49 protein-coding genes (2 of these 49 cut by a window edge) are annotated in these 57,671 nt (G+C 62.5%); 14 read left to right on the top strand and 35 right to left on the bottom strand.

Annotated elements, in window-relative coordinates; translation table 11 throughout:
- Nucleotides 1-1,039 carry the 5' portion of a porin gene (locus HWX91_RS18865; protein ID WP_042276515.1) on the bottom strand. 26 nt of this gene lie to the left of the window's left edge, so only the first 1,039 of its 1,065 coding nucleotides appear in the window; it begins with the start codon at nt 1,037-1,039; its stop codon lies beyond the left edge, outside the window.
- 140 nt (nt 1,040-1,179) lie between these two features.
- Nucleotides 1,180-2,526: an MFS transporter gene (locus tag HWX91_RS18860; RefSeq protein ID WP_028199318.1), complete on the bottom strand. Its 1,347-nt coding sequence runs from the start codon at nt 2,524-2,526 to the stop codon at nt 1,180-1,182.
- Between the two features lie 130 nt (nt 2,527-2,656).
- On the opposite strand from HWX91_RS18860, the gene HWX91_RS18855 reads away from it, so the two are divergent.
- From HWX91_RS18855 to HWX91_RS18840, 4 genes are all read left to right on the top strand, one after another.
- Nucleotides 2,657-3,625: a LysR family transcriptional regulator gene (locus tag HWX91_RS18855; protein ID WP_028199319.1), complete on the top strand. Its 969-nt coding sequence runs from the start codon at nt 2,657-2,659 to the stop codon at nt 3,623-3,625.
- Nucleotides 3,626-3,964: 339 nt separating this feature from the next.
- Complete coding sequence (locus tag HWX91_RS18850) at nt 3,965-4,390, top strand: MarR family winged helix-turn-helix transcriptional regulator (RefSeq protein WP_028199320.1); 426 nt, start codon at nt 3,965-3,967, stop codon at nt 4,388-4,390.
- A 113-nt stretch (nt 4,391-4,503) separates the two neighbouring features.
- Entirely contained in the window at nt 4,504-5,823 is a 1,320-nt protein-coding gene (locus HWX91_RS18845) for a chloride channel protein (protein WP_028199321.1), read from the top strand.
- Between the two features lie 411 nt (nt 5,824-6,234).
- Entirely contained in the window at nt 6,235-6,897 is a 663-nt protein-coding gene (locus HWX91_RS18840) for a hypothetical protein (protein ID WP_028199322.1), read from the top strand.
- 128 nt (nt 6,898-7,025) lie between these two features.
- Here HWX91_RS18840 and HWX91_RS18835 read toward each other — a convergent pair whose 3' ends face one another.
- The 11 genes from HWX91_RS18835 to HWX91_RS18785 form a co-directional block, all read right to left on the bottom strand.
- The gene (locus HWX91_RS18835; RefSeq protein WP_028199323.1) at nt 7,026-7,943 is read right to left on the bottom strand and encodes a sterol desaturase family protein; all 918 of its coding nucleotides are present in this window, start codon (nt 7,941-7,943) and stop codon (nt 7,026-7,028) included.
- A 147-nt stretch (nt 7,944-8,090) separates the two neighbouring features.
- Nucleotides 8,091-8,792 carry a sterol desaturase family protein gene (locus tag HWX91_RS18830; RefSeq protein WP_028199324.1) on the bottom strand — a complete coding sequence of 234 codons (702 nt, stop codon included), beginning with the start codon at nt 8,790-8,792 and terminating at the stop codon, nt 8,091-8,093.
- Between the two features lie 55 nt (nt 8,793-8,847).
- Nucleotides 8,848-10,224: an MFS transporter gene (locus HWX91_RS18825; protein WP_028199325.1), complete on the bottom strand. Its 1,377-nt coding sequence runs from the start codon at nt 10,222-10,224 to the stop codon at nt 8,848-8,850.
- A gap of 94 nt (nt 10,225-10,318) precedes the next feature.
- On the bottom strand, nt 10,319-12,052 hold the full coding sequence (locus HWX91_RS18820) for a GMC family oxidoreductase (RefSeq protein WP_028199326.1): 1,734 nt from the start codon (nt 12,050-12,052) through the stop codon (nt 10,319-10,321).
- A gap of 61 nt (nt 12,053-12,113) precedes the next feature.
- Complete coding sequence (locus HWX91_RS18815) at nt 12,114-12,920, bottom strand: enoyl-CoA hydratase/isomerase family protein (RefSeq protein WP_028199327.1); 807 nt, start codon at nt 12,918-12,920, stop codon at nt 12,114-12,116.
- Nucleotides 12,921-12,924: 4 nt separating this feature from the next.
- Nucleotides 12,925-14,544: an AMP-binding protein gene (locus HWX91_RS18810; RefSeq protein WP_081833209.1), complete on the bottom strand. Its 1,620-nt coding sequence runs from the start codon at nt 14,542-14,544 to the stop codon at nt 12,925-12,927.
- Nucleotides 14,537-15,085 (bottom strand): (2Fe-2S)-binding protein, encoded by a 549-nt coding sequence (locus tag HWX91_RS18805; RefSeq protein WP_028199328.1) that lies wholly within the window; start codon nt 15,083-15,085, stop codon nt 14,537-14,539. Before HWX91_RS18805 ends, HWX91_RS18810 begins: the two co-directional genes overlap by 8 nt.
- 1 nt (nt 15,086) lies before the next feature.
- Nucleotides 15,087-15,908 (bottom strand): FAD binding domain-containing protein, encoded by an 822-nt coding sequence (locus HWX91_RS18800; protein WP_028199329.1) that lies wholly within the window; start codon nt 15,906-15,908, stop codon nt 15,087-15,089.
- The gene (locus HWX91_RS18795; protein ID WP_375792418.1) at nt 15,905-18,904 is read right to left on the bottom strand and encodes a xanthine dehydrogenase family protein molybdopterin-binding subunit; all 3,000 of its coding nucleotides are present in this window, start codon (nt 18,902-18,904) and stop codon (nt 15,905-15,907) included. The genes HWX91_RS18800 and HWX91_RS18795 overlap by 4 nt, the downstream gene beginning before the upstream one ends.
- A 44-nt stretch (nt 18,905-18,948) precedes the next feature.
- Entirely contained in the window at nt 18,949-19,569 is a 621-nt protein-coding gene (locus HWX91_RS18790; RefSeq protein WP_042276520.1) for a UbiX family flavin prenyltransferase, read from the bottom strand.
- Entirely contained in the window at nt 19,562-21,013 is a 1,452-nt protein-coding gene (locus tag HWX91_RS18785) for a UbiD family decarboxylase (RefSeq protein ID WP_042276523.1), read from the bottom strand. The genes HWX91_RS18790 and HWX91_RS18785 overlap by 8 nt, the downstream gene beginning before the upstream one ends.
- 375 nt (nt 21,014-21,388) lie before the next feature.
- On the opposite strand from HWX91_RS18785, the gene HWX91_RS18780 reads away from it, so the two are divergent.
- Entirely contained in the window at nt 21,389-22,345 is a 957-nt protein-coding gene (locus tag HWX91_RS18780; protein WP_028199333.1) for a LysR family transcriptional regulator, read from the top strand.
- Nucleotides 22,346-22,695: 350 nt separating this feature from the next.
- On the top strand, nt 22,696-24,414 hold the full coding sequence (locus HWX91_RS18775) for a putative bifunctional diguanylate cyclase/phosphodiesterase (RefSeq protein WP_244144089.1): 1,719 nt from the start codon (nt 22,696-22,698) through the stop codon (nt 24,412-24,414).
- A 13-nt stretch (nt 24,415-24,427) separates the two neighbouring features.
- On the opposite strand, the gene HWX91_RS41105 is transcribed toward HWX91_RS18775, so the two are convergent.
- From HWX91_RS41105 to HWX91_RS18735, 8 genes are all read right to left on the bottom strand, one after another.
- Nucleotides 24,428-25,960, bottom strand: coding sequence for a methyl-accepting chemotaxis protein (locus tag HWX91_RS41105; protein ID WP_028199336.1), 1,533 nt, complete (start codon nt 25,958-25,960; stop codon nt 24,428-24,430).
- 13 nt (nt 25,961-25,973) lie between these two features.
- Complete coding sequence (locus HWX91_RS18765; protein ID WP_028199337.1) at nt 25,974-27,575, bottom strand: aldehyde dehydrogenase (NADP(+)); 1,602 nt, start codon at nt 27,573-27,575, stop codon at nt 25,974-25,976.
- Between the two features lie 111 nt (nt 27,576-27,686).
- The gene (locus HWX91_RS18760; protein ID WP_042276528.1) at nt 27,687-28,790 is read right to left on the bottom strand and encodes an Ldh family oxidoreductase; all 1,104 of its coding nucleotides are present in this window, start codon (nt 28,788-28,790) and stop codon (nt 27,687-27,689) included.
- A gap of 74 nt (nt 28,791-28,864) precedes the next feature.
- The gene (locus HWX91_RS18755) at nt 28,865-30,202 is read right to left on the bottom strand and encodes an MFS transporter (RefSeq protein WP_028199339.1); all 1,338 of its coding nucleotides are present in this window, start codon (nt 30,200-30,202) and stop codon (nt 28,865-28,867) included.
- 143 nt (nt 30,203-30,345) lie between these two features.
- Nucleotides 30,346-31,104, bottom strand: coding sequence for a ribonuclease activity regulator RraA (locus tag HWX91_RS18750; RefSeq protein WP_081833210.1), 759 nt, complete (start codon nt 31,102-31,104; stop codon nt 30,346-30,348).
- 42 nt (nt 31,105-31,146) lie between these two features.
- Nucleotides 31,147-32,358, bottom strand: a complete 1,212-nt coding sequence (locus tag HWX91_RS18745) for a porin (RefSeq protein ID WP_096335785.1) — start codon at nt 32,356-32,358, stop codon at nt 31,147-31,149.
- A gap of 154 nt (nt 32,359-32,512) precedes the next feature.
- Nucleotides 32,513-33,709 (bottom strand): L-2-hydroxyglutarate oxidase, encoded by a 1,197-nt coding sequence (gene lhgO, locus HWX91_RS18740; RefSeq protein WP_028199342.1) that lies wholly within the window; start codon nt 33,707-33,709, stop codon nt 32,513-32,515.
- Nucleotides 33,710-33,858: 149 nt separating this feature from the next.
- On the bottom strand, nt 33,859-34,560 hold the full coding sequence (locus HWX91_RS18735; RefSeq protein WP_028199343.1) for a FadR/GntR family transcriptional regulator: 702 nt from the start codon (nt 34,558-34,560) through the stop codon (nt 33,859-33,861).
- A gap of 248 nt (nt 34,561-34,808) precedes the next feature.
- Between HWX91_RS18735 and HWX91_RS18730 the strand changes: the two genes are divergently transcribed.
- The 5 genes from HWX91_RS18730 (at nt 34,809) to HWX91_RS18710 (ending at nt 40,575) form a co-directional block, all read left to right on the top strand.
- Nucleotides 34,809-37,490, top strand: a complete 2,682-nt coding sequence (locus HWX91_RS18730) for an excinuclease ABC subunit UvrA (protein ID WP_028199344.1) — start codon at nt 34,809-34,811, stop codon at nt 37,488-37,490.
- Nucleotides 37,491-37,594: 104 nt separating this feature from the next.
- Complete coding sequence (locus tag HWX91_RS18725; RefSeq protein ID WP_042276531.1) at nt 37,595-38,554, top strand: AraC family transcriptional regulator; 960 nt, start codon at nt 37,595-37,597, stop codon at nt 38,552-38,554.
- A gap of 174 nt (nt 38,555-38,728) precedes the next feature.
- Nucleotides 38,729-39,265 (top strand): carboxymuconolactone decarboxylase family protein, encoded by a 537-nt coding sequence (locus HWX91_RS18720; protein WP_028199345.1) that lies wholly within the window; start codon nt 38,729-38,731, stop codon nt 39,263-39,265.
- A 47-nt stretch (nt 39,266-39,312) separates the two neighbouring features.
- Nucleotides 39,313-40,137 carry an isocitrate lyase/PEP mutase family protein gene (locus HWX91_RS18715; RefSeq protein ID WP_028199346.1) on the top strand — a complete coding sequence of 275 codons (825 nt, stop codon included), beginning with the start codon at nt 39,313-39,315 and terminating at the stop codon, nt 40,135-40,137.
- Between the two features lie 45 nt (nt 40,138-40,182).
- Nucleotides 40,183-40,575 (top strand): RidA family protein, encoded by a 393-nt coding sequence (locus HWX91_RS18710; protein ID WP_028199347.1) that lies wholly within the window; start codon nt 40,183-40,185, stop codon nt 40,573-40,575.
- A gap of 226 nt (nt 40,576-40,801) precedes the next feature.
- On the opposite strand, the gene guaA is transcribed toward HWX91_RS18710, so the two are convergent.
- The 3 genes from guaA to guaB all read right to left on the bottom strand — a co-directional run bounded on the left by guaA (nt 40,802) and on the right by guaB (nt 44,781).
- A complete protein-coding gene (guaA, locus tag HWX91_RS18705) occupies nt 40,802-42,385 on the bottom strand; it encodes a glutamine-hydrolyzing GMP synthase (RefSeq protein ID WP_028199348.1) in 1,584 nt (527 codons plus the stop codon).
- A 203-nt stretch (nt 42,386-42,588) separates the two neighbouring features.
- Nucleotides 42,589-43,314 (bottom strand): hypothetical protein, encoded by a 726-nt coding sequence (locus HWX91_RS18700; protein WP_028199349.1) that lies wholly within the window; start codon nt 43,312-43,314, stop codon nt 42,589-42,591.
- A gap of 6 nt (nt 43,315-43,320) precedes the next feature.
- A complete protein-coding gene (gene guaB, locus HWX91_RS18695; protein ID WP_028199350.1) occupies nt 43,321-44,781 on the bottom strand; it encodes an IMP dehydrogenase in 1,461 nt (486 codons plus the stop codon).
- A 359-nt stretch (nt 44,782-45,140) separates the two neighbouring features.
- Between guaB and HWX91_RS18690 the strand changes: the two genes are divergently transcribed.
- Nucleotides 45,141-46,118, top strand: a complete 978-nt coding sequence (locus tag HWX91_RS18690) for a DMT family transporter (protein ID WP_028199351.1) — start codon at nt 45,141-45,143, stop codon at nt 46,116-46,118.
- A 12-nt stretch (nt 46,119-46,130) separates the two neighbouring features.
- On the opposite strand, the gene HWX91_RS18685 is transcribed toward HWX91_RS18690, so the two are convergent.
- Nucleotides 46,131-46,463 carry an RnfH family protein gene (locus HWX91_RS18685; RefSeq protein ID WP_028199352.1) on the bottom strand — a complete coding sequence of 111 codons (333 nt, stop codon included), beginning with the start codon at nt 46,461-46,463 and terminating at the stop codon, nt 46,131-46,133.
- Nucleotides 46,460-46,897, bottom strand: coding sequence for a type II toxin-antitoxin system RatA family toxin (locus tag HWX91_RS18680; protein WP_028199353.1), 438 nt, complete (start codon nt 46,895-46,897; stop codon nt 46,460-46,462). Before HWX91_RS18680 ends, HWX91_RS18685 begins: the two co-directional genes overlap by 4 nt.
- A gap of 100 nt (nt 46,898-46,997) precedes the next feature.
- Between HWX91_RS18680 and smpB the strand changes: the two genes are divergently transcribed.
- Nucleotides 46,998-47,450 (top strand): SsrA-binding protein SmpB, encoded by a 453-nt coding sequence (smpB, locus tag HWX91_RS18675; RefSeq protein ID WP_028199354.1) that lies wholly within the window; start codon nt 46,998-47,000, stop codon nt 47,448-47,450.
- 66 nt (nt 47,451-47,516) lie between these two features.
- On the opposite strand, the gene HWX91_RS18670 is transcribed toward smpB, so the two are convergent.
- From HWX91_RS18670 to ppsA, 3 genes are all read right to left on the bottom strand, one after another.
- A complete protein-coding gene (locus tag HWX91_RS18670; protein WP_028199355.1) occupies nt 47,517-48,449 on the bottom strand; it encodes an SPFH domain-containing protein in 933 nt (310 codons plus the stop codon).
- A 75-nt stretch (nt 48,450-48,524) separates the two neighbouring features.
- On the bottom strand, nt 48,525-48,980 hold the full coding sequence (locus HWX91_RS18665; RefSeq protein WP_028199356.1) for an NfeD family protein: 456 nt from the start codon (nt 48,978-48,980) through the stop codon (nt 48,525-48,527).
- 158 nt (nt 48,981-49,138) lie between these two features.
- Nucleotides 49,139-51,544 carry a phosphoenolpyruvate synthase gene (gene ppsA / locus HWX91_RS18660; RefSeq protein WP_028199357.1) on the bottom strand — a complete coding sequence of 802 codons (2,406 nt, stop codon included), beginning with the start codon at nt 51,542-51,544 and terminating at the stop codon, nt 49,139-49,141.
- Between the two features lie 551 nt (nt 51,545-52,095).
- Here ppsA and ppsR point away from each other — a divergent pair.
- Nucleotides 52,096-52,911 carry a posphoenolpyruvate synthetase regulatory kinase/phosphorylase PpsR gene (gene ppsR / locus HWX91_RS18655; RefSeq protein WP_028199358.1) on the top strand — a complete coding sequence of 272 codons (816 nt, stop codon included), beginning with the start codon at nt 52,096-52,098 and terminating at the stop codon, nt 52,909-52,911.
- A 75-nt stretch (nt 52,912-52,986) separates the two neighbouring features.
- Here ppsR and HWX91_RS18650 read toward each other — a convergent pair whose 3' ends face one another.
- The 6 genes from HWX91_RS18650 to lpxD all read right to left on the bottom strand — a co-directional run.
- Entirely contained in the window at nt 52,987-53,769 is a 783-nt protein-coding gene (locus tag HWX91_RS18650) for a TrmH family RNA methyltransferase (RefSeq protein WP_028199359.1), read from the bottom strand.
- 62 nt (nt 53,770-53,831) lie between these two features.
- Entirely contained in the window at nt 53,832-54,593 is a 762-nt protein-coding gene (gene rnhB, locus HWX91_RS18645; RefSeq protein WP_028199360.1) for a ribonuclease HII, read from the bottom strand.
- Nucleotides 54,590-55,759: a lipid-A-disaccharide synthase gene (gene lpxB, locus HWX91_RS18640; protein WP_028199361.1), complete on the bottom strand. Its 1,170-nt coding sequence runs from the start codon at nt 55,757-55,759 to the stop codon at nt 54,590-54,592. The genes rnhB and lpxB overlap by 4 nt, the downstream gene beginning before the upstream one ends.
- Before the next feature lie 3 nt (nt 55,760-55,762).
- The gene (lpxA, locus tag HWX91_RS18635) at nt 55,763-56,551 is read right to left on the bottom strand and encodes an acyl-ACP--UDP-N-acetylglucosamine O-acyltransferase (RefSeq protein ID WP_028199362.1); all 789 of its coding nucleotides are present in this window, start codon (nt 56,549-56,551) and stop codon (nt 55,763-55,765) included.
- A gap of 91 nt (nt 56,552-56,642) precedes the next feature.
- Nucleotides 56,643-57,107 carry a 3-hydroxyacyl-ACP dehydratase FabZ gene (fabZ, locus tag HWX91_RS18630; protein ID WP_020065638.1) on the bottom strand — a complete coding sequence of 155 codons (465 nt, stop codon included), beginning with the start codon at nt 57,105-57,107 and terminating at the stop codon, nt 56,643-56,645.
- 233 nt (nt 57,108-57,340) lie between these two features.
- Nucleotides 57,341-57,671, bottom strand: the final stretch of a protein-coding gene (gene lpxD, locus HWX91_RS18625; protein ID WP_028199363.1) for a UDP-3-O-(3-hydroxymyristoyl)glucosamine N-acyltransferase. 785 nt of this gene lie beyond the right edge of the window; 331 of the gene's 1,116 nt are visible here — the last part of the coding sequence; the start codon falls outside the window, past its right edge; the stop codon is at nt 57,341-57,343.

Genomic DNA, 57,671 nt, shown 5'->3' with positions numbered 1-57,671 from the left:
CCATCTCCAGTTGTCGTGACGTTGACGCTGGCGCCTGATTCCGAAGCACCGCCAGTTGCCCGCTACCTGCTATCTGCAACACGCTGAGCAGGTAGAGGCTCGTGCGCTTCGAAAGCGCGTAGTCGAGGTGCGCGTGAAGCTGATTCCATTTGTAGGTATCGAGCTTCGTGTATGAATAGCCGCCGCCGATGCGCATTTGCGTCGTGATGTACTTGTAGGCGCCCACGTCGATGGTCTGCGCCGTTTCCGACTGGCCGGCGGCTGTCAAGCGCGTATAGCTGTAGTTACCCATCACCCGCACGGTGTCGCCGGCGTAGGCCACGCCGAGCGTGGTCGTGTTCTGGTTCTGGCTAACGGTCCGCGAATGATTGGCGCCGAAATTAATGCCGTACAACTCGCTCACCCCTAACCGCGTGTATGGCGCATACGGCACACCGTCTACGGATTCCCACACCAGCACCGACTGGAACCGGCCGCTCGTGAAGCTGGCCTCTGCGCCAACCGTACGACCCGTGTTGGTCGCCGAACCCTGCTCGCCAAACCCATACTGGGCGCCAAACTGAAGCGCGCCGCCGAAGACAGGCGATTTGTACTTGATCAGGTTGTTGAGCGAATTACCGACGGTCCGGTCCAGGTTGCCAGGATGAGTCGCGAGGAAAGAGGTGAAGCGTTCAGACGTGAAGGGCACAAGATCGGCAAGAAGGTCGTACATGGACCCCAGCGTGAGCGTCCCCACTTTGCTGGATTTCAGACCAAGGTAGCTTTCGAAAGGCGAACTCGTGCCATTGTTGATAAAAGCATACTGACTAAGCCGAAAGAACGCGGATGTATCCGTGTCCAGTTCTTCTCTGCCCGATATCGCCCAGAACGGCACCGCATGGGAGCCGGTCATCTGATACAGACTGCTGCCCTTCCCCGCGCTATTGCTGTACGAAATGCCGGTTCCGAGCAGCCCCGAAAGGGTTACGCTCGACTGGGCATAAGCACTGCCTGAAATAGCCGCATAAATCGTTATACTAATTAATAATTTTGTTTTCATTTCCACGTCTCCTGATCTCCTCCACAAACCCTGTTCAGATACGACCGCTATAACTGCGATTCGCAGCACGAACAGGGATCACACCGATCGCGATAGCCGGTCGCGATCGTCGGCAAGCCTTCCGGCCTACGGTTCTATTTTCATCGCGCGTCGCCAACGTGAACGCCTAACGCGACGGGGTTCACTACGCCGCCCTGTCGAAGAAACGTGCGGTAGAGAACGATAGCGGCCCAAAGCGCGGTGGCGCCCGCAGCGGCGAATACCGACGCCATCGCACGGGGCAATGCATCGGGGCTTCCTCCGAAACCATGCTGGCTGACCAATGCGATCAACGTGGGAGAGCCACCTTGTCCGATCAGCCCGTTGAGAACGAGGACGATCGCCATGACTGCGCCCACTATCGACGCAGGCGCCACTTTCGCCACGACTGTCGACGTGACTGCCATGAACGTCCACGAGAACAGCACCACCATGGCGTCGACGACCCAGAATGCGCTCACCGATCCGATCAGACACATCGTGACTGTCAGCGCCGTCACGGCGATCGTCACGAGCACACCGACCAGTGCAACGCCCGCGAGACTCCTGCCGCCCTTCCGATCCATCGCCATGCCGGCGAGCCACAGACCGAGCGGCCCCATCGTCAGCAGCAGGCCACCCTGCATCAGGCCGATTTCCCGCAGACCCAGATGGAAGCGGCGTGCGGTCATGGTCGGCATCCAGCTCCCAAGGCCGAAAGTAATCATCGCGTGGGAGACGGCGAACAGGGTCAGCGGCAGAAATATCGCCCGATTCGCGACAAGATAGCGGCCGACGCCCGCCAGACTGCGACTCGCATCCGCGGATGCTTCTTCTTGCCGCCCCGGCTCCTGCGCAAGAAAAATGAGCAGACTCATGGGCAGCCCGACCATGCCGATCAGGAACAACGTGACCTGCCACGGCGAGACCGTACCGATGAAGGGAATCGAGCGGATACCGGCGGACTGGATTGCACCCAGCAACGGACCACCCAGTACGAGCGACAACCCGGTTCCGAGCATCAGCGACATCGTGTACACGGACAATGCACGCGCCCGGCGTTGTTCGTCGACCCCGTCGCGAAGCAACGAATAGGACGAAGGTGGGATCAACGCTTCCGCGCCGCCCACAACGATTCGCGCCACGAGGAGCGCCACGAACGCCGACGCGACTGCGTTGGAAGCCACGGCAAGCGACCAGATCGCCACGCCCACCGCAATCACAACGCGCCGGTTGAACCGGTCCGCCAGCCAGCCGGCGGGCAGCCCTACCGCAATATTGGCAATCGCAAATGCCGCGCCGATCAGAAGGCTGATCTGGACGTCGCTCGCCCCGAAGTCCCGTTGAATCGGCCCCACCATCAGCACGAGAATGTTCTTGTCGATCTGGGCCAGCATGCTCACCACAGTCAGGCAGGCAACCAGCCCCCACTGCCGCAGGATTGACTGGCGATTACGGCGGTCCTCCATATTCTCTGTCTCCGAAGGTTTTGTGCGCGCCGCAGAGGGCCGCTATTTGCAGCAAGTATAGATTTCGCGAGACATTTACAAAATTTATTGTTTAAATGCAGAGCATCTACCCTGTAAATGTCATACGACGATGCGTTTTAACAAACTCGATCTCAACCAACTGGTCGTGCTCGACGCGATCCTGTCCACCCGCAGCGTTGGCCGCGCAGCCGAACGGCTGTTTCTCAGCCAGCCCGCCACGAGCTGCTCCCTCGCCCGTCTGCGCGAGTACTTCGAAGATGAGCTGCTGGTGCCGGTGGGCAAGACACAGGTCCTGACACCGCTAGCCACGGAACTCGTCAAACCTGTCAGAGACGTTCTGCTGCAAATTCAGACGATCACACGCGCCAGGCCGACGTTCGATCCGGCCACCTCGACGCGGCGCTTCACGATAGAGTCGTCCGACTACGTGATCAGCGTGTTTCTTTCCGAAGTCGTAAGAAGAGCGGCCAGGCTTGCGCCATTGATGCAGTTCGACCTGAGGGCGCTCAGCCCCCAGTCGCCGGAGCATCTGGAAGGCGGTGAGGTGGAGCTGCTCATTGCACCCGAGTTCAACACGGTTGCGGGGCACCCTGCCGAGAAATTGTTTGAAGACACGTTTACGTGCCTGGTGTGCGCAGACCACCCGGTCAAAGGTAATACGATTACCACCGATCAGTATTTTGAATTGGCGCATGTCGGTGTCGAATGGGGCGGCGGCAGGCGCGTGACCCTGGACGCGCAGATGATCTCCACCGGCAAACAGGTTCGCCGCCAGGATGTCATTTCGCCGACTTTCACCCTGGTCCCGGAACTGCTCCTCGGTACGTCGAGAATCTCCACGCTGCCCACGCGGCTAGCCCTTCAGATGGCACAGCGGTTTCCACTGCGGATCCTGCAATGTCCGATCAGGATTCCGAAGTTCGTGGAGAAGGTGCAGTGGCACAAGTATCAGGAACGCGACCCGGCCATCTCCTGGTTGCGCGCGCTATTGCGGGAAACGGCACTCGCCCTGCCGGTTGCCGAACGGGCTGAGGTCAACGGAACGGCTACGTCCGGCAAACGGTCGCGGCGAGCGTGACAGCGAGCGTCTTGCGGAAATCCGGGATCCAAACGGCAAACGCTTTTTCGTTAAGCACCGTATGCCATCCGAACCAGACCGCGCGGGCCAATCGCTCGAATCGCGCGACCAGGAGATCGGCGTGGGCGAGGCAAGCGCGTAAATGACAAATTTACAGTTGAACGTATCCAGTTTCCTCACACTTTCAGCGGCTCAATTTAGAATCACCACCAGGCGCGGATGATCTCAGGTGAATCGTCACCTTGACTAAACGCGCTCCTGCTGACGCGGCAACGGGCAACGGGCAACAAAGGGATGCCCGGGCGCGACGTTACACTTCATTCAACGACGGGATATCCCATGATTTCACGCAAAGGCGAAGCGCCTGAGGCACTGAGCAAGGAAGATCTGGAGGCGATGTCCGAGTTCCGTTACCAGCTGCGCTGCTTCCTGCGGTTTTCCGAGGAGGTCACTCATGCTGCGGGGGTCACGCCTTTGCAGTATCAACTGATGCTCCAGGTGAAAGGTTTTCCCGGCAGATCGTGGGCGACAGTAGGCGAGCTGGCCGAGCGACTGCAAGCAGCGCCCAATGGCACGGCTGCGCTGGTATCGCGCTGCGAATCCGCCGGGCTGGTGATTCGCAAACCTGGCGAAGAGGACCGGCGCCAGGTACGGGTCCACCTCACCGCCAAGGGCGAACGGTGCCTGCTGAAGCTGGCGGCGCTGCACAAGCCCGAGATCGCATCGTTTGGCTGGGTGTTTGGCAAGCCAGCCAAACTGCCATAGACATAGATATTGTCGTTCGCAGAACATCATCGGCCACTACGCCATGTATGGTCCATGCAAATATATGGCACACTGTGCTATATAGACCCTACTGATGCGTTTCCGGCGGCGGCATGCATATTTCAGAACTTGTTAACAAACGTGCACTACAACGCGCGCGGCGGCTATGGTTGCACTATGGTGTGTTCTGGCTGGGCGCCATCGCGACCGGGCTCATCGCCGTTCTCTACGCGAAGCTGATCGACATCGGGTATGACACATTCCTGCGCTATGCGGCGCGATACTGGTGGCTGCCGCTTCCCGTCACCCCGGCAATCGGTGCTCTGGGTGTATGGCTTACCCGGCGCTACTTTCCCGGCTCCGAAGGCAGTGGCATCCCGCAGGTCATTGCCACGCTCCATGACCGCGGCGATCTTGCTCCACGTCTGCTGAGTATCCGGATCCTCGTCGGCAAGATTCTGGTGTCGTTCCTTTCGATACTCGGCGGATTCACGATTGGCCGCGAGGGGCCGACAATTCACGTGGGCGCCGCGCTGATGTTCAACCTGCGACGCTTCTATCCGAACCGGTTCCGCGCTATCCGGGGCATCGAACTGGAACGGCGGCTAGCCCTCGCGGGCGCGGCGGCGGGGCTGTCCGCGGCGTTCAATGCGCCGCTTGCCGGCGTCGTATTCGCAATCGAAGAGTTGACCCGCAGCTTCGAGCAGCGCACGAGCGGCGTGCTGATTACCGCGATCATCTTCGCCGGCGTCGTTTCGCTGGGCCTGCAAGGCAACTATACGTATTTTGGAACGATCAATATCGGCAGCCACTTTCCAGATCTGCTGGCAGTCGCGGTGGTGTTGATCGGCGCTGCGTCGGGCGTGGCGGGCGGCGTCTTCTGCTGGCTTCTGCTGAACACCAAACGCTGGATGCCCGCGTCGGTGAGTGCGTGGCGCAGTAGTCGACCGGTGGCATTTGGTGCCGCGTGTGGCCTGGTCGTCGCGGTAATCGGGGTGGTGTCAGGCGGCCACACGTTTGGTAGCGGCTATGCCGAAGCACGCGCATTGCTGGAGGGACGCGCACAACTGGGCGTCGCCTACCCGGTGCTCAAGATGGCCTCGATGGTGGGCTCGTATCTGCCAGGTGCGCCAGGCGGCCTGTTCGCGCCATCGCTCGCGATCGGCGCCGGCATTGGCAACGCGTTGCACTTGCTGTTTGGCCAGATGCAGTTGCCAATGCTGATCGCACTTGGCATGGTGGGCTATCTTGCGGCGGTGACACAAAGCCCCATTACCGCTTTTGTCATCGTGATCGAGATGATTGACGGCCACGCACTCGTCATCTCCCTCATGGCCACCGCGTTAATCGCCAGCCAGATATCAAAACTTTTTGCGCCGGCACTTTACGAAGCGTTATCCGAGCGTTACAGCAGGCCCGAGGTGAGCACATAACAGCCGGAACGATCTTCTGTGCAAGCGATAGCGGACCCATGCATCACACAGCCAATCAGACCGCACGCCGGATGTACTACGGGACCTCGATCACGTCCTGTCTGGTTCCGCGCATACCCGCCTTTGTACGAGTAGTTTTACGAAGCAACCCCGCCGGCAGCGGGGACAGTGATAATCCAAATGAACAGGTACGGAAGTGGCGATGAGGGGTAGTCGTTTGAATGTCGGCGCGATGGAAAACCCGCTGATCCGCTCGAATATTTGCCACTGCAATAGCCTGGCGATCCTTATGGAAATAATGTGTCTGCCACATGGAAGCTATCGACCCACGCTCTCCTACTCCATGAAACGATAACGAGCGGGACCCGAGTAACCAGCAACTATCGATCTGCATTCATGGGCACGAGGAATATGACCGTCATCGATATCCTGGAAAAACGTCTGGTGTTTGGCATCACGCGCCTGATCTGCGTCGCGCTCCTATGTATCGCGTTAGCTTCGCTTGTCGCGGTAGTGTGGGCGAGCTTTGCCGGCGGTCGTACGGTGCCGGCGGTCTCCGACCCGGTTGTCGGCGCGCAGGAAATACTCTCTTCAATCGCGGGGTCCCAGGAGGCCAACGATCTATCGCCCGACCTGAACCCATCGAGCCTTGTGGCGATTCCGAATGCCACGGGCCTCGCGATCCCGGCTGCGCTCGAATCGGTGCTCGTCAATGACTCGGCCAGTCAACCCGTACTCGATAGCTGGCTTGGGAAAGTCCCGGAGCAGGATCGGCAGCAATTTCTGAATGAGTTGTCCAACGTCGTAGTCGAAGCCAATCGGCACGCGGCGACGTGGGAGTGGGATAACAGACAGCGCTACGTTGCGACAGCTATGGGGCGATATGCCGAGGTAAAAATCCGCCGGCTCGATGAGATCACGAGGCTGCAAACATTAGCCGCCGCACAAAATGCCCAATATCACCTTGACGCGGGCGTCCTGCTGGCAATTTGTGCAGCCCTGATTCTTCTGCTGGCTGTGCTCACAATTGAGCGGAATACCCGCCCAGGAGCCAAAACTGCTGGCGGCAAATGAAGTTCCACGACGTCCGGTTCGGCGCCTTTCCCGTCTCGATGTTCAGACTGGCAGGTGCCGCGAAATATGGCATGTCCTTGCCGTCGAATGGAGCGTGGAAAGCTAGCCGCGCACAAGTCGCCAGTTCGTCAACCATTAGGCACTTCGCACTCGCGACGGGTGGCCTCGCTCCTGCGGCGAAGTTCTTCCGTGGTTTCGCCGCCGCCTTCCGGCGTCCAGCCCGGCGGCCGGATTACGTGATTGATCGCGGTCGACACGCTTTTCGCCTTCACCACGTCCCGCACTAGCGTCGCCCAGTGCTCGAACTCGACGACGAACGGATTGCGTGAGGTGGTCGGGGTGACAAGCCCGTAGCGGCAGGGTTCGTCGGCGCGTTCCCCGACGTAAGTGCCGAACAGCCGGTCGAAGATAATCAGCACGCCGCCGTAGTTCGCATCCAGATAGTCGACATTCGATGCATGGTGCACGCGGTGCGAGGACGGCGTATTGAACACATACTCGAGCCAGCCGAGCTTCGGTATCCACGTGGCATGCAGCCAGAACTGATACATGAGGTTGATGAAAAGCGTCAGCAGAACAACTTCAGGGCGCACGCCGAGCCACACGAGCGGCGCGAAGAAAATCGCCGAGCCCGTCAGCTTGCCCGTCACGCCGAGCCGGTACGCGGTGGAGAGAGTCAACTGGTTCGGCGAGTGGTGCACGGCATGGGTAGCCCAGAAGAAGCGAATGCGATGCGACGCGCGGTGATACCAGTAGTAGCAGAATTCCTGACCGATGAAGAGCGCCAGCACTGTCAGCGCGCTATTGAGCTCCACCGTGAAGATGCGATGCTCCCAGGCGAAAGCAAACACAGGTGCCGCGAGCGATAGCGGCAGCATGGCGAGCAGCTTGCGCGCGAAAACGTCGGCGAGCGAAAGCCACACTTCGTGCCACGCAAATGGCGTGGCCGTAGTGCGGTTTTTCCGAGTCAACCAGACGGCTTCGACCATCGATACGGCGATGACGAAGGCCGTGACTAATAGTGTGAATTTTCCAAGTTCTTCCATGACGATGCCATAACGGTAGTGGCCGGGGTATCGTCTGCGGTGAAGTCGTGCAACCGTGCATCGCATCCGATACGCGCACTTTAGCTATGGCTCCCGCAACAGGCTATGCGAAAGTTATTTCACCGCATGTCATGTGGCTGGAACGCTTTATGGACGGCGCACCAGCGGTTCGCGTGCAGTGCGTGGCGCATCCCTGCGCGTGCCGAACAGCGTGTCGCAGATGGGAAACGTCAGGTTGAAGTTTTGTGTCGCCATCAGTTCGGGATCATGATGCGTGACGTGCAAGCGCCGCACGGTATTGACGAACGGAACGCGGTCGAGCAACGGGTTGTCGGTGACGTGCGAGAGTGTGTGCAGCCCCTCGTACATCAGGTAGTACGCCGCCATCGTGAGCAGCGCGATATACCCCGCATTGCGCGAAAATACATAACCGATGAAGAGTGCGAACGGCACTGCCGCGAGCACGAACGCGACCGGCGCAAACGGCGGAAACAACAACGCGCGCCAGTGCCGCTGGCCCTTGTATTCGAGCGTGACGTGCGTGAAAAATCTGTGATGGACCGCGCAGTGCCGTTTGTAGATCATGCTGAAGTACTTCGTCGGGCGATGCAGCACGTAGCGATGTGCGGCCCATTCTGCCCAGTTGCCGAACAGAAAGAACGGAATGACCGCCATCCATTCGGCAAGCGTGGGCGCATGAAGCTGCGTGAAGCAGTACCCGATCACGCCACTCGTGAAGAGCAGCGTGAAGCCAAGGTGCAGTTCACCGCGATACCAGGCTGGCGTGGCCGCAACATAATCGTCGCGAAACTGGTATGAGCGCGCGCGAACGTCCTCGTCGTATTTCATCGATGTCTCCTGTATGTGAGCGACGCGGGCGCGCTTCCGCGCCCGCTGGAATGCACTAGGCGGCCTCGTGGGCGGTACCGTTATCGAGCTTGCCGCGAGTCTCCGGCACGATGAACGCCCCCGCCAGGAAAATTACGCTGATCGCCCCGGCGAAGATCGCAAGCGTCATTGGTAACTGGCCGGCGTCTTTAGCCACCAGCGAGACAGCGGTCGGCATCATGCCGCCAATCGCGAAGCCGATGTTCCATGACAGCCCCGTGCCGGTGGCGCGAATCGCGGTCGGAAAGCGTTCGTTCAGGAAGATCAGAATCGGCGCGTAGCCGGCGCTGCCGAGCGCGCTCAGAATCACCGCGTAGACGCCGATCATCGTGATGCTTTGCGCCGTAGGCAGCAGCAGGAATAGCGCGGGCAGCGCGATCAGGCGAATCAGGCCGATCCAGACGAACGCGCTCTTGCGTCCAATGAAGGTGCTCAGATGTCCCGCCGCGATCGAGGCGATCACCACCGCGACGCTGCAGATCATCAGAATCGCGGCCGCGGCGCCGTTCGGTGCGTGGCTTACCACCTTGAGGAAGGTCGGCAGATAGCCAGACGTGAGGTAATAGCCGCTACCGCCGCCGATCGTCAGCAGCAGATTGACAAACAGAATCGAGCGATAGTCGCGGGAAAACAGCGTGCGGATCGGCGAGCGTACGACCTCGACCGGTGTGGCCGTGTTCTGCATTGCGGCCTTGGCGGCCTTCTCAGCGGCCAGTTTCTTCCACAGCGGCGACTCCTCCAGACTGCTGAAAACGAACAGGCCGAGAATCGAACTCACAATGCCGGTGAAAAACATGCAGCGCCAGCCCCACACGTCGAACAGCTCGCCCGGGAAGATCGCAGACATGGTCAGATAGGTGAGCGACGCGAGCAATGCGCCGAGTCCCGCCCCGCCACCGCCGATCAGCCCCGACACGGCGCCGCGATATTTCGGCGCGACCGATTCTGTCCCGATGGTGTGGGTCGACGCCACCACGCCGCCGACGAATACACCTTGCACCAGACGCAGCATCAGGAACAGGATCGGCGCGACGAGGCCCACTTGCGCGACCGTCGGCAGCAAGCCGAAAGCTGCGGTCGACAGACCCACGCCGACCACCGCAGTGATCATCGCGCCCTTGCGTCCGTGCCGGTCCGCGTAGGAACCGAACCATGCCGAGCCGAGCGGGCGCATCAGCAGGGTTACGGCAAACGATGCATAGACCGCGGCAAGCGAGAGCATGGCGTGTTCGGACGGAAAGAACAGCCGCCCCACTACCGGTGCGACGAACAATAAGACGAACAGATCGAACAAATCCAGTGCCCAACCGAGGCACGAGGCTACTACCGCACCCATCACCTGCCGCTGGTCTACCGCGGGCAAGGCGGCGCCATTTTGCGCTGCTACGGACATCGTCATCTCCTTGATTATCAGCGGGCCGTCTTTCGATCGTCCCCGTTTTAAGGCACGTTCTGGATTGCGTGCTCTTAGTTGTGTTAATGAACTTTTATCGACCGACAACCATGGGCGACGTCGTGCTCGACACCGCGCCCGTGTATCGTCGCGCGAGCATCGCATCGGCGATTTTTTCGGCCATCATGACGGTCGGGATATTCGTATTTGCCGAAGGCAACCTCGGCATCAGCGATGCATCGACGACCCGCAAGCCTTGCGCGCCACGCACGCTCCCCGCGTTGTCCGTCACAGCCATGATGTCGTTCGCATCGCCCATCTTGCAGGTGCCGCTCGCGTGCCATACGCCGAACACATTGGCGCGAATGAACGACTCAAGCGCATTCTCGTCGGCAAGCAGGGTGGACATTCGCTGGCCTCGCGTGAAAAACCGTTCGATCAGCGTCCGCCGGATCGGCGCAGGCGTGTCGAGCAGCACTCCAAGCAGCGCGGTCAGCGCGGCATTGCCGGTTCCGACACGGCTAAGCGCTTTGACTCGTGGTGAAAACGCCGCGGGGAAAAAATCGCGTGAATCGTGACCGAGCCCTGAGGCCTCGACGATTTTCGCGAGCATTCGTACGCCGAAAGCGAGGCGCGCGACATCGCGCGGATCGTCGAGCAGATTCAGATCGACGCGCGGCGGCACTGCGGGCTCGGGTGAAACCAGTTGCACACGGCCGCGTGAATACGGGCGATTGCACCAGAGAAAGAACAGCCCGAGCCGCTTGCCGAGCGCATGCCATGCGGCCCGAGTCGCACTCGACAGATACAGATCGGACGCATCGCACCCCGCCACGCCCGAGGTGAAACGCGCGGCTGTCATACTCGCGCGACGCTGCGACAAAGGCACGCGATAACGTCGCTCGAGAAAATGGCAGAAGGTCAGCGACGGATGATCCTGAAGATTACGTCCCACGCCCGGCAGATCGATCATGCAATCGATGCCGAGCGCGCTCAGTTCATCCCGCGCACCGACGCCCGCTCGCATCAGCAGCGCCGGCGATTGCAGCGCGCCTGCACACAGCACAACTTCATTCGCCTCGAAACGCACACGGGCGCCGTCGCGCGCGACAGCCACCACACCGCGCGCAACCATGCCCTCCATCACAATGCGCTCGACGCGCAGTTCCGGATAGATGTGCAGATTGCGGCGCCTGCGTGTCTGCTCATCCAGATAGGCGACGGCGGTCGAAATGCGCTTGCCGTCGAGATTCGAGAACGCGCCGGGAAAGTAGCCGTCGCCGAACTCGCCGTTCTGATCCAGCAGGCTGGCGAAACCGTTTTTACGCATCCCGTCGGCAAACGCATGGCAGAACGGCGGCCAGTCGTCCTGAAGGATACGGCGAATAGGCACCGGACCAGCGCTGCCGTGCAACTCGCCTTCCGGGAAATTCACGTCGCGTTCGAGCTTGCGGAAATACGGCAACACGTCCTGCCACGCCCAGCCGCTTGCGCCATTGGCGGCCCAGTCGTCGTAGTCGCGCGGCAGGCCGCGATTGGCCGATTGCACGTTGATACTCGATCCGCCACCCATCACGCGCCCTTGCTCATAGACACGCGGCGCGGCCGTTCGGGTCGCGCTCGCTTTGAGCTCCGGCCAGATGTAGGTGTCGCCGCAGAAAACCGGCATGGGATAGCTGTCGAGAATCGCCGCAGGCACAGCGCCCGGCGGCGTATCCTGACCCGCCTCGATCAACGCGACGCGCAACGACGGTACTGCCGACAAGCGGTGCGCAAGCACGCATCCGGCCGATCCACCGCCCACAATCACGTAATCGAAACGCTCCATATGCTTTGTCTCCTGCGTTTTTTGCTACGGGGTATTGCCGTTATGTCGTCTTGCGTTCGGCTCAACTGCCGCGAAACACCGGTTTACGTTTGCCATGAAACGCTTCGACCCCCTCGCGGAAATCGTCGGACGTGCGCAGACGGCTATAGCAATGCCCTTCGAGTTCGATCGCGATCGAGAGCGGCGCATCTTCGCTGTCGTTCAGCAGCTTCTTGGCGGTGCGTTGCGCGAGCGGCGAGAAGGCCCGCAGTTCATCCACCAACGCATCGGTCGCGGCTTCGAGTTGCGCATCGGCCACGCACTCCACCGCGATGCCCCAGTCGTAAGCCTGCTTGCCCGGAATGCGGCGCGAGCGCATGACGATGTCCTTGGTTCGACCGACACCGACCATCTGCTGCAAACGCGCCGAACCACCCGAGCCCGGAATCTGGCCGAGCTTCTGCTCCGGAAGTGCGTAAAAGGTGGTGTCGGTGGCGATGCGGAAATCGCACGCGAGCGACAGTTCGAAACCCACGCCGAAGCAAAAACCACGATTGGCGGCGATCACCGGCTTCGAGCAACGCGCGGGTGCCGCGATATTCCAGGCGAGCTTGGACACGTGTTCCGGCGACGCCTCGAGAAAGCCCTTGATGTCGCCGCCGCTCGAGAAGTGTTCACCCGTGGCGCGCACGACGATCACGCGTACGCGCTCGTCTTCGTCGAGCGCTTCGAACGCCGCGCGCAACTGGTCGCGTGCGTGCATCGAAATCACGTTAAACGGCGGCCGATGCAGGATGATGTCAGCCCGCTCGCGTTCGGCGTCGATCTCGATCGAAAAGCCGTCGAGTTCCTGCAGCAGGCTCTGGCCGCGGTGAGTCAAGTCGGTCATGGGGTTACTCCTTGGTAGTTTCCGTGTGTGTGGCAATGAATGCGCCGCTGGCGCGGCTGCGGTCGCCGTCATTGGCGTCATCGGGCTGATCACGGCCGTCGCGTTCGTACTCGCCCGCGGACAGCTTGCGGCGCAAGATCTTGCCCACCGGCGACTTCGGAATGTCGTCGACGAAGACGTAATCGCGCGGCCGCTTGAAGTTGACGAGATTGGACGTTCGGCAATACGCATCGAGCGTTTCGGCATCGACGTATTCCCGGCGTTTGACGAAGGCGACGACCCGCTGGCCCCACCGCTCGTCTTTCACGCCTGCCACCGCCACCTCGTCGACGGCGGGATGCAGCGACAGCACCGATTCGATATCGACCGGCGAGATGTTCTCGCCGCCGCTGATGATCATGTCGTCGACGCGTCCGGACACGTACAGGTCGCCTTCGAGGTCGAAGAAGCCGGTGTCGCCGGTGAAATACCAGCCGTCGCGTAATGATTTGGCGTTGGCGTCCGGGCGGTTCCAGTAGCCTTCGAAGGCTTCGTCGCCTAGCAGGTCCGCGATGATCTGGCCTTCTTCGCCAACCTGTGCGAGATCCTCCGGCGTTTGCGCATCGAGCTTCACGACGCGCAGGCGCGTATTGATGCCGGCGCGCCCTGCACTGCCAGGTTTGCGCGTCGCATCCTGGTCGATGCTGAAGGTGTAGACCTCCGACGAGCCGTAATGATTGACGAACAGTTCCGGTTTGAAAGCAGCCGAGAGCCGCTTGAGCAAACCGTCGTTCATCGGCGCGCCGGCAAAGCCGAGCTTTTTCACCGAGGTCGTGTCGATTGCGGCAAAAGCCGGATCGGCGAGCAGATCGTGATAAAGCGTCGGCACCAGATAAAGACAGCTGATCCGATACTGCGCGATTGAATCGAGCGCGAAACGGGCGTTCCAACGGCGTGCGCAAACGAACACGCCGTCAACCATGGCCATCGAGAGCAGCGAGCGCACGCCCATCGTGTGATACAGCGGCATCACCCCGAGCGTGCGTTCGCCATGCCGGTACAGATTCTGCGCAACATGGGCGAGCGCGGCGGCGCGTTCATGACGGTGACGGCGCGGCACGCCCTTGGCCTTGCCCGTGGTGCCCGACGTGTAAAGAATCAGCGAGTAGTCGTCCGCATTCGCGCGAGTGGTCTGGATACCGGCATCACGCGAGCGCTCGGCGAGGAGTGTTGCGAAACCGGCGGTGCGGCCTTGCGCGTCGTCGAGCCCGATGCGCGGCAGAGTTTGCGCAGCCGGACTTTGCGTGACCGCTTCGGCACTGACCGGTTCATAGACGATGGCCTTCACGCCCGCATCGGTCACGCAGTAATCGAGCTCCTCAGGCTTCGCACGCCAGTTCAACGGCACGATCACGATACCGGCGAACTGGCAGGCCCAGTGCAAGGTGGCCATTTCCCAGCGGTTTTGCAGTACGACGAGCAGCCGGTCCCCGTGCGCGAGACCCAATTCGCGCAGGCCTTCGGCGACATTCTCAATGATGCGATGCCACTGCGCGTAGGTCAGCGTCATGTCGCCATCGACCAGAGCGAGCGCGTTCGGGCTGCGCTCAACGCTTTGCAAATAGGTTCGGCCGAGATCAAGCATGAACGGTCTCCACGGTCTCATCCGCCTGCTTGCCTGCCTGACGTCTCGCCGCTACGTCCAGCACTGCCGCGACGATCGGCGTATAGCCCGTACAGCGGCACAGATGGCCCGAGAGCATGTCGCGCACCTGCGCCTCGGTGGGATCGGGCACGCGCTTCAGATAGTCCGCGCACGACATCAGAATGCCGGCCGTACAGAAGCCGCACTGCAACGCGTGGTGGCGCTGGAATGCCTGCTGCAGATCGCTGAGCGCCATATCGGGCGCGTGGCCTTCGACTGTATCGATGCGACGTCCTTGCGCCTGCACCGCCAGCATCAGGCAAGAACGCCCTGCCACGCCGTCGATGTGCACCGTGCACGCGCCGCAGACGCCATGTTCGCAACCGACATGGGTGCCGGTCGCGCCCAGTTCGTGACGGATAAAATCCGACAGCAGTTCGCGCGGCTCGCAATAGCCGCTGCGTTCACGGCCGTTGAGCGTCAGCGTGATGCACTGCCGGTCACCCTGCCGCAAGATGTTGTCTCCAGACGTGTTGCTCACTTTACTTTGCCTCCTCGATCACGCGCCATCCGAGTTGCCGGACCAGATGCCGGCGATAGGTCGCGCTAATGTGCGCGTCGTCCTGCGCGCCCAGCTTCCAGCTCAAATCGTTCAATGCACTGCGAAGGTCTTCGCTGTGCAGCCGCGGCCATGTTTCGACCACCGGCCGATCCGCGACACCACCCACCGCGAGGCGGATCGAGTCGCTCGTCACCACCGCCGCGCACGCGACCATCGCGAAATCGCCATGACGTGCGGAGAATTCGGTGAAGCCGTAGCGTTCGCCGGGCTTCTTTAGCGGGAAACTGACCGCTTCGATCAGTTCGTCCGGTGCGCGCGCCGTCATCAACATTCCCTGAAAAAATTCCTCGGCCTTCAGGACACGCTTTTTCTTTTTCGAGCGCAGCGTCACATCGCCACCGAGCGCCGCCAGCACAAGCGGCAATTCCGCGCTCGGATCGGCGTGGGCAATCGAGCCGCACACCGTGCCGCGATTGCGAATCTGAAAGTGCGAAATGTGCGGGAACGCCATCGCCAGCAGGGGCACTTCATCGCGCAGTGACGCGCGCCACTCGACGCTGCCCTGCGTGGCGGCCGCGCCCACAATCAGCCGGCCTGCTTCGTTATCGACGCGCACCGCATTCAGTTCGTCCGTGCGCGAGATATCGACCAGCATGCGCGGCTGCGCAAGCCGCATGTTCAGCACCGCCATCAGCGACTGCCCCCCGGCCAGTACGCGAGCGTCTTCGCCGTTTTGCGCGAGTGCGTCGAGCGCATCCTGCGTGGTCATCGCGCGCAGATAATCGAACGGCGCGGGTTTCATGCCTGTCTCCTGAAACGTGCGAGCAACCGCGATAGCCACCCGCCTCCGGTCTTTACCGGTTTGCCCGCGGCCTGGCGTCCGAGCGATTCGAACAGTTGCCGCAACACGACCTTGGCCGCCCCTTCGAGCATGCGTCCACCGACGGCCGCGACCTTGCCCGACACCTGGGCTTCGTAGTCATAGGAAAGACGCGTGCCGCTTTCGATCGGCGTCAACTCGACGAGGCCGCTGCCACGCGCGCTGCCGAGCGGCGACATGCCCGCGCCAGCGAGGCGCAGCCGATGTGGCGCGTCGATTTCCGACAATCCGATCTTCGCTTCGAAGCGCGCCTTGATCATGCCCACGCCGACCGTCACGTCGGCGCGATACTGGTTCGTGCCTTCGGCTTCGAGCGCGTGGCAACCCGGTATCACTTTGGCGAGCGCCTGCGGATCGAGCAGCACGGCAAAAATGGCTTCCGGCGACGCCGGCAGATCGACGCTGCCTTGCGCGGTCAGCGCCTTGCCGCCGCCGGGCATCGCCGGCTTCGCCGCCGGCGTGTCGCGCAACTCGGGACGCGACGGCGCCGGGTCGTCGATACCGATGAGCGCCATGACCTTCGAGGGCGTCAGCGGCAAACGGATATCGTCGACGCCGAGCGCGTCCGCCACCGCATTCGCGATGCACGGCGGCGTGCTCATGTTGTTGCCCTCGCCAAGTCCTTTCGCGCCCAACGGCGTGAACGGACTTGGCGTTTCCAGATGCACGATCAGCGGATCGGGCACTTCACAGGTGGTCGGCATCAGATAATCGGCGAGCGTGCCGGACTGGAAGCTGCCATCCGCGCCGTAACGGAATTCCTCCATCAACGCCGCGCCGAGACCTTGCGCGAACGCGCCGCGAATCTGGCCATCGGCGAGCGCGGGGTTCAGCAGCGTGCCGGCGTCGTGCGCGGTGACGTATCGGTCGATCCGCACGCGGCCCGTGGCGTGGTCCACTTCCACTGCGCACATGTCGAACGCAAACCCGTAAGCCGCCGACGTGTTGATGCGATCGTTCTCATCCGGCGCGGCCATGTTCGGCGGGTTCCAGAACACCGTCTCACGCAAGCCGGGCTCCTCGCCTTCAGGCAAGAGCGCGGGCGCCCAATGCGGCGCATTGGCGGCGACGCGGCCGAACGGCTGCGCGCGATCCTCCGCACCCGCCGCGTAAATGCGGCCGCCTTCAAAACGCACCTCGTCCGGTGCGCAACCCAACTGCTTCGACACGATGCGCGCGACCTTATCGCGTACCCGCACGGCCGCCAGATGCACCGTGCCCGCCACCGCGCCGGCAAAGCGGCTCGAGTAATTGCCCGCCGCCACCGACCACGCGTCCTTATGCGTATCGAACTCGACATTGACGACGACGTCTTGCGGCGAGACGCCGAGCACATCCGCGACCACCTGCGCGCACACCGTCATATGCCCCTGGCCCGCGGGCGTCGACGCAATCGTCACCACCACGCCGCCTAACAGATCGACGCTGACCGTGGCGCTCGCGATCGCGCCGCTCTTCGGGCCGGCCTTCCTGCGCGCGTCGGCGGGCATTACCGTCGTGATATAGCCCATGTTCGACACCGACGGCTCGACGATCGCCGCGAAGCCGATACCGTACAGCCGCCCTTCCTTGCGCGCCGCCTCGCGGCGCGCGCGCAGTTCGTCGTAGCCGCCTTCGGCCAGCGCGCGGCGCAGCGCCTCCTGATAGTTGCCCGAGTCGAGCAAGGCACCCGCTGCGGCGCGATACGGGAAAGCATTGGCGGCGACGAAATTGCGGCGATACACGTCGAGCACGTCCAGCTTCAACTCAAGCGCGATGCGTTGCATCAGGCGTTCGAGCGCGAAGTAAACCTGCGGGCCACCAAAGCCGCGCACGAGACCCGTGGGCGTCTTGTTGGTCAGCACGACGCGATTGCGCACCAGCAGATTGTCGATGGCATAGGCGCCGGTCAGGCAGCCATGCATCCGGTAGAACGTCGCCGGCTCCGGCGCGCGCAGATAGCCGCCGCAATCCTCAAGTTGATCGTAGGAGAGCGCGGTAATACGGCCGTCGCTTTCGACAGCCGCCTCGAGCGTCGACAGGCGTGCCGTCGCGGAGGTCGCCGCGCTCAGATGTTCGAGCCGGTCCTCGACCCACTTCACCGGCGCGCCAGCCTTGCGGGAGGCGAGGCACATCAGCACGACATAGGGAAACACCGCCTGCTTCACGCCGAAACTACCGCCCGAATCGCGCGGCGCCTTGTGACGCAGACGATTGGCCGGCACGTTGAGCGCCATCGCCATCACCGCATGCAGCGAGAACGGGCCCATGAAATTCGACGTGACGTCGTAGCCCTCGTCGCCCGCCAGATATTCGGCGATCACCACGCCGCATTCGATCGGCGCACAGGTATTGCGCGGATAATGCGCGACCAGTTTCACGCGATGTGGCGTTTTCTCGAACGCAGCTTCGGGGTCGCCATAGCGGAAGCTGCGGTCGCTGATCACATTGGTGCCGACCTTTTCATGCAGCACCGTTGACTCCCCGCTCACCGCCTGTTCGATCGTCGTGACCGGATCGAGCGTGGCGTATTCGACCTTGAGAAGATCGAGTCCGTCTTCGGCGATGGCGCGCGATTCCGCCAGCACCACCGCGACCGGTTCGCCGACATAGCGCACGCGGTCCATCGCGAGCGCCCACTGCTCCATCGGCGATTTCACCCCGACCACGAAGGGCCGCGACCACGCCCGCAAGTCGTCGCGCGTCAGGATCGCGCGAACGCCGGGCAGTTTCGACGCGGCTTCGGTATGGATGGCAACGAGTTCCGCATGGGCATGCGGTGAGCGCAGAATCGCCGCATGCAGGGTGCCGGGTTTGGTGCCGAGATCGTCGCCATAGCGGCCGCGGCCCGTCAGAATCGCGGGGTCCTCGAGACGTTCCATCGGGCGGCCGAGATAGGTCTGTGGATGCTTTACGCCTTCGCCGTGGGTTGGTTCCATCTCCACAGCCGCAGCCTGGCCTGAATTAATCATGTCGCGCTGATTCATTCATCGGCTCCTTCACGGCGGCCCGCGAACTCATCGGCGAGTCCGCTCCAGCGCTGGGCGATCTCGCGGTGCTCGATGCCGAACAGATCCAGAATCCGACCGACCGTATGATCGACCACGTCCTCGATGGTCTTCGGATGGGCGTAGAACGCAGGCACCGGCGGCATCACGATCGCGCCCATCTCGGTGGCGAGCGTCATGTTGCGCAAGTGCGCGAGATTGAGCGGTGTTTCCCGCGCCACCAGCACCAGTCGGCGACGCTCCTTGAGCATGACGTCGGCGGCTCGCGTCAGCAGGTTGTCGGCGAAGCCATTGGCCACGCCCGCGAGCGTTTTCATCGAGCACGGCGCGATAACCATGCCCGCGGTGATGAACGAACCGCTCGCCACCGCCGCGCCGATATCGCGCACGTTGTAGACCACGTCGGCGAGGCTCTCCAGATCGCCGCGCGTCGTGCCCAGTTCCTGAGCCGCCGTCACCGCGCCGGAAGCCGACACGATCAGATGCGTCTCATGTGTGCCGAGGCGGCGCAGCGCGGCAAGCAGGCGCACGCCGATCAATGCGCCGCTCGCGCCCGAAATGCCCACGACAATCCGCTCACGCTTGTTGTCACGCATGAACGTCACCCAGATAGGTATTCAACGCGGCGTTGTCACCGGCAACAAGCGCTTCCAGATCCACCGAGTCCTGCCCCGGAATGCGCACGCGCGTGAACACGTGCGCCGCATAAGCCACCGGCCGCGTGGCGTCGAGCCCCATCTTCGCGCTGATGCCCTGCAGATGCGCCGGGGCGTCGTCCGGCTGGCCCACGGTGGTCGACGGATCGAGCGGCGAGCCCTGCGCGCCTTCGATCACGATCAGATCGCGATCGGCCTGGAAGCGCGTGGCGATGGCCCATTCGATTTCAGCGGGGTCGTGCACGTTCACGTCGGGGTCGACGACAACAACCTGTTTGATGTCGTAGTGCGCGCCGAACGCACACAGGATCACGTTTTTCGCTTCACCTTCGCGCTTTTTCTCGAACTGGATCCACAGGTGATAACGGCACACGCCGCCAACCGACAGGTGCACGTCTTTCACGTTCGGATGGCTGCGTTGCAGATGCGCCAGCAGCGTTGCCTCGCGTGGAATCGCGCCGAGCAGCAGATGTTCCATCTCGGCCGGCACAATCGTGTGATAAATCGGCTTCGCGCGGTGCGTGAGCGCCGTGACCTCGATCACCTCACGCGCCTCTCGCGCGCTGTAATACTTTGGAAACTCGCCGAACGGGCCTTCCTGCTCGCGCACGTTCGGCAGGATGCGCCCTTCGATCACGATCTCCGCGAAGGCCGGCACCTTCACGCCGTTGCTCACGCACTTCACGACCGGCAGCGGCGCGCCGTGCAGTGCGCCCGCGATCTCCAGCTCGTCGTGATCGATCGGCGTGATCGCCTGCGAAGCGAGCATCGTCAGTGGGTCCACGCCAATTACCACGGCGAGCTCGAGTGGCTCTCCCGCGGCTTCCGCGGTTCGCTGAAAGGCGTACAGATGACGCGGCAGCAAAAGGATCGCCATACGGTCCGGTCCATGCACCTGGATCCGGTTGATCGATACGTTCTGGATGCCTGTGCGCGGATTGCGCGCGATCACGAGACCGGCGGTGATATACGGGCCGCTATCGTGTTCGCTATGCGTCGGAATGGGCAGCAGCTTGTGTAGATCGATCCCTTCGGTATGGATGACCTGCTGGCATAGCGCGGTGCTCGCCGGGACGTCCTGCCAGGCGAGCGGATGCTCGGCGGCGTCGCGAAAACGCTGCAGCAGCTGGTCCTCACTCACGCCCATCGCTTCGGCGATCCATGCGCGCCTCGACATGAAACCGCTGACCACCGGAATCGCGTGGCCGCCGGGCTGAACGAACACTGCGGCACGCGAGCCGTCGAGCTTTTTCGCAATCGCAGCGAGTTCGTGTTCGAGCGCAACAGGGTGTTCGATGGTGGCCACCCGCCCGCTCGCCGACAGGTGCTCGAGCCAGCTTCGCAGCGAGCGGGCGGGACGCACGCCGGCGCCCGGAGAATCCATCGTTTCGAGAGAAGCGGTACCGCGAGAACTCATCTGGGTCTCCCTATGTCGTGTCAAAGTCCGCCCCTGTTCTGTTTAGCGAGCGCACAGTGGATATGCATGGAGCGTAGCGAGAATGACGTATAAGTTCTAATAGTGTTTTTTGATTCGCTACATCATTTCGGCTGATATACGTGTTACCCCTGATGACGTTGGAGAGCGTCCTAAGTATTAATAGCAGCGAGCCTGAAATACGCATGCTGCAACGGCCTTTTAGTGACCGATCGGCACGCCCGTCCCACACGAATTGGCAGATCGGCCGCTCCGTAGTGGTTGATAATAGGGACAGTCAACATCAAAAATATTGAAGACGTCGAAGTCTGATCGAACACACCCATGGACCTGAAACAGATTCAATATTTCATCGCGCTGTTCGAAGACGGCTCGGTCACTCGCGCGGCCAAGCGTCTGAATATCGTTCAGCCGGCGCTCAGCATGCAGGTCGCCAAGCTCGAGGAGGAACTGCATCAGCAACTGTTCGAGCGCGGCTCGCACGGGATGACGCCGACCGCCGCCGGGCGGCTCATGTACCGGCTCTTCCTGCCGATCATGCGCGACCTTGCGCACGCGCGGCAACAGCTCATCCAGCGCGACGAGATCGTCACCGGGCGCGTGTCGATCGGGTTGATTGCGTCGATCAGCGAAAGCGTGCTGGCCGATTCGCTGTCGCGCTATCACGAGAAATATCCGCATGTCGAAGTCACCGTCTCGGACGGCTACAGCGCGACCTTCATCGACTGGGTCGCCGGCGGCCAGCTCGATGCGGCGCTCATCAATAAACCGCGCGGCAAGCTCTCACTCGATGCGCACGCGATCCTCGACGAAGAAATGGTGCTCGCCACCAGTGCGGCACACGGCCCCGACCTGCCCCACGCAATCGAACTCGCCAAGCTGCCCGAACTCGAACTGGTGCTGCCGACCAAGCGGCACGGCCTGCGCGGCGTGCTCGATACCGCCGCGCAGCACGAGGACGTGCTCCTCACGCCACGCTTCGAAATCGATGTGCTCAGCAGCATCGTGCAACTGGTCGGCAAGACGCGCTTCGCGACCATCCTGCCGCGCATCGTGGTCGAGCGCGCGGTCCGGGCGGGCACGCTGCGCGCTTATCCGATTCTGGCGCCACGCATCGTGCGCCACATCGTCTGCATCACGCATCCGCGCCGGCCGCTAAGCGCCGCCGCGGAAGCGCTGATCTCGATCATCGCCGACGAACTGCGTCAGGTGCTGAACGCCGCGCCGCTGGATGCGACGAAGGACACCCCTGCCCCGACGAAGAAAACTTCATCGAACTGAAACCCATCTGCCTGAACGCGGGCGTGCCGGCGCAAAGGGGAACCATGGGTCAGCAGGCAATGCGCGCGAACCGTGGCGCCGCCAACGTGCGGCGTGCAGGCCGCAGGATGCCGAAGTTCGCGGACTTGCCGGGCCGGACAGAAGCCGTTCCCATCCAGTCGTCCGATTTAGTGAAGGCGCGATGCGCGGCGGATGACCGGCTCGCGTCAGGCGCTGCATCCCCCAATCAAACGCAGCGGAACGCGAGCGTCCTGACGTTCGAATCGGTGCCAAAGGCGGTTAGAATGCGGTGAATCCACGGTTCGCGCACAAGCGGTACCTAAGGGTCCGACGCGAAAAGACAGCTCAAAATGGAACGACAGACCGACTCTCGCGCCCCGCGCCCGAAAGAAGCCGCCACCCGACAACCTGCACCGGCTCATCTTGGTGACATGCTTGACAGCCTGAGCGACGGTTTCATGTCGATAGACAGATCGTGGCGCTTCACCTACCTTAACCATACAGCCGAACGATACCTGCAGCAGAAGCGGGAAGACCTGCTCGGACGCGACATATGGCAGTGTTACCCGGACCTGGTCGACTCCGGCTACTATCGCATCTATCAGCAAACAGCGGCCACTGGACTCCCCGCCCGGCACACTGACTATTACGCCCCGCTCGATACATGGTTTGAGGCCCGTTCATTTGCTCACGACGATGGCATTACGGTGCTCTTTCGCGATGTCACGCGCGAACGCAAGCACGCGTCGCAACTGGAATTTGAAGCGAGTCACGACTATCTGACTGGTTTGGCCAATCGGCGCAAGTGCATGGAAGCGCTATCGCAGGCGGTCGCTGCAGCTGCTTCATCCGGCACTGCGCGTCGTGCCTCGCTGGCAGTCCTATTTATTGATCTGGACCATTTCAAGGAAGTCAACGACGCGTTCGGCCATGCTGTGGGCGATGAGCTGCTGCGCGGCATCGCGAAACGGCTACTCGCAATTCTTAAACCTGATTTTTTTGCTGCGCGCGTCGGAGGCGACGAGTTTGTTCTTTTGTTACGCGACACGACCGCAAGCGCGGCTGAAGCGTTCGCTCACGCGGTGCTCAGCGATCTCGCAATCCCGTTCGAAGCGTGCGGAAGATCCATCTCCCTGTCGGCTAGCATCGGCATCGCGCTGCCGGGAGCAACACCGGACTCAGCCGAGGCATTGCTGAGCCACGCCGACACGGCCATGTACGCGGCGAAGTCATCCGGCCGGTTTCAGGTGCGCCTGTACGATGGAGCCCTCGACCGGGGCATGCGTGACCGCCTTGCGTTACGCATGGAGCTTCGTGAGGCGTTTGCGGCGAACCAGTTCGAGCTCCATTTCCAGCCTCAGGTGGCACTCGCGGACGGTTCCCCAATCGGGGCCGAGGCGCTTCTTCGCTGGCGCCATCCCGAACGAGGCTTGCTGACACCGCACGCATTCCTGGATGTGCTGCTCGATTCTCCCTATGAAGCCGTGCTTGTCGAATGGCTGCTCAATGCGGTTTGTCGGCATATCCGGACATGGCGGCGATCGGGGGTATTCGTCCCTCACATCAGTCTCAATCTGTCGGCCCGGCAGCTCCTCGGGGCGGGACTTGCAGACACGATTCTCCGCATCGCGCGGGCACACGACGTGTCTCCCGCAACGCTCGATATCGAGGTGACGGAGGACTCTCTGGTGAGCGATATCGAACAGGCAACCTCCGTTCTTGCCGCGCTGAAGCAAGCCGGCATATTCACGTCGCTGGACGACTTCGGCTCTGGCTACTCCAGCCTCAGCTATCTTGTCCGACTGCCCATCGACGCACTGAAAATCGATAAGTCGTTTGTGCGGGCACTGGTCGACTGCGAGAAGGCGCCGGCGGTTATCCGAGGCATTGTCGGTCTCGCCCGTTCGCTCGGCATGAAGACTGTCGCGGAAGGCGTCGAGTGCCCAAGCCAGGCCGAAGAACTGAAGGACGCCGGCTGCGATGCCATTCAGGGTTATCTGGTCAGCCGCCCGCTTGACCCGGACGCATTTGCGGAATTCATGCTGCGTGGTGGAATGGAGCCAAAGTGACTCCAGGCTGGGCCTAAATCCTGAACACCGCCACCGTCTCTTTCAACATTCGCGCCTGTTCCTCGAGCGACTGGGCCGCTGCTGCGGCTTCTTCAACCAACGCGGCGTTGTTCTGCGTAACCGAATCCATTTCCGCGACGGCGCGGGCGACCTGCTCGATACCCGTGCTTTGCTCCGCCGAAGCGGCCGATATCTCGTCCATAATGTCCGCCACGCGGCGCACGCCGGTGAGGATCGCCTGCATGCGGCCGCCTGCCTCGGTGACCAACGTGCCGCCCGCCTGCACTTTTCCGCTCGACGTCTCGATCAGTTCCTTGATCTCCTTCGCGGCAGCCGACGAGCGCTGCGCCAGCATGCGTACTTCGGCCGCCACCACCGCGAAGCCGCGTCCCTGTTCTCCGGCGCGCGCAGCTTCGACCGCTGCATTGAGCGCCAGAATATTGGTCTGAAACGCGATGGCATCGATAATCGCAATGATGTCGCCGATACGGCCCGAGCTCTGATCGATTTCTTTCATCGTCGTCACCATGTCGCCGACCACGGCGTTGCCGTGGTCGGCCACGTTGGCCGCATTGGCAGCGAGAGTTTGCGCCTGGCGTGCATTCTCGGCGTTATGCCTTACCGTGCCGGTCAGCTCTTCCATGCTGGCGGCGGTTTCCTGTAACGACGCAGCCTGCTGCTCCGTCCGTGCGGACAGATGGAGATTGCCTGAGGCGATCTGTTGGGCCGCCGTGGCGATGGCATCGCTTGCGTGACGCACTGTTGTGACGGTGCTTACGAGGCCGTCGCGCATTTGCGAAAGACCGTGCAGCAGCAGGCCCATTTCGTCGTGCGAGCGCGCTTCGATCCGCTGCGACAGGTCGCCCCTCGCGATCCGGTTGAAGTGTCCCAGCGCCTCGCTGAGCGGAAGGCCGATCGCGCGGCGCAATGACATGAAGGTGAAGACGCCGGCGAGCAGCCCAAATACGACAGAGGCGATAGTTATTGCACGAAAGCGCTCAAAACTCGCCTCCGAGTCATCGTACTGCGCCTTTGCCTGATCGCGTTGAAACTGCTTGAGATCCGCGCTCACCGTGACATAGTCGGTATTCGCGAGCGCGATTTTCTTCAACGCGACCTTGACTGCCGCATCGTCCATGCCCTTGACCGAATCCGCAAAAGCATCCAGTTGGTTTTGCACCTCGCCACGCTTCGCACTGACCGCTGCGGCAAGACGATTTTCATCCGCTGTGGCAGGCAAGGCCAGATACTTCGTCCACGCATCCATCCCCTGCCCTTTGAGCATGCGGTAAGTGGCGATGTCTTTCTCGACCGTCGGGGCGGCCGGATCGAAAGCGATCCGGTCGACGGTCGTGCGCTCGCGGCTGATCGCGAGCTCCGCGTCGCCGATCAGCCGTGTGCTGGCGAGCCGGTTCGTGTAAGTCTCGCGGTTGGCGTCGTTGCTGCGCGCCATACCTGTCACGCCGAGCGCGCCAATCACCGTCAGCAGCACGCACAGGAAAAGTATCGCGGCGCCGAGGCGCGCGCGTATCGAAAGTTTTGACATCACGCGAACGTCCTTAGCGAGTGGGCGCGCAATCGAGAAGACGCCGCGTCATCTCTCCATCGACGAGCCGCATCAGATTGAGCGGGTTGGAATTTTTCAGCGCGTCGGGCAGCAGTTCGTCCGGATAGTTCTGGTAGCACACCGGCCGCAGGAAACGGTCGATCGCGAGCGTGCCGACCGAGGTGCCGCGCGCATCCGAGGTCGCGGGCCACGGGCCACCGTGGACAATCGCGTCCGACACTTCGACGCCGGTCGGATAGCCGTTCACCAGCAGACGGCCGGCTTTTTCCTCTAGCCGTTCGATCAGCTTGCGGTGCGACCGCAGATCGCCGTGCGACGCGAGCAGCGTGGCCGTCAACTGGCCGCGCATCGCCGACGCGAAACGCAGCAGGTGGTCCACGCTGTCGAGTTCGACCACGATCGTAGCCGGTCCGAAGATTTCTTCTTCGAGCGGCCGACTCGGATCGAACAGCAACGCGGCGTCGGCGACGAACAGCTGTGCGGCGGCTTGCTCAGTTTCACCTTGCGCGCCTGCATGCAACGCGATGCCTGCGTGTTTCGACACGCGTTCGAGACCTGCGCGGAAGTTGGCGAAGATGCCCGGGTTCAGCATGGTCTGCGGCGCCTGCCGCTCCATCGCCCTGCCGAGGCTATCGATGAATGCGCCGAAGCGCGGCGACCGCACGCCGAGCACGAGGCCGGGGCTTGTGCACAGCTGGCCGCAACCCGTCGCGACCGAGGCCGCGAGTTCATTGGCAAGCGCCGCACCGCGCTCCTGCAAGGCGCCCTCCAGCACAAACACCGGATTCACGCTCGACATTTCCGCGAACACCGGAATCGGTTGTTCACGCGCAGCCGCGAGATCGCAAAGCGCCCGGCCGCCGCTCAATGAACCGGTGAAACCAACCGCCTGAATGCCAGGCGCCTGCACGAGGCGCGCGCCAACGCGCTCGCCGTAGACCATGTTGAAGGTGCCTGCGGGCATGCCGGCGCGTTGCACCGCACGCTCGATTGCATCCGCCATGCGCTCCGACGTCACCAGATGACCCGAGTGCGCCTTGACCACGACCGGGCAGCCGGCCGCCAGGGCGGAAGCCGTATCGCCGCCGGCGACGGAGAACGCCAACGGAAAATTGCTCGCGCCGAACACCGCGACCGGGCCGACGCCGATCCGGTATTGCCGCAGATCCGGACGCGACAATGGTTGCCGCTCAGGCAAGGCCTGATCAATGCGCGCACCGTAGAAATCACCCCGCCGCAAAACCTTCGCGAAGAGTCGCATCTGGTTACTGGTGCGCGCCCGTTCGCCGACGAGCCGAGCTTTCGGCAACGCGGTTTCGCGCATCACATCGGCGATGAAGTCGTCACCGAGCGCATCGATCTCCGCAGCAATTGCCTCGAGAAAATCCGCGCGAACGTTCGAGGGCAGCGCCCGATAGCGCGGAAACGCCGCAGCCGCGGCCTCCACGGCTGCGTCGATCTCAGCGTCAGTTGCCTGCGAAAAAGCCACCGGATAAGTTTCGCGGGTCGATGCCGAGACGCTGTGCAGCGAGAAATCGCCACGCGCGCTGCGCCGGCCGCCGATGTAGTTATGCCCGAGAATGGTTGCTGTCACTTGGTTCTGTGCTCGTTGTAGTTGGCGTGGTGAACAGCACTCGCAGACCTTCGCTGCGAGCGCTGCAATAGTCCGGGATCGCGAGGCGCTCCCTGCGCCTCGGCCTCGAACTCAGACAGTCAGCAGGAAAGGCGCACCCGCGGCTCTGGCGACGTCGCGGATCTTCTCGCGCAACGAATCGGGCATCGGAATGCCATCCACGCTGCGCGCAACGCGCGTGAGACGCTCAGGATCCCCAGGGATCAAGACTGGCTGAGACGGGTCGGCGGGCTGGCTTTCGCGCAGCGCGGTGATAACCGCGTCGAGATCAGCGTGATATTCCTCGATAGGACGGAACGCCGCCGGATTCATCGCAAGGAAGAAATGGCCGATGTTGTCCGGCTCATCGCTCCTTTGCGTGCGGTTACGCACGGGCGAGAACGAACCGCCACCCAGCGTGCTGCCGAGAATCTGCGCGAACAAGCCGAGGCCGTAGCCCTTGTGACCGCCGAGTGTCTTGCCGTCGCCTCCTAACGGCGCGAGGCCGCCACCGAGGCGCTCGAACAGCAGTCGGTAGGCTTCGGCCGAATCGGTCAGCGGGTTGCCGTTCGCGTCGAGCGCCCAGCCCGGCGGCAACGGCTTGCCCTGCAACGCGTACACCTTGACCTTGTTCGACGCGACGACGCTGGTCGACATGTCGAGAATCACAGGCGGGTGCCGGCCTGCTGGCGTCGCAAACGCGAACGGATTGGTGCCGAGCATCGGCTCGGCGCCGAAAGTCGGCACCACTGTTGCAAGCCGGGTCGAGCACGACACCATCGCAATCAGTCCGCGTTCGGCCGCCATCTCCGCGTAGTAGCCCGCCGCGCCGAAATGCTGCGAGTTGAACACGGAGACCGCACCGATATCGCATGCCAGTGCTTTTTCGATAGCCAACTCCATGGCCATGCGCGACGTTGGATGCCCCATCGCCGCATTGCCGTCGATCAACGCGGTGGTCGCGGTCTCGCGCACGATACGCGGGCTCGCTTTCATGTCGATCTGACCGGCACGATACAACTGGTCGTAGAACATCAGCATCGAAATGCCGTGCGAGTCGATGCCCTTCAGATCGGAGTCGATCAGGATGTCGGCCGACGCGGCGACCTGCCCGGGCGACATGCCCCAGGCTTCAAGAATGACCTCGATTTGCTGCCGTGCAATTGCGGCCCCGACGCGGGGCATAGTGTCTGCCATGACTGACCTGCTAAACGAAAGAATTGAATCGAAATAAAAAAGCCGGCGTGTTGCGTTGAGTGAAGCGTGAAACGCTATTGCACGGTGGAGACGGCCTCCGGGCCGCCGCGGCCGGCGAGACCGAGCCGCAGCCAGACCACCGCCGCGCCAGTGCCGAGCAACAGCAAGCTGACGGCGGGCACGAGCATTGGCGCGGACGTACTGCCCGTCACCTTGCCGACCCACGGCATGATGTTTTGCGCAAGGAAACCACCGACGCTCGAACCTGCCGCGATCACCGCGAGCGCCGCAGCACCGCCCGCGCCCTTCATGAACGAGGCCGGCAGCAAACGTGGCGGCAATGCCCAGAAGCACGGGATCATCAGATACAGACACGGTGCGCCGAGCGAGAGCGCCGCGAAACGCACCGCATTGCTGAACGGCCCGACGCTGGCGACGAAGCACAGAATGCCGAGCAACGCTGCGCAGAACGCTGCGATCAGCACTCGGCGCGGCGTTTTCAGACGGCGCGGCAACCACAGCAGCATCAGCGATGTGATGAACCACGGAATCATGTTGAGCATGCCGTTGACACCGCTCGTCACGCCGAAGCCTTTAACCAGGGTCGGCAGCCAGTAGGCGATGCCGTAGATCGCGATGGAGATGGTTCCGTACCCGACGCTAAAGAGCGCCACCGTAACGAGCGCGGCCAATGACCAGCCGTCGCCGCCGGCCAGGCGTGCCGCGGGTGGATCCGCGCGCAGCCGGGTCTCGACGACATCTTTCTCGCGGGCCGTCAGAAACCCGGCAGACTGCGGGCCATCCGGCAGGCAGCACAGCGTGACGAAGGTCAGCAGCACGGCGGGCGCCCCGGTGGTCAGGAACACCCACTGCCAGCCGGCGAGGCCGGCTACGCCATGCAGTTCCAGCGAGAAGCCGCCGATCAGCGAGCCGAGCATGTTGCCCATGCTGCTGCCGAGCGTCAGCAAGCCGATGATGCCGGTGCGCTGCCGTTCAGGAAACCACATGCCGAGATAGAGAATGATCCCGGGATAAAGGCCTGCTTCCGCAGCGCCGAGCAGGAAGCGCAGGATCTGGAAGGCCAATGCTGAAGGCGTCCATGCGAGCAGCAGCGTCGCGACGCCCCACGTGAACATGATCCGCGAGATCCAGCGGCGCGCGCCAAAGCGATGCATCAGCAGATTGCTCGGCACCTCGCACACCAGATAGCCGATGAAGAACAGCGACGATGCAAAGCCGTACGACGCCTCGCTCATCTTCAGGCTGCTTAGCATCTGCAGCTTGGCGAAGCCGATATTGGCGCGGTCGATATACGCGACCAGGAAAATCGCAATCAGCAGCGGCACGAGCCGCCACGCTATGCGCGCAAAAAGTTGGTCTTCACTGCTTCGATCGGTCACTGTCGTCTCCATGCCGGACCGCTTTTTGCGCGGTCCGTCGTAAATGCTGATGCGGTGGGCTCGTACGGCCTCGCCGCACGCAATCGTTTGTCAGAGCGGCCACCTGCGCTCGCCGCGATTGCATCACTGCGCGGCACAGATAGCCGTTTCCCTGCTTATAGTCCAGCCCCGTTTGCCGACGGGCTCCTTTTCCATGCTTCGAAGTCGGCACGCGTCACTTCGTCCGGCGGGTAAAGTCCGAAGGTCGAGCGGCCGGCGCGCACCTGTGCGTCGACCCAGTCTTCGAACACCGTCATCGCGGCAGCTTCTTCAGCAATCTCGTTGGCCAGATGCGCCGGAATCACCACCACGGCTTCCGCATCGCCGACGATGATGTCGCCCGGATACACCGCCACGTCGCCACATGCGATCGGTACGTTCAGATCGACCGCGTGGTGATGAATGAGGTTGGTCGGCGCCGACGGCCTTGCCTGATAGCAGGGAAAGTCGAGCCTCTGCAAATCCGGCGTATCGCGAAAGCCGCCGTCGGTGACCACGCCCGCCACGCCGCGCATCATCATCCGCGTGATCAGAATGCCGCCTGCCGAAGCCGCGCGCGCGTCCTTGCGCGAATCGACCACCATCACGTGACCAGGCGGAATCTCCTCGACGCCGCGCCGTTGCGGATGGCTACGGTCCGAGAACACGCCGATGTGATCGAGGTCCTCGCGGGCCGGAATGTAGCGCAGGGTATACGCTTCGCCAACCATACGCGCGGCCGCCGGGTTGACCGGCAGCACGCCTTGCACGCATACGTTGTGAAAGCCGCGCTTGAACAGCGCAGTGGTGAGGGTCGCCGTGCTGACGTTGCGCAAGCGGGCGCGGTTCTCGTCAGTGAGCGGGCTCGGGATAGTCGCTGCGGTCGCTGAGGTCACAGATTTACTCCTGGTTTCGGTGAAGTGGTGGCCGGCCAAGCGTCAGAACTTGTGGCGGATCGCGAAACGCACCGTCGCCTGCTGGTTACCCGACGCGGGCGTCAGGCCGTTGAGCGACGCGCGCGCTGCGTGCCCGGTCGAGTCGGTGCCCGACGCGTGCTGCAAAACGCCGATCAGATAGAAATCCGTGCGTTTGGAGACAACGTAGTCGGCACTCAGCGCGCCCTGTTGGTACTTTGCGTGATTCGCGCCGCCGCCGTCGGTGTAGTTGTAGGCCGCGCCGAACGAGAGCGCCGGCGTCAGTTGGTACTGGAAGTTGATTTCCGCACTGTTGAAGCTCGCAGTGCCGCCCACGCCGGCCGGATTGAGCGCCGACACCGCGCCGCTCAGATGCTTGAATTTCGTGTTCGAGTAAATCCCGCCGAGGGTCGCCGCGCCGATTACGTAGGTCGCGCCGGCGCTGATGATCTCTTCGCTTTGCGCCGACGCATAGCCGTTGATCACCGGCGAGCTGCCGAAATTGTTGGTGGCCGCCGTCGCGCCGACCGCCGTGCCGAAGAACGAAGCATTCGGATTGCGCGCATTCAGGTAGCCGACGCCGACCGTGAGCGGCCCGCGGGCGTAACCGGCGCCGAGCGAGTAGATCTGATTGCCGGCCATGCTGCCCGGCACGCCGCCGAAGCTATACATGCCTTCCGCGGTCAAGCCGCCATAGCTGGCCGTGCGGTACTTGACCGCGTTGTTCACGCGATTGGTGTTGTTGAGGTTGTCGAGGTCGCCCGGATGCGCGCCGATGCTGCCCGAGAACATCGCGCTCGGCATCAGCGGATGGATGTAGTCGACCACCGGGTCGTACTGACGGCCGAGCGTGACCGTGCCGTACGGGCTCGAAACCCCCACATACGCCTGGCGGCCGAACAGCAGCGAACCTTGGCCCATCTTGCCGTTGTTCACGTCGAAACCGCTCTCAAGCACGAAGATCGCCTTCATGCCGCCGCCCAGATCTTCATTCCCGCGCAGACCCCAACGGCTGCCGCTCAGAATGCCGCTCGACAGGCTGTACTGGCTGTGGCCCTGGCCCGGGCTCGTTTGTACGTTGCTCGTGTAGTTGACGCCCTCGTCAATGATGCCGTATAGCGTCACGCTGCTTTGCGCGTGAACCGCTGCCGGCGCTCCCGCGGCAGCAAGCGCGGCGAAGGCGAATGCCACATGTGCGGCGAGAGGTTTTGATGAGGTTGCGAGGGACTTATGCACTGCGAGGTCTCCAGTCACTTTTTTTCAATGCAGAGAGGAGTTGCGCTTTGCCGATACACGGCGGACGCAACAGGAAGATCCAACGAGGCGATGACCGGCCTCGTCGGCGGAAACGATGTTGTTCGATGAGCGTGCCGATGGGTGCGCCAGTCCGTTACGCGGCCTTCAGAATGCGGTCGGCGATCATCGAGCCGATCGGCATCGCGGAGGTCGCGGCCGGCGACGGCGCGTTGCACACGTGCACCATGCGCGGCGTGTCGGCGAACAGGAAGTCGTGCACGAGCGTGCCGTCGCGCATCACGGCTTGTGCGCGAATGCCGGCTTCATAGGGCAGCAAATCGTCGACCGTCAGCGACGGGCAGTATTTGCGGCATTGCTCGAGATAACCGCGCTTGAACAGCGAGTTCTTCATCTCGCCCATGCCGGAGCCCAGGTTGCGCCAGATGGTTTTCCAGAAGCCCGGGAAAGCGACGTATTCGGCGACGTCGCGCAGATTCACGGAAAGCTTCGGATAGCTTTCGCGGCCGAACCCGAGCACCGCATTCGGTCCGACTGTCACGCTACCGTCGATCATCCGCGTCAGATGCACGCCGAGAAACGGCAGGTCCGGATCAGGAATCGGGTAGATCAAGTGACGCACCACGTCGTTCTTCGAGGCCGGCAAGCGGTAGTACTCGCCCCGAAACGGCACGATCTGATGATCGATTTTCACGCCCGCGAGCCTGGCTAGCCGGTCCGATTGCAGGCCGCCGCAGACCACCAGTTTCTTCGCCTGCCATTGCTGTTCCTCCGAGGCGCCGACGCTGACGTAGTTGCCCAGCTCGGCAATCGACGTGACCTGTGTACCGAGACGAATTTCGCCGCCTGCTTTCTTGATGACGCGCGCCATCGCTTCGCATACCTGACGGTAATCCACAATCCCGGTCGCATCGACGAACAGACCGCCCATACCGACGATATTCGGCTCACGGCGCTGCAACTCGGCGGCGTCGAGCCGCTCGACGCGCAAACCGTTCTGCTGCGAGCGCGCGTACAGCGCTTCCATGCGCGACAACTCCAGCGGATTCGACGCGACCAGCAGCTTGCCGCACACGTCGAACGCAATGGCATGCTCCCGGCAAAACTGTTTGGTTGCCTCGGCGCCGCGCTTGCACAACTCGGCCTTCAGACTGCCCGGCTGGTAGTAGATGCCCGCGTGAATCACACCGCTGTTGTGCCCGGTCTGATGCTTCGCGAGCGTGGTCTCCTTTTCGAGCAGCAGCAGCGAAGCGGTCGGCTCCCGCTGCAGCAACTCCATCGCCGTCGCGAGACCGACGATGCCGCCACCGATGATGCAAAAGTCATAAATCATGTTTTTCTTCTTCGCTTCTACTTTGCGAACCCGGCCTCTCGGCGTGCTTTTGTCCGCTTATCAGGTTGTCAGACTAACTTGTCAAAAAAAGAGATCGCATCAGGGGTTTGAACGCAGAGCCGCGCAGGTCCACGCTCAAACCGCTATCGTCAATCGCTTGGGGGTAGCTCGATTTTCTGGCGTTTGGCTGCGGCGCGCAGATGCCGCTCAGCCGATCTGGCGGCGCCCCGATGGTCGCCGCGCTCGATAGCGTCGTACAGCTCGCCATGCTCCTGGCGCGCGTAATCGCCCGCATGGCCCGCCGTATTGGCCCACTGCGCGCGACGTACCGCCACCAGTTGGCCGCGCAGGAAATCATGGAACGCGACGAAATACTCGTTCTTGGTGGCTGCCGCAATGGCCCGGTGAAACGCAACGTCGGCCGCGGAAGCCGCGTCGAAATCAAGGCGTTTCTTCTCCATTTCGCGAATCGCATCGCTCATACGCTTAAGATCTTCCGGCGTACGCCGACGCGCCGCGGTCATCGCCGCCTGGGTTTCGATCCACAAACGCATTTCGAACAGTTGCGCGAGATCCAGCTTCTGGCTGCCGCCGCTCGGCAACCGGAAAACCGTACCCGATGGCGTCTGCGAAATAAACGACCCGGCGCCGCGCCGCGCAACCAGTACGCCGTCCGACTTCAACTGCGCAATTGCCTCGCGTACGACTGAGCGGCTCACGTTGAGCCGTTCCGATAGCTGCTGCTCGGTTGGCAGGCGCGACTCGGCAGGAAAATGACCCGCATCGATTTCTGCGCGAAGTGCGCTGACCACACGCTGCACAAGCGAATCGGGACGTTCAAGCTCAAGCATTAACAGCATCTCATTTGATCAGGTTGTCAGACAATAGCGAAATACTCACGCAGTGTCAACCGACGGACGACTTCCCCCGCTCTCACTCTGTGCCCGGACAGGCGCTTCAGTGTTAGGCTGTCGTTTCCGGGTTGACGGGGGCGGGTGCGCCCTGCTCATTGGCATCATCGCCAAATGACCGTCGGGCATGCTCCGTGCAGCTTCGCTAGCATTGGCCGCAGGGCCATGCTGATTCGCCACTCATCGATATGGACGCCATCCCCCAAAAAGCTCGCTCGACGCCGCCCGAGGAAGCCGCCTTCACCGGCTTCGTGCGGGTGCGCGGCGCTCGCGAGCACAACCTGAAAAACATCGATGTCCAGATTCCGCGTGACGCGCTGGTCGTCTTTACCGGCGTGTCCGGATCGGGCAAATCGTCGCTGGCATTCGGCACGTTGTATGCCGAAGCGCAGCGGCGCTATTTCGAATCGGTCGCGCCGTATGCCCGGCGCCTGATCGAACAGGTCGGCGTGCCCGAAGTGGACGCTATCGAAGGCCTGCCGCCCGCGGTCGCATTGCAACAGCAGCGCGGCACGCCGAGCGCGCGCTCCTCGGTTGGCAGCGTGACCACGCTGTCGAGTCTCGTGCGCATGCTCTATTCGCGCACGGGCGACTACCCGCCGAAGCAGCCCATGCTGTTCGCCGAGGATTTCTCGCCGAACACGGTGCAAGGCGCCTGTCCGACTTGCCATGGACTTGGCCGTGTCTACGAGGTCACGGAAAAATCGATGGTTCCCGACGACTCGCTGACCATTCGCGAGCGCGCAATCGCTGCATGGCCGCCCGCGTGGCACGGACAAAACCTGCGCGACATTCTGGTGACCCTTGGCTACGACGTCGATAAACCGTGGCGCGATTTGCCCAAGAAAGACCGCGACTGGATTCTCTTCACCGACGAACAACCGACCGTGCCCGTCTACGCCGGGCTCACGCCGAAAGAAACGCGTGCCGCGCTCAAGCGTAAGGACGAACCGAGCTATCAAGGGACATTTACCGGCGCACGCCGCTATGTGCTGCACACGTTCGCGAACACGCAAAGCGCGCTGATGAAAAAGCGCGTGTCGCAATTCATGATTGGCAGCGTCTGTCCGACCTGTCATGGCAAGCGGCTCAAGAAGGAAGCACTGTCGGTGAAATTCGCCGGGCTCGATATCGGCGCGTTCTCCCAGTTGCCGCTGGCGAAGCTTGCCGAGATGCTCGAACCGATCGCGCGCGGCCAATGGCCCGAGCCGGATGCAGCGCATTCGGGCAAAGACGCCGGCAAAGGCAGCGTACTCAGCAGGAACGCGATGCGCGAAGCCGTCGACAAGCGGATCGCCGCAGGCGGTTCCGCGCATAAAGCCTCGCCCGACGTGCGGCGCACGCCCAACCTGTCGGAGGAAAAACGCGTCGCCGCGCAACGCATTGCAGCCGAGTTGCTCGAACGCCTGACGACTCTGGTCGATCTGGGTCTGGGCTATCTCGCGCTGGAGCGCAGTACGCCGACGCTGTCATCCGGCGAGCTGCAGCGCTTGCGACTCGCCACGCAGTTGTCGTCGCAGTTGTTCGGCGTCGTATACGTACTCGACGAACCATCGGCCGGCCTGCACCCCGCGGATGGCGAGGCGCTCTTCAGCGCGCTGCAGACCCTGAAGGCCGCGGGCAATTCGCTGTTTGTCGTCGAACATGATCTACAGATGATGCGGCGCGCCGACTGGCTCGTCGACGTCGGTCCCGCCGCCGGTGAGGCCGGCGGCCATGTGGTCTACAGTGGTCCGCCCGCCGGCCTCGCGAATGTCGAAGCGTCGCATACGCGCCGGCATCTGTTTGCGCCGCCCGCGCCCGTCGCCCGCGCAACCCGCAAACCGGCCGGCTGGCTGCGGCTCGCCGGCATCACGCGCAACAATCTGCATGGGCTGGACGCCGCGTTTCCGCTCGGCTGCCTGACTGCGGTCACCGGCCTGTCGGGCTCGGGCAAATCGAGCCTCGTGAGCCAGGCGTTGCCGGAACTGGTCGCTAGCCACCTTGGACGCGTCTTTGAAAACCCGGACGACGACGAGCAGGACCCGTTGCTCGCGGCCGCGAGCGCGCCGACGGGCGGGCACATTGCCGAAGGCATGGACGCACTGCGCCGCCTCGTGCGCGTCGATCAGAAACCGATCGGCCGCACGCCGCGTTCCAATCTCGCCACCTACACCGGCCTCTTCGACCACGTGCGCAAGCTGTTCGCCGAGACGCCACTGGCGCGCAAGCGTCGCTACGGCGCGGGCCGCTTCTCGTTCAATGTTGCGCAAGGCCGTTGCCCGACGTGTGAAGGCGAAGGCTTCGTCAGCGTCGAACTCCTGTTCCTGCCGAGCGTCTATGCGCCCTGCTCGACCTGTCACGGCACGCGCTACAACACGCAGACGCTCGAAGTCACATGGCGCGACAAGAACATCGCCGAGGTGCTCGGCCTGACCGTCGACGCCGCCTGCGATTTCTTCGCTGACGAAGCCGGCGTGATGCGCGCACTGAAAGTGCTGCGCGACATCGGCCTCGGCTATCTGCGGCTGGGTCAGCCCGCCACCGAATTGTCCGGCGGCGAGGCTCAGCGCATCAAGCTCGCCACGGAACTGCAACGCGCGCAACGCGGCGACACGCTGTATATCCTCGACGAACCGACCACCGGCCTGCATCCCGCCGACGTCGACCGGTTGATGGTGCAACTCCAGGGACTCGTGGATGCCGGCAACACCGTCGTCGTCGTGGAGCACGACATGCGGGTGGCCGCACAAAGCGACTGGGTTGTCGACGTCGGTCCGGGCGCCGGCGACGCCGGCGGCAAGATCGTCGCGAGCGGCACACCGGACCAGGTCGTGCGCGTGAAGGAAAGCCGAACCGCGGAGTATCTGCGGCAGCACCTTGTTGCATGAAAGACGCAAAACGGCGGCTACACGTCTGACGGTGGTCTTTCGCATCATGAGACAATTGACGGTCCCTCTCGATACGGTCGACATCACGGCCGTCTCTCGCCCACATGTCCAGCCCTACGCCGCTGCCGTCCAGACGCATCACTTCCGCTCATCTGGACGAGTTGATCGCACTGCTCGAAATCCGCGTGCTGGGCCTGTCCGAATGCCTCGTCAGCGAAGGTTTCGTGCTCGAACTGGATGGCCACGGCGCGCCGGGCATTCATTACATTCTGTCCGGCGAAGGCCTGCTGCATATCGCGGGCGCCGATACGGTTCCGCTTGCGCCGCACACGCTGCTGATCGTGCCGCCGCATCATCCGCTGAAACTCGAAGTGCCCGCGAAACGGGCGGGCACCGCACCGGTTCTCGTTTCCGGCCGCGAACACAAGCGCGTCGTCGATTCCATCAACCGGTTCCGCGCCGGAACGACAGAGCCCATGACCGTGATGATCTGCGGTTACTTCAATGCGGCTTTCGGCGCTTCGATCAATCTTTTCGACACGCTCTCGACACCGATCGTCGAGCAGTTCGATCCGGCCGACCGGCTCGATATGTATCTGCGCACGGCGTTCGACGAACTGATGGCGCAGGAAATCGGCGCCGGCGCGATGTCGGGCGCGCTGCTCAAGCAGGTGATCGTTGCGCTGGTACGCCGCTCGCTGAAAACCAGCGCGCTCTGGATGGAGCGTTTCGCGTTGCTCGGCGATCAGCAGATCGCGCGAGCCTTCGCCGACATGACCGCGCGGCCGTCCGCGCCGCACACCGTCGAGAGTCTGGCGCAAATCGCCAATTTGAGCCGCTCGGCGTTTATGGCGCGCTTCTCGGCGGCATTCGGCCGGGCGCCGATGCAGGTGCTGCGCGACATCCGTATGCGCCAGGCCGCCGCCCAGTTGCGTGCCGGCGACCTCGCGCTCGACCAGGTGGCGCGCAACGCCGGTTACACGAGTCGCGGCGCGTTCATGCGCGCGTTTCGCGAAATTTACGGCACCGGGCCGGCCGAGTACCGGACATCGTCCGACGCCTGACCGGCGGCGTGCGCCCGCTCGAGGCCGGCGTTGTGCGCATTCCAGCAGCGGCGGACTTTTGCGCACGTTTGCCGGACCTTATGCACGGCGAGCGCTCCTAGACTGCGTATCAATGCAGAAACCTCTGTTCCTGCAGCAACGAACCGCCGTCCATAACCGATCAGGAGCATCGTCATGAGCCGTATCGCCATTCCGCAGACCATTCCCGCAGAGTCGCAAGCCGTCGTCGACGCCGTCTCGCGTCAGCTGAAGCTCACGCCGAATCTCTTTCGCATCATGGCGCAAAGCCCGCACGCGCTGAACGGCTGGGCTAGTCTGCAAGGCGCGCTCGCGAAGACACTCGACGTCAAAACGCGCGACGGTATCGCGCTCGCCGTCTCGCAGGTCAATGGCTGCCAGTACTGCCTGAGCGCGCACAGCTATGTGGCGAGCCAGCTTGTCGGCCTGTCCGACGACGAAATCCGCCGCAACCGTCGCGGCGAATCCGAATCGCCGCGCGTGGCGGCTGCGGTCGCGTTCGCGCGCAAGCTGGTGGAAACGCGCGGCAAGGTGGCCACAGGCGATCTCGATACGGTGCGCGCCGCGGGTTACAGCGATGCGAACATCGTCGAAATCATTGCGCTCAGTGCGCAGTTTCTGCTGACGAATTTCGTCAACAACGCCTTCGATACGGAAATCGATTTTCCCGTGGTCGATGAGGAAGTCGTCTGAACGCATTCGGGAGCCCGCAAGGGCTCTTCATTCATCAGGAGCCTGTCATGTCACGCACCATCGCTGAAAAGCGCGCCGCGTTCCGAACCCTGCACGCGACCGGCTGCTTCGTGCTGCCCAACCCGTGGGACGCCGGCAGCGCTCGTTATCTCGCCAGCCTGGGCTTCGAGGCCATCGCGACCACGAGTTCGGGATATGCATGGTCGACCGGCCACGCCGACAATCGAGTGAGCCGGGAATCCATTCTTGCCCATCTGCGCGCGATCGTCGACGCGACCGACCTGCCCGTCAACGCGGACTTCGAGAACGGCTTCGGTGAGAGTCCGGCCGATGTGGCCGCAAGCGTGAAGCTCGCGGTCGCAACCGGCGTGGCGGGACTGTCGATCGAAGACTCCACCGGCAACGCCGCCGCGCCGCTGTTTCCGCTCGAGGTTGCGGTGGCGCGACTCGAAGCGGCCCGTCGCGCGATCGACGAGAACGGCGGCGACACGCTGCTGGTCGGCCGCGCGGAAAATTTCTTCGTCGGCGTGCCCGATCTCGACGACACGATCGCGCGACTGAAAGCCTATGCGGCAGCTGGCGCGGACTGCCTTTACGCGCCCGGCATCCGTACACGCGAGGAGATCGAGGCCGTGGTGGCAGCGGTGGCGCCCAAGCCCGTGAACGTGTTGATCGGCGCGAACTCGACGTTCACGCTGCAGGACCTGGCTGCGCTCGGCGTGCGCCGCGTGAGTGTCGGCGGCGCGCTCGCGCGGGCCGCGTGGGGTGGTTTCATGCACGCCGCGCAGGCGCTTTCGCAAGGGCGTTTCGACGGCTTCGGCAATGCTGCATCCGGTGCGCAGCTCAATGCGCTGTTCTCCGGCGATGTGTGAGACGCGTTATCCCCTCTTATCTTTTTTGCATTGAAGGAGCATCAGATGGCTCGAGAAATCATACGTGTCGAACCGCTGTCGAGCTGGCTCGAACGCTGGAAAGCACCGACCTCCGTGGTGACCCGCCACGGCGACACGCTTTACGTGTCTGGCCTGCCGCCGTTCGATCCGCAGACCGGCGAAGTGCTCGACGCACCGATCGAACAGCAGACGCAGCGCGTGCTCGAACAGCTGAAGCTGTGCGTGGAAACGGCGGGCTCGTCACTGGATCAGGTGCTCAAGTGCAATGTGTACTGCACGTCGGTCGAGCAGTTTCCGGTAGTCAACGAGATCTATGCGCGCTTTTTCGGTGCGCAGCCCCCGGCACGGATTTTTGTCAACGTACCGGCGTGGCCCGGCCGCTTCGATATCGAAATCGACTGCGTGGCCGCAGTGTGAACGGCGCGGGAACGTACCGGGATGTCCAGCCCCGCTCATGGACGAATCGAAATCGCGTCAGGTAACGGATCGCGGCCGGGAGAGATTCGCCAACACCGTATCGCCCGAACGTTAGCGTCTCCTGCCGTCCGTGAATCGAGTAGGAAAAAAATGAAAAAAGCCCGCTGTGACGCGGGCTTAGGTGCATTTTATTGCTAGGTCCTACCGGTACGTACCTGACGTCCAATCATTCCCACTCAATCGTCGCCGGCGGCTTCCCCGAGATGTCATAAACCACCCGGTTAATCCCACGAACTTCATTAATGATGCGGTTCGACACATGCCCCAGCAACTCATGCGGCAGATGCGCCCAATGCGCGGTCATGAAGTCCAGCGTCTGCACAGCGCGCAGCGCCACGACATACTCATAAGTCCGTCCGTCGCCCATCACGCCGACGCTCTTCACCGGCAGAAACACCGCGAACGCCTGACTCGTCAGGTCATACCAGGACTTGCCGGTTTCCTTGTCGATAAAGGTACGCAGCGTCTCGATGAAAATCGCGTCCGCACGACGCAGCAGATCGGCGAAATCGCGGCGCACTTCGCCGAGAATCCGCACACCCAGACCCGGGCCCGGGAACGGATGACGATACACCATGGCCGGCGGCAAACCGAGCTTCACGCCCAGTTCGCGCACTTCGTCCTTGAACAGTTCACGCAGCGGTTCGAGCAGCTTCAGATTCAGCGTCTCAGGCAGGCCGCCCACGTTGTGGTGGCTCTTGATGGTCTGCGTGGCCTTCTTGCCCTTGCCGGCCGATTCGATCACGTCCGGATAGATCGTGCCTTGCGCGAGCCACTTCGCGTCGGTCAGCTTGTTGGCTTCAGTCTGGAACACCTCGACGAATTCCGCGCCGATGATCTTGCGCTTCGCTTCCGGGTCGGTCACGCCGGCCAGTTTCGACAGAAACACTTCGCTCGCGTCGACGTGGATCACCTTGACGCCAAGGTTCTCAGCGAACGTTGCCATCACCTGCTCGGCTTCGTTCAGACGCAGCAGGCCGTGATCGACGAACACGCAGGTCAGCTGATCGCCAATCGCGCGATGCAACAGCGCCGCCGCCACCGACGAATCCACGCCGCCCGACAAACCCAGAATCACGTGCTCGTTACCCACCTGCTCGCGAATCTTCGCGACGGCTTCGTCGATGTAATGACCCATTTCCCAGTCAGGGTTCGCGCCGCAAATCTGCAGCACGAAGCGTTCGAGCATCGCGCGGCCCTGCACGGTGTGCGTCACTTCGGGATGCCATTGCAAACCGTAGAAATGACGCGCTTCGTCAGCCATCGCCGCGATCGGGCACGATTCCGTCGACGCCATCAGCTTGAAGCCCTGCGGCATTTCCAGCACCTTGTCGCCGTGGCTCATCCACACCTTCAACATGCCGTGACCTTCCGGCGTGGTGAAGTCGCTGATGCCTTCGAGCAGGCTCGTATGGTTGCGTGCGCGCACTTCGGCATAGCCGAACTCACGCAGGTGGCCGATATCGACCTTGCCGCCGAGCTGCTCGGCCATCGCCTGCATGCCGTAGCAAATGCCCAGCACGGGCACGCCGAGTTCGAACACCACTTGCGGCACGCGCGGCGTATCCGCTTCGGTGACCGAGCTCGGGCCGCCGGAGAGAATCACGCCCTTCGGTGCGAAATCGCGAATGAACGACGCATCGACGTCGTACGGATGAATTTCCGAATACACGTTGGCTTCGCGAACGCGACGTGCAATCAGTTGGGTGACTTGCGAACCGAAGTCGAGGATCAGGATCTTGTCATGCATGGCAGCGGACGGAGTCAAAAGTGAACGGATACGGGATACCGCGCAAGAAGCGCGGCGTTGAATTCAAAGCGGTCCACGTAAGGACCATCGAACCTGAAGCGTAGCGATGAAGCGCGCTGGACCGTTCAGCACCGCAGGCACCTGCCTGCGGCGCGCGCGAACGGAATCCGGTTGCTTCGGCAGGCGTTCTGGCGCTTGACGCGTCAGCCATGAAACGGCGGCCGGGGCGCACCAGGCGCATCGGCGGCGGCGTTGCGCGCGTCGTCCCGCGCTACGGCTGCCTCAGCCCGTGCGGCGCGTTCAGAGGCCGTCAGACCCGGTTCGTCGACCGACGGGTAGACCGGCACAGCCGATACAGGACTCACAGGCCGTGTGACCGGCATAACCGGCTCTACGACCGGCTCAGCGCGATAGACCGGCTCCGCCGTCACGCGACCGGCGTCGCGCCTGTTGGCAGCGTCTTTGGCGGCATCTTTCGCGGCCTGCTTTTCGGCACGTTCGGCGGCAGCGGCTTCAACCAGCCGCAGCTTTTCACGCCGCCGCACCGCGCCCGACAGACGCACACCGCCCAAGCCCACCACCAGCAGCACGACACCGGTCAGCACGGCGATGATCTGTCCGAAGCCGGTCAGTGCCGGCGTATGCAGCCCGAGCAGCCAGACCAGCATCAGCACGCCGGTCAGCCAGTTCACATGGCCGACAACCTTGGCGACCGTCGACGTGAGCGCGCCGTCGATCGACGCGTGCAAAGCTAGCCACGCGAGCCCGATCAGCGCTACGCCAAACCCCTGGCCGACCAGAGCCGGCTGGGTTTGCACCAATTGCAGCGCGTTGTACAACGAAGTCCAGGGCGTCAGCAGAAACAGCACGCCGAACGCAAGCAGCAGCAATGCATCGAGGATGAGTACAGCGCGCAGCAATGGCTTCATTGGCGTTTAGTCCACGTGGTAGTTGGGCGCTTCCTTGGTGATCTGCACATCATGCACGTGCGACTCGCGCAAGCCCGCGCCCGTGATCTGCACGAACTCGGCCTTGTCGTTCATCTCCGCGATGGTGCGGCAGCCGCAGTAGCCCATGCTGGCGCGCACGCCGCCGATCAGCTGGAACAGGATCGCGTTGACCGAGCCCTTGTAGGCGACGCGGCCTTCGATACCTTCCGGCACCAGCTTGTCGATATTCGCGGAATTGTCCTGGAAGTAGCGGTCTGCTGCGCCGTCCTTCATCGCGCCGACCGAGCCCATGCCACGGTACGACTTGTACTGGCGGCCCTGGAACAGGAACACGTCGCCCGGCGCTTCTTCGGTGCCGGCGAACATGCTGCCCATCATCACGGAATTCGCGCCGGCGGCCAGCGCCTTGCTGACGTCGCCCGAGAAGCGCACGCCACCGTCGGCAATAACCGGCACGCCGGTGCCCTTCAGCGCTTCCGACACGTTCGAAATCGCCGTGACCTGCGGCACGCCCACACCGGCCACGATCCGCGTCGTGCAGATCGAGCCCGGGCCGATACCGACCTTCACGCCGTCCGCGCCATATTCGACCAGCGCCTTGGCCGCCGCGGCCGTGGCGATGTTGCCGCCGATCACCTCGACGTGCGGGAAGTTCTGCTTGACCCAGCGAACGCGCTCGAGCACGCCCTTGCTGTGACCATGCGCCGTGTCGACCACGATGACGTCGACGCCCGCCTGCACCAGCAGCTCAACGCGTTCTTCATTGTCTTCGCCCACACCGACCGCCGCGCCCGCGCGCAGCTTGCCGTGCTCGTCTTTACAAGCGTCCGGGTGCTCGGTTTGCTTGGTGATGTCCTTGACGGTCATCAGGCCGCGCAGTTCGAATGCGTCGTTGATGACCAGCACGCGCTCAAGGCGGTGGCTGTGCATCAGCGCCTTGGCTTCGGCGAGCGGCGTGCCTTCCTTGACGGTGACGAGACGCTCGCGCGGCGTCATGATGTTGCGCACCGGTTCGTCCAGACGCTCTTCAAAACGCAAGTCGCGGTTCGTGACGATGCCGACCAGTTGCGCGCCTTCGACGACCGGGAAACCTGAAATGCCATGCTGACGTGACAGCGCAATGACGTCGCGAACCTTCATTTGCGGCGGCACGGTGATCGGATCGCGCACGACGCCCGATTCGAAGCGCTTGACCTTGGCAACTTCACGCGCCTGCTCGGCTGCCGTGAGATTCTTGTGGATGATGCCCACGCCACCCATTTGCGCCATCGCGATCGCGAGACGGGCTTCGGTGACGGTGTCCATGGCGGCGGACACGAGCGGCATATTCAGGGAGATGTTGCGGGTCAGCCGGGTCTTGAGGCTGGTGTCGCGCGGCAGAACATCGGAGAAAGCCGGGACGAGGAGCACGTCATCGAACGTGAGTGCTGTTTGGATCAGACGCATGGCAAATCCTATAGGCGCAAAAGCGAATTATACGCGATACCTCCCCGGTTTTCACTGCACTAACAGCAGCTTAGCGAATTTCGGGGGATTTTTTTCACGACTTTACCCCTTCCGATTTCGGTTCCGGGTTCGCCTCGAGTTCGATCCGGTTTCGTTTGCGCGTTCGAGTGCATGGAGACGCCACACGGCTCGAATGCGCGGCAATTTGACAGGCTCCCACGCCCCCGGGCCGCCGCCCGGAAGTTAAAAGGCGGCTGAAAACACCGGATAAAACCGCTGGAATGCAGAATCAAACAAGACGCCTGGCCCGCCAAACGGCTATTCTGCCGACCATTCCAGTTTTCTTGCAGGGGCAGTCAATGCAGCGCGGTGTGGCATATGGAGTAATGGCCGGGGCCTTATGGGGCATGGTGTTTCTAGTGCCGCGCGTCCTGCCCGATTTTTCGCCGCTGCTGCTGAGCGCAGGCCGCTACACGATGTACGGCATCGTCTCGCTGGCCGCCGCGCTGCCGATGGCACGCTCGCTGGTCAAACGCCTGACCCGCGAGGATTTCGGCGCGCTGGTCAAACTGGCGCTCGCGGGCAACCTGCTCTACTACCTGTTGCTGACCGCATCTGTCCATATGATCGGCATCGCGCCAGCCTCGCTGATCGTCGGGGTGCTGCCGGTCACGGTGACGCTGCTCGGCCGGCGCGATCACGGCGCCGTGCCGCTCGCCCGCCTAGCATGGCCTCTTTGCCTAGTGGTGGCCGGCATCGCCTGCATCAACATCGACGTCTTCACGGTCGCGGACAGCACGCCCGTGAGTATCGCGACAAAACTCCTCGGCCTCGCCTGCGCGGTCGGCGCGCTCGCCTGCTGGACGTGGTTTGCCGTCGAAAACGCCCGCTACCTGCAGCGCCAGACGCATTTCAGCGGTAACGAGTGGTCGGTGTTATGGGGTGTGGTGACCGGCGCGCTCGGCGCGGCATTGTGGCTGGTAGTCGCCCTCATGCCGTCCGGCGCCCTGCAGGCGTCACTCGGCGACGCGCGCTGGCATACCTTCTGGATGCTGAATCTGGGCCTCGCGGTCGGCGCGTCGTGGCTTGGCAACGGGTTGTGGAATGCCGCGTCGAAGCGGCTGCCGCTGACCCTGTCCGGCCAGATGATCGTGTTCGAAACGCTCTTCGCGCTGCTCTACGCGTTCATCTACGACCAGCGCCTGCCACGCCCACTGGAAACCGCGGCGATCCTGCTGCTGGTGGCGGGGGTGTGCTGGTCGGTGCGCCAGCATGCGGACGACGGTACGTCCGGCACCGTGTCGATCGAGGACAAGGCGCAGCCGTCCGCGCACTAGCGCATTGGCACGCTAACGCGAATCCTTGTTCTGCCAGCGGCGCCCTTCGATTGAACCCGCTTTGCGCGTCTTTTCGACGCGCCGTTGACGCGAGAGCTTCGGATCCACCAGCAGCGGCCGATAAATCTCGACGCGATCATGGTCGGCGAGCACGGTATCCAACGGCTTGAGCTTACCGAACACGCCTACTTTCTGCGTGCCCAGATCGATCTGCGGGTAACGCTGCAAGATGCCGCTTGCGTCGAGCGCCTGCCGCAGCGTGGCGCCTTCCGGCAAGTCGACGGCGATCAGCGTCTGCTCATTGGCAAGCGCGTAGCAGACTTCAATCGACAAGCGAGCGCTCATGCCTTACCGTAGCGCTGATCGGCGCGCTTCACGAACGATTCGACGAAGGTGTTGGCAATGTGGCTGAACACCGGCCCAATGATCTTCTCGAGAATGATGTTGGTGAATTCGTAGTGCAACGCGAATTCGATCTTGCAGGCATCCGCCCGCAGCGGCGTGAAACGCCAGAAGCCGGTGAACTTGCGAAACGGACCGTCAGCGAACTCCATATCGATGCGCGTGGGCCGCTCCATGCTGTTGCGGGTGGCGAAATGCTGCTTGATGCCCTTGAAGTTGATATCGATCTTCGCCTCCATGCCGGTTTCGTCCTGGCGGCGAATTTCGACACCCCCGCACCAGGGCAGGAAGTTGGGGTAATCGGCGACGTCGGTAACGAGGTCGAACATCTGTTCCGCCGAATGGCGGATCAACACGGTTTTCTGGACATCTGCCATAAATTGAACAGCGCGTGGCAAGGGTGGGCAAGCGCCGCGGGCTTTCCTCGCCCCGCTTTGCTAAAATCGTGATTTTAAACGAGTTGGGCACTTTCCATTCATGAGCATCATAGACAACAGAAAAGCCTTCTACGACTATTCGGTCGAAGAACGCTACGAAGCAGGACTCGTGCTCGAAGGATGGGAGGTCAAAGCCCTGCGCGCCGGGCGTGGCCAGATCAAGGAAGGCTACGTGGTGATCAAGAACAACGAACTGTTCCTGATCGGCACGCACATCAGCCCGCTGCCCGAAGCCTCGACCCACATCCACCCGGACCCGGTGCGCACGCGCAAGCTGCTGCTGCATAGCGAGGAAATCAGCAAACTGATCGGCAAAGTCGAGCAGCGCGGCTACACGCTCGTGCCGCTGAACTTCCACTACAAGGGCGGCCGGGTCAAATGCGAAATCGGCTTGGCCAAGGGCAAGAAGCAGCACGACAAGCGCGAGACGGAAAAGAAGCGCGACTGGGAACGCGAGAAGGCGCGCCTGATGCGTTCGCCGTCGCAATCGTGAGCGCGACGCCCCAATAAAAATAGCCCGCAGAAGCGGGCTATTTTTATTGGCTGCAGCAAACCTGAATCAGCGCACTTCGGTCGCGCCCTTGCCCTTGTTCACGATCGTTAGCGCCGAGGCGATCATCGAACTCATATCCGCCAGGTTGCCCGGCACGATCAGCGTGGTGCCCTGCTTGGCCAGGTTGCCGAACGCGTTCACGTACTGCTCGGCCACCTTCAGGTTCACGGCCTCCATCCCGCCGTTCGACTGGATTGCCGCAGCGATTTTCTGAATCGCCTGCGAGTTAGCCTCGGCCACCGCCAGAATCGCCGACGCCTGCCCTTGCGCCTGATTGATCGCCGCCTGTCGTTCGCCTTCGGATTTCTGGATCGCCGCTTCGCGGCCACCGGACGCGATATTGATCTGCTCCTGCTTACGCCCTTCGGACGCCGCGATCAGCGCGCGCTTTTCGCGCTCGGCGGTGATCTGTGCCTGCATTGCGTGGAGAATTTCCTTTGGCGGCGTCAGGTCCTTGATCTCGTAGCGCAGCACCTTGACGCCCCAGTTCGAGGCGGCTTCGTCGAGCGACGACACGATGCTGTGATTGATGAAATCACGCTCCTCGAACGTCTTGTCGAGCTCGAGCTTGCCGATCACCGAACGCAGCGTGGTCTGCGACAACTGCGTAATCGCGAACACGAAGTTGCTCGAACCGTACGACGCCTTCATCGGATCGGTGACCTGAAAATACAGCACGCCATCCACCTGCAATTGCGTGTTGTCGCGCGTAATACACACCTGGCTCGGCACTTCGAGCGGGATCTCCTTGAGGATGTGCTTGTATGCGATCCGGTCGACGAACGGAAACGCAAAGCTCAAACCCGGCGTCAGCGTACGGTGATAGCGGCCAAGCCGCTCCAGCACCCACGCATGCTGCTGCGGCACGATCTTGAGTGTCTGTGCCGCCAGCACGATCACGATAACGAGAAGCACCGCCGCGACGATGGTTGAGTCCATTGCTGACCTCCGGTCCGTAGTTCGAATAGTTGTACGTCGTTGTGTGCACGCGTTGGTGCAGACATGGGTGCGCGCTCAGTGCACCGTCACCCTGGTTTTCGCCTGCCGGCTGGCCACAACCACAAGGCAGCTGCCGCGCATCTCGACGATTTCATAAAGCTGCGCATCTTCGGGCTCGCCGGCGGCCAGTTCGACGTCCCAGGCAGCGCCGCGGTAATTGGCGCGCGCCCGGTGCTCGTGCCACGTCGGCACGGCCAGAGTCTGGCCGATATCCAGATTGACGTCAGGGTTCTTCGACGCCTCCTTGCGCGTTCTGCGCCCGAAGCGCGAGCGCCTCAGCAGTAGCACCGCGGCCAGCGCCACGACGGCTGCAATCGCAAACTGCAGATCGGCGGCGGCACCTGCAATATGGGCAATCGCGGCCGCGACGCAACCCAACGCGATCATCAGCAAATAGAACGTGCCGCTGATCAACTCCAGTACGACAAGCACACCGGCCCCGATCCACCAGAACAATCCACCTGGCGCCATGTTGATCTCCACAAAGCAAAACACCCCGGATCTACCGGGGTGTTTATAGCACGAAGCGGGTGCATATTACCGGGCGGTGCAGCACGCTTTTACGCGCTTTTGACGTACCGCACCGCCCTTTATGCAAGCCGCTTATCGGGCCTGCGCCCGGCGCTCAATTACTTCTTCAGCGATTTCGCCAGTTGCTGCCACGTCTCGATGATCGAATCCGGGTTCAGCGAGATCGACGCGATGCCTTCATCGGTCAGCCACTGCGCGAAGTCCGGATGATCCGAAGGACCCTGGCCGCAGATACCGACGTACTTGTTCAGACGCAAGCAGGTTTCAATCGCGCGCTTGAGCATGAACTTCACCGCCGGATCGCGTTCGTCGAAATCGACTGCCAGCAGTTCCATGCCCGAGTCGCGGTCGAGGCCAAGCGTGAGCTGCGTCAGGTCGTTCGAACCGATCGAGAAACCGTCGAAGAATTGCAGGAATTCCTCGGCAAGAATCGCGTTCGACGGCACTTCGCACATCATGATCAGGCGCAAGCCCTTCTCGCCGCGCTTCAGGCCGAACTTCTCCAGCAGCCCGACCACGCGCTCAGCCTGCTTCAGCGTGCGCACGAACGGCACCATGATCTCGACGTTATCGAGGCCCATCTCCTCGCGCACCTTCTTCAGCGCGACGCATTCCATCTGGAACGCTTCGGCGAAGTCGTCGGCGATGTAACGCGATGCGCCACGGAAGCCCAGCATCGGGTTTTCTTCGTCCGGCTCGTAGCGCGAACCGCCGATCAGCTTCTTGTACTCGTTCGACTTGAAGTCCGACAGACGCACGATCACGGGCTTCGGATAGAACGCCGCCGCGATCGTTGCGATACCCTCGGTCAGCTTGTCGACATAGAACGCGCGCGGCGATGCATGGCCACGCGCCACGCTTTCCACGGCCTTCTTCAGATCCTGATCGATGTTCGGATATTCGAGAATCGCCTTCGGATGAACGCCGATGTTGTTGTTGATGATGAATTCGAGCCGCGCCAGACCCACGCCTGCGTTAGGCAGTTGCGAGAAGTCGAAGGCCAGTTGCGGATTGCCGACGTTCATCATGATCTTCACCGGAATCGGCGGCAGTTCGCCGCGCTGCACTTCGGTGACTTCGGTTTCGAGCAGACCGTCGTAGATCTTGCCTTCGTCGCCTTCGGCGCACGACACGGTTACGAGCGAGCCTTCCTTCAGCACGTCGGTGGCGTCGCCGCAACCGACCACGGCCGGCACGCCCAACTCACGCGCGATAATCGCCGCGTGGCAGGTCCGGCCGCCACGGTTCGTGACGATGGCGGATGCGCGCTTCATCACCGGCTCCCAGTTCGGGTCGGTCATGTCGGCCACCAGCACGTCGCCCGGCTGTACACGGTCCATTTCCGACGGATCGTGAATCACGCGCACCGGACCCGCGCCGATCTTCTGGCCGATCGCGCGGCCGGTAGCCAGCACGTTCGATTGGCCCTTCAGCTTGAAGCGCTGCTCGGCCTTGCCCGTGGCCTGGCTCTTCACCGTTTCCGGACGCGCCTGCAGGATGAAGATCTTGCCGTCGCGGCCGTCCTTGCCCCACTCGATGTCCATCGGACGCTCGTAGTGCTTTTCGATAATGACGGCGTATTTCGCGAGTTCGATCACGTCTTCGTCGGTGATCGAGAAACGGTTGCGCTGCTCGTGCGCGACGTCGACGGTCTTCACGCGGCCTTGTTCGCCGGCCTTGGTGAATTCCATCTTGATCAGCTTCGAGCCGATCGAGCGGCGGATAATCGGGTACTTGCCTTGTGCAAGCGTGGTCTTGAAGACGTAGAACTCGTCCGGATTTACGGCGCCCTGCACGACCGTTTCGCCCAGGCCATAGCTCGACGTGATGAAGACGGCGTCCTTGAAGCCGGATTCCGTGTCCAGCGTGAACATCACGCCTGCCGCGCCGACGTCCGAACGCACCATGCGCTGCACGCCCGCGGACAACGCGACTTCAGCGTGAGTGAAGCCCTTGTGGACGCGATAGGAGATGGCACGGTCGTTATACAGCGACGCGAACACGTGCTTCATGCGATCGAGCACCTCGTCGATGCCGACCACGTTGAGATAGCTTTCCTGCTGACCCGCGAACGATGCGTCCGGCAAGTCTTCCGCCGTTGCCGACGAACGCACGGCAAACGACAACTCTTCAGGCGAGCTGTTTTGCAGGGTGTCGAAGCCCGCGCGGATGTCCGCTTCGAGACGCGGCTGCAGCGGCGCGTCGACGATCCATTGGCGGATTTCCTTGCCCGCCTCGGCAAGCGCCTTCACGTCGTCGACGTCAAGCGTTTCGAGGCGTTTGGCGATGCGTTCAGTCAGATTGTTGTGATGCAAGAAATCGCGGAAAGCCAGTGCCGTGGTGGCGAAGCCAGTTGGCACGCGAACGCCCGCGCCGGCGAGCTGACTGATCATCTCGCCCAGCGACGCATTCTTGCCGCCGACAATCTCCACATCGGTCATCCGCAACTGCTCAAACGGAACTACATACGCCTCTTCCTTTGCGACGGTAACTGCGTTAGTCATACAAGCCCCTAAGTGTGAAAGAAATTCACGGCTGTGCAAGTGGGCTTGAACGCGAGACGCTTATTGGAAGCGTGATCTCGCGTCTTGCACAACCTGTTGGAGAAGCAATCGCCGCAGATGGCCGCGCGGACCAAAAAGCGCCAGATGCACGAAGTAGAAAGCGGATGGACGAAATTACCGATCGATCCAGCCAAATCTCTCAATTTGCCGTAAGTTACCGGCGCAAAGCGCGGCGTTGACCGACCGTTCGCGGTGAGTTAGGCGCCAATCGCCTGCAATTGCTTATCCAACAGGTTGCCGCTATTCTACCGTGCCGACTCTCAAAATGTGACAGTCGGACGAGAATTGCGCCTCGAATCGCGCGCCGGACCGGCTGACGGGTTCTTGCGAGGTTCTCGCGAAGCCCTACTACCGTCTGGACGCAATTGCGGTGCCCACGGCGCGCTGAAATGACGCCGCTGCAACCTCCGGTTAGCCACCGTGCAGCGACGCCCATGCAGCGATGTTTCATTCGAGCGCTTTTTCCCGCTCACGTTCCCCCAGCCCCACTGATGCCGCCCACCGTATTCATCGTCTCCGACGGTACCGGGATCACTGCCGAAACCTTCGCGCATTCGATCCTCTCCCAGTTCGACCAGAAATTCCGCCTGGTTCGCGTGCCCTTCGTCGACTCGACGGAAAAAGCCTACGTCACGCTCGAAAAGATCAACGAAGCGACCCAACAGGACGGCCGCCGTCCGATTGTCTTCACGACGCTGGTGGACAGTGCCTCGAATCAGATCGTCAAAGGCTCGAATGCGCTCGTACTGGACATGTTCCAGACCTTCGTCGAGCCGCTCGAACAGGAACTGGAGCTCAAGTCGAGCCACGCGATGGGACGCGGCCACCAGAACGCCGATACCGAGGAATACAAGAACCGGATCGAGGCCATCAATTTCTCGCTCGCCCATGACGACGGTCAATCGAACCGCAATCTGGCCGATGCCGATGTGATTCTGGTCGGCGTTTCGCGCAGCGGCAAAACGCCGACGAGCCTGTATCTGGCCATGCAGTACGGGGTGAAAGCGGCCAACTATCCACTGATTCCGGAAGACTTCGAACGCGGCAAGCTGCCTACGCCGCTCCTGGCGCATCGGCAGAAAATGTTTGGTTTATCGATCGATCCGCAGCGGCTTTCGGAGATTCGCAACGAGCGCCGGCCGGGCAGCAAATACGCCGCGCCGGAGAATTGCCGCTACGAGATCAATGAAGCTGAAGCGATGATGCGGCGTGAGGGAATCAAGTGGCTGTCGTCGACGCATAAATCGATCGAGGAGATCGCGACGACGATCCTGCAGGAGATCAAGCTGGACCGGCCGGCTTATTGAGCGTGGCCAGCTTTACCTGCGTGCATGGTGCTGAGGAGGCCGCGCAGGCGGCCTCACACTGAAGTCAGTGCAAGCTCATGCGCGGCGCTGCTGGCGGCATTGTTCGAATACACACACAGCCGCCGCAGCCGCCACATTGAGCGATTCCATGCCGCCCGGCTGAGGAATCGTCACCCGCAACGAAACCGCATCGCGCCAGGTCTGCGACACGCCGGCTCCTTCGTTGCCGAAGACCCATGCGAGCGGTCCGCTCAGATCGCAATCGTAGATCGCCTCGGCGCCATGCGAATCCGTGATGACGACGGGCACCGCAAGGCGCTCGATCAACCCCTGTGGCTCGACATCCTCGTGGATTTTCAGCAGGAAATGCGCGCCCATGCCCGAGCGCAGAACCTTCGACGACCATGCGTAAGCCGTGCCCGGTGCGCAAAACACTTGCTGAATCCCGGCGGCCGCCGCGCTGCGCAGAATCGAACCGACGTTGCCGGCGTCCTGCACGCCGTCGAGCACGAGGCAGGTCTGCGCGACCTTGTCCGGCAGCGGCGTGTCGAGCTTCTCGACCAGCAACAGAATTCCCACACCATGCACAACGTTCGACAACTGCCCGAACAATGCGTCGGGCAGCGTGACGATGCGGTGCTCGTCGATGCGCGACACGATGGCCTGCGCTTCGTCGTGACGCAACGCACCCTCGGTCACGACGCACATTTCCGGCTGCCCGGCGACGTCGAGATAGGCGCTCGCGAGATGGAAGCCTTCGAGCAGCGCGTGGCCGCTGCGACGCTGCTGATGCGTCGAGCCGGCCAGCGCCTTAAGGCGCTTGTAGAGCGGATTGTCCCGCGAGGTGATGGCTTTCACAGGCAGCGAAGACAGTGAGAATGAGGAAAAGGATAGGCGACGCGCCGGGCCAAACGTGGCGCTCAGGCCCCGCTGCGTTCGCCGAAGGCGTCGTCGTCGAGCATGGCGTCGGCGAGCGTGCCGGGCACGACGATCACGTCGCCCAGCGGCGGCTTCAAAGCCATGCCGAAGCGCAGATGCGCTTCACGCACCGGCGCGAACGAACGCCGATGATGCTCGCAAGGGCCATGTTCGCGCAGCGCGGCAAGATGCTGCGGCGTGCCATAGCCGGCGTGCGCGTCAAAGCCGTAAACCGGATAGGTTTGATGCAATTCGAGCAGCATCCGGTCGCGCGTGACCTTGGCGAGAATCGACGCCGCCGAAATGCTCTTGATCAGTGCATCGCCGCCGATCACCGCTTCGCTGCGAATGCTTAGCGTCGGGCAGCGATTGCCGTCGATTTTCACGAGTGTCGGCACGACCGAAAGACCTTCGACCGCCCGCTTCATCGCCAGCATGGTGGCGTGCAGGATGTTCAGCGTGTCGATTTCTTCGACGGTAGCCGACGCGACGCAGTAAGCCAACGCCCGCTCGACGATCTTGTCGTACAGTTCATCGCGCTTTTTGGCAGTCAGTGCTTTCGAATCGTCGAGGCCGCGAATCATCGGCTTCGACGGGTCGAAAATCACCGCCGCGGCGACCACCGGACCGGCCAGCGGCCCGCGCCCGGCTTCGTCGACGCCGCAGACGATATCGTCCGGCGTCTCGAAGTTAAGACCGACCTGCTGCGCCGCCACGCCTGCAGCGCTCGCAGCCTTACGGCGAGGTGCACGCGCGGCAGTCACGGCAGCGCCCTGCGCTTTTCAATGACGCTCGCCACCACTTCCGCCGCACGCTGCGCGGTGTTCTGCTTCAGCACGTGATGCATCTCCGTGAAGATTTCCGTCAGCGTGCGCCGGTTGGCCTCGTCGCGCAACTGTTTCAGCGTGGCCTCGGCGAGCGCCTGTGGCGTCGCGAAATGCTGCAGGATTTCCGGCACGACGAAACGCCCAGCCAGAATGTTCGGCAAGCCGACATACGGCAGATAGCCCTGGCGGCGCATGATCTGTCCGGTCAGCCAGGGCACCTTGTACGAAATCACCATCGGCTTTTTCAGCAACGCGGCTTCCAAAGTCACCGTGCCGCTCTTGACGAGAATCGCATCGGCCGCCGTCATTGCGAGTTGCGACTGGCCTTCGGTAATGGTCAGCGCGAGCCCGGGATGCGCGTCGACCAGCGGCCGCAGCATTTCGCGCAGCGCGGGGGTGGCCGCCGGCATCACGAAACGCAAGCCAGGCTCCTGGTGCTGCATCATCTCCATCGCGGCAAAGAACGTCGGACCGATCAGATCGATCTCCGAGCGCCGGCTGCCCGGCAGCACCGCGATGATCGGCCCGCTTTCAGCGAGGCCGAGCGTGCGGCGCGCGCCCAGCGTATCGGGCACGAGCGGAATCTCGTCAGCGAGCGGATGACCCACGTAGGAGGCCGCGACACCGGCCTTCTCCAGCAACGCCTTTTCGAACGGGAACACGCAGAGCATGTGGTCGACCGCCTTGGCGATCTTCTTGATGCGCCCGCCCCGCCACGCCCAGATGGACGGGCAGACGAAATGAACGGTCGGAATACCCGCCTCGCGCAACGGATGCTCGAGGCCGAAATTGAAATCGGGCGCATCCACGCCGACGAACACCGACGGCGGTTCAGCCAGCAGTTGCCGCTTCAGTTCGTTGCGGATGCCGAGGATTCCGGGGATATGCCGCAGTACTTCGACATAGCCGCGCACGGTCAGCTTTTCCATCGGCCAGTGCGCGTCGAAGCCCTGCGCAATCATGCGCGGGCCGCCAATCCCGTAGTAGTGCGTGGAGGCAGGCAGATGGCTCGCGAGGCCTTCGAGCAGCGAGGCCGCCAGCAGGTCGCCGGACGGCTCGCCGGCGACCATCGCCACGCGTATCGGACTTGGGTTGAGGGCCATCGCTTAGCGGATGATGCCGCGTTGCGACGCTTCGACAAACGCGAGCAACGTTTGCACCGGCTCATCGCCATCGCCACCCGCGGTCGCGAGTTCGCGCAACTGCACCTTCGCTTCTTCGAGCGACAGGCTGTTCTTGTACAGCAAGCGATACGCCGAGCGCAGCGCGGAGATCGCGTCCGCCGAGAAACCGCGGCGGCGCAGACCTTCGACGTTGATGCCGTGGGGCTCCGCCTTGTTGCCGGCAGCGATCACGAACGGCGGAATATCCTGCACCAGCGCTGACGCGCCGCCCAGCATCGAGTGCGCGCCGATGCGCACGTACTGATGCACGCCCGACATGCCGCCGACGATCGCGTAATCGCCAATCGTCACATGGCCGGCCATCTGCGCATTGCTCGACAGAATGACGTTATTGCCAACGTGGCAGTCGTGCCCGACGTGCACGTAGGCCATGATCCAGTTGTCGTCACCAAGTGTGGTGACGCCCGAATCCTGCATCGTGCCGGTGTGGATCGTGGTGAATTCACGGATCGTGTTGCGGTTGCCGATCACGAGCCGGGTGGGCTCGTCCTTGTACTTCATGTCCTGCGGACGGCCGCCGACGGATGCGTAGTGGCCGATCCGGTTGTCTTCGCCGATCGTGGTGTGACCTTCGATCACGCTGTGCGAACCGACCGTGGTCCGTGCGCCGATCGTCACATGCGCACCGATGACGGCATACGGTCCGATTTCGACGGATTCGTCGAGTTGCGCGCCTGGTTCGACGATCGCAGTGGGATGAATCCTGCTCATGCGTCCTCGCTTCTGATTCTGTTGCGTTGTCCGGATGGACGTAACCGGAGCCTGCAGGGCCCGGGGTAAGCCGCTGACTGCCCGGACACCTTTAAGCGTCTTTGTCCGTGTGCCGCACCGCGCACATCAGATCCGCTTCCGCCGCCACGGCACCATCCACTTCGGCGCGCGCCTTGAACTTCCAGATACCGCGCATATGACGCTCGAACGTACAGTTCAGGATCAGCTGATCGCCCGGTTCCACGACGCGCTTGAAACGCGCATTGTCGATGCCCACGAACAGATACAGCGTGTTCGACGGATCGCTCGGCTCTTCTGAAAACGTCAGCAGGGCCGCGGTTTGCGCGAGCGCTTCGAGGATCAGTACGCCGGGCATTACCGGACGGGTCGGAAAGTGACCTTGGAAATACGGCTCGTTGATCGACACGTTCTTCAACGCTTTGATGCTCTTATGCGGCTCGAGTTCGAGCACCCGGTCGACCAGCAGGATCGGGTAACGATGGGGCAGCAGCGTGAGAATCTTATGAATGTCGAGATTGATTTTTTCGGTGCTCATGGTGTTTCTACTCGCACATTAACTGCGCGATGATGACTGCGAATGCTGGTGCAGGTGGGTTGGTAACGCGTGCTGCCGGCGCTCGCCGTGACCCGGCGGCCATGCCACCCGGTCACGGCAACCGACTTTGCTTCCTGATGCTTGCCCGCTATTTTACGCGGTGCCGGCGGGTTGCCCCGCGGATTGTTCTGCGAGTAAACCAGCGGGGTTGGCGAATGGGTTACCCAGCTGTCTCAGGTCGGGTCGGCGACGGAGTTGCTTGCTGCGTCGGCTGGCTTGCCCGCCGACGCATTTTCCAGCGCCTTGATACGGTCACGAAGCTTGTCGATGTTACGCAGCAAAGCGGCGCTCCTGTTCCAGTCCGCATGATTCACTGCGGGGAATGCGCTGGTGTAGATGCCTGCCTTCAACAACGACTTCGACACGCCGGATTTCGCCGTGACGATCACATAGTCAGCCAGCGTCACGTGGCCGGCGATTCCAACTGCGCCGCCGATCATGCAGTGACGGCCGATCGTGGTGCTGCCCGCAATGCCCGCGCAACCCGCGATCACCGTATAGGCG

It is taken from the genome of Paraburkholderia fungorum (genome assembly GCF_902833645.1).
GTDB lineage: Bacteria > Pseudomonadota > Gammaproteobacteria > Burkholderiales > Burkholderiaceae > Paraburkholderia > Paraburkholderia fungorum.
Note: the sequence above shows the minus strand (reverse complement) of the source record. Positions and strands in the feature narration are given on the sequence as shown.

Bases quoted from the DNA above. Each gene is read 5' to 3' on its own strand.
- HWX91_RS18700 (WP_028199349.1), bottom strand. From the start codon at position 43,314: ATGAAGCCATTGCTGCGCGCTGTACTCATCCTCGATGCATTGCTGCTG.
- HWX91_RS18815 (WP_028199327.1), bottom strand. From the start codon at position 12,920: ATGACCGACTTGACTCACCGCGGCCAGAGCCTGCTGCAGGAACTCGAC.
- HWX91_RS18680 (WP_028199353.1), bottom strand. From the start codon at position 46,897: ATGGCAGATGTCCAGAAAACCGTGTTGATCCGCCATTCGGCGGAACAG.
- HWX91_RS18860 (WP_028199318.1), bottom strand. From the start codon at position 2,526: ATGGAGGACCGCCGTAATCGCCAGTCAATCCTGCGGCAGTGGGGGCTG.
- HWX91_RS18670 (WP_028199355.1), bottom strand. From the start codon at position 48,449: ATGGACTCAACCATCGTCGCGGCGGTGCTTCTCGTTATCGTGATCGTG.
- HWX91_RS18795 (WP_375792418.1), bottom strand. From the start codon at position 18,904: ATGGAACCAACCCACGGCGAAGGCGTAAAGCATCCACAGACCTATCTC.
- HWX91_RS18785 (WP_042276523.1), bottom strand. From the start codon at position 21,013: ATGGATTCTCCGGGCGCCGGCGTGCGTCCCGCCCGCTCGCTGCGAAGC.
- HWX91_RS18715 (WP_028199346.1), top strand. From the start codon at position 39,313: ATGTCACGCACCATCGCTGAAAAGCGCGCCGCGTTCCGAACCCTGCAC.
- HWX91_RS18825 (WP_028199325.1), bottom strand. From the start codon at position 10,224: ATGTCCGTAGCAGCGCAAAATGGCGCCGCCTTGCCCGCGGTAGACCAG.
- guaB (WP_028199350.1), bottom strand. From the start codon at position 44,781: ATGCGTCTGATCCAAACAGCACTCACGTTCGATGACGTGCTCCTCGTC.
- HWX91_RS18690 (WP_028199351.1), top strand. From the start codon at position 45,141: ATGCAGCGCGGTGTGGCATATGGAGTAATGGCCGGGGCCTTATGGGGC.
- HWX91_RS18710 (WP_028199347.1), top strand. From the start codon at position 40,183: ATGGCTCGAGAAATCATACGTGTCGAACCGCTGTCGAGCTGGCTCGAA.
- HWX91_RS18840 (WP_028199322.1), top strand. From the start codon at position 6,235: ATGACCGTCATCGATATCCTGGAAAAACGTCTGGTGTTTGGCATCACG.
- HWX91_RS18845 (WP_028199321.1), top strand. From the start codon at position 4,504: ATGCATATTTCAGAACTTGTTAACAAACGTGCACTACAACGCGCGCGG.
- HWX91_RS18810 (WP_081833209.1), bottom strand. From the start codon at position 14,544: ATGCTTGATCTCGGCCGAACCTATTTGCAAAGCGTTGAGCGCAGCCCG.
- HWX91_RS18735 (WP_028199343.1), bottom strand. From the start codon at position 34,560: ATGCTTGAGCTTGAACGTCCCGATTCGCTTGTGCAGCGTGTGGTCAGC.
- HWX91_RS18850 (WP_028199320.1), top strand. From the start codon at position 3,965: ATGATTTCACGCAAAGGCGAAGCGCCTGAGGCACTGAGCAAGGAAGAT.
- HWX91_RS18855 (WP_028199319.1), top strand. From the start codon at position 2,657: ATGCGTTTTAACAAACTCGATCTCAACCAACTGGTCGTGCTCGACGCG.
- HWX91_RS18830 (WP_028199324.1), bottom strand. From the start codon at position 8,792: ATGAAATACGACGAGGACGTTCGCGCGCGCTCATACCAGTTTCGCGAC.
- lhgO (WP_028199342.1), bottom strand. From the start codon at position 33,709: ATGATTTATGACTTTTGCATCATCGGTGGCGGCATCGTCGGTCTCGCG.
- HWX91_RS18730 (WP_028199344.1), top strand. From the start codon at position 34,809: ATGGACGCCATCCCCCAAAAAGCTCGCTCGACGCCGCCCGAGGAAGCC.
- HWX91_RS18780 (WP_028199333.1), top strand. From the start codon at position 21,389: ATGGACCTGAAACAGATTCAATATTTCATCGCGCTGTTCGAAGACGGC.
- ppsR (WP_028199358.1), top strand. From the start codon at position 52,096: ATGCCGCCCACCGTATTCATCGTCTCCGACGGTACCGGGATCACTGCC.
- HWX91_RS18800 (WP_028199329.1), bottom strand. From the start codon at position 15,908: ATGAAACCCGCGCCGTTCGATTATCTGCGCGCGATGACCACGCAGGAT.
- fabZ (WP_020065638.1), bottom strand. From the start codon at position 57,107: ATGAGCACCGAAAAAATCAATCTCGACATTCATAAGATTCTCACGCTG.
- guaA (WP_028199348.1), bottom strand. From the start codon at position 42,385: ATGCATGACAAGATCCTGATCCTCGACTTCGGTTCGCAAGTCACCCAA.
- HWX91_RS18755 (WP_028199339.1), bottom strand. From the start codon at position 30,202: ATGGAGACGACAGTGACCGATCGAAGCAGTGAAGACCAACTTTTTGCG.
- HWX91_RS18835 (WP_028199323.1), bottom strand. From the start codon at position 7,943: ATGGAAGAACTTGGAAAATTCACACTATTAGTCACGGCCTTCGTCATC.
- HWX91_RS18725 (WP_042276531.1), top strand. From the start codon at position 37,595: ATGTCCAGCCCTACGCCGCTGCCGTCCAGACGCATCACTTCCGCTCAT.
- HWX91_RS18665 (WP_028199356.1), bottom strand. From the start codon at position 48,980: ATGGCGCCAGGTGGATTGTTCTGGTGGATCGGGGCCGGTGTGCTTGTC.
- HWX91_RS41105 (WP_028199336.1), bottom strand. From the start codon at position 25,960: ATGTCAAAACTTTCGATACGCGCGCGCCTCGGCGCCGCGATACTTTTC.
- lpxB (WP_028199361.1), bottom strand. From the start codon at position 55,759: ATGGCCCTCAACCCAAGTCCGATACGCGTGGCGATGGTCGCCGGCGAG.
- ppsA (WP_028199357.1), bottom strand. From the start codon at position 51,544: ATGACTAACGCAGTTACCGTCGCAAAGGAAGAGGCGTATGTAGTTCCG.
- HWX91_RS18820 (WP_028199326.1), bottom strand. From the start codon at position 12,052: ATGGAGCGTTTCGATTACGTGATTGTGGGCGGTGGATCGGCCGGATGC.
- HWX91_RS18775 (WP_244144089.1), top strand. From the start codon at position 22,696: ATGGAACGACAGACCGACTCTCGCGCCCCGCGCCCGAAAGAAGCCGCC.
- HWX91_RS18790 (WP_042276520.1), bottom strand. From the start codon at position 19,569: ATGCGTGACAACAAGCGTGAGCGGATTGTCGTGGGCATTTCGGGCGCG.
- lpxA (WP_028199362.1), bottom strand. From the start codon at position 56,551: ATGAGCAGGATTCATCCCACTGCGATCGTCGAACCAGGCGCGCAACTC.
- HWX91_RS18685 (WP_028199352.1), bottom strand. From the start codon at position 46,463: ATGAGCGCTCGCTTGTCGATTGAAGTCTGCTACGCGCTTGCCAATGAG.
- HWX91_RS18760 (WP_042276528.1), bottom strand. From the start codon at position 28,790: ATGGCAGACACTATGCCCCGCGTCGGGGCCGCAATTGCACGGCAGCAA.
- smpB (WP_028199354.1), top strand. From the start codon at position 46,998: ATGAGCATCATAGACAACAGAAAAGCCTTCTACGACTATTCGGTCGAA.
- HWX91_RS18720 (WP_028199345.1), top strand. From the start codon at position 38,729: ATGAGCCGTATCGCCATTCCGCAGACCATTCCCGCAGAGTCGCAAGCC.